The organism is Sphingopyxis sp. GW821-FHT12C06 (genome assembly GCF_058807415.1).
Window position 1 is genome coordinate 135,776 of record NZ_JBXAQR010000002.1, and the last position, 55,233, is coordinate 191,008.

The 55,233-nt window shown below is 63.9% G+C and carries 61 protein-coding genes (1 of these 61 running past the window's edge); 50 read left to right on the top strand and 11 right to left on the bottom strand.

The features are described from left to right. On the bottom strand, window positions 1–561 hold the 5' portion of the coding sequence (locus AC1RRJ_RS05945; RefSeq protein ID WP_493120841.1) for a nitroreductase family protein. It extends 21 nt beyond the left edge of the window; 561 of the gene's 582 nt are visible here — the first part of the coding sequence; its start codon is at window positions 559–561; its stop codon lies off the left edge, out of view. Window positions 562–749: 188 nt separating this feature from the next. Between AC1RRJ_RS05945 and AC1RRJ_RS05950 the strand changes: the two genes are divergently transcribed. The 6 genes from AC1RRJ_RS05950 (at window position 750) to AC1RRJ_RS05975 (ending at window position 7,003) form a co-directional block, all read left to right on the top strand. Then, complete coding sequence (locus tag AC1RRJ_RS05950; RefSeq protein WP_493120842.1) at window positions 750–2,333, top strand: peptide MFS transporter; 1,584 nt, start codon at window positions 750–752, stop codon at window positions 2,331–2,333. A 2-nt stretch (window positions 2,334–2,335) separates the two neighbouring features. Beyond that, window positions 2,336–3,763, top strand: a complete 1,428-nt coding sequence (locus AC1RRJ_RS05955) for an amidohydrolase (RefSeq protein WP_493120843.1) — start codon at window positions 2,336–2,338, stop codon at window positions 3,761–3,763. Continuing rightward, on the top strand, window positions 3,760–5,064 hold the full coding sequence (locus AC1RRJ_RS05960; protein ID WP_493120844.1) for an amidohydrolase family protein: 1,305 nt from the start codon (window positions 3,760–3,762) through the stop codon (window positions 5,062–5,064). The genes AC1RRJ_RS05955 and AC1RRJ_RS05960 overlap by 4 nt, the downstream gene beginning before the upstream one ends. Before the next feature lie 53 nt (window positions 5,065–5,117). Next, window positions 5,118–5,819 carry an NnrU family protein gene (locus AC1RRJ_RS05965; RefSeq protein WP_493120845.1) on the top strand — a complete coding sequence of 234 codons (702 nt, stop codon included), beginning with the start codon at window positions 5,118–5,120 and terminating at the stop codon, window positions 5,817–5,819. Between the two features lie 4 nt (window positions 5,820–5,823). Beyond that, complete coding sequence (locus tag AC1RRJ_RS05970) at window positions 5,824–6,327, top strand: DUF1003 domain-containing protein (protein WP_493120846.1); 504 nt, start codon at window positions 5,824–5,826, stop codon at window positions 6,325–6,327. 310 nt (window positions 6,328–6,637) lie between these two features. Then, on the top strand, window positions 6,638–7,003 hold the full coding sequence (locus AC1RRJ_RS05975; RefSeq protein ID WP_493120847.1) for a hypothetical protein: 366 nt from the start codon (window positions 6,638–6,640) through the stop codon (window positions 7,001–7,003). 210 nt (window positions 7,004–7,213) lie between these two features. Here AC1RRJ_RS05975 and AC1RRJ_RS05980 read toward each other — a convergent pair whose 3' ends face one another. Both AC1RRJ_RS05980 and AC1RRJ_RS05985 read right to left on the bottom strand, forming a co-directional pair. Next, window positions 7,214–8,209: an aldo/keto reductase gene (locus tag AC1RRJ_RS05980; protein WP_493120848.1), complete on the bottom strand. Its 996-nt coding sequence runs from the start codon at window positions 8,207–8,209 to the stop codon at window positions 7,214–7,216. Then, window positions 8,206–9,453, bottom strand: a complete 1,248-nt coding sequence (locus AC1RRJ_RS05985; RefSeq protein ID WP_493120849.1) for a dicarboxylate/amino acid:cation symporter — start codon at window positions 9,451–9,453, stop codon at window positions 8,206–8,208. Before AC1RRJ_RS05985 ends, AC1RRJ_RS05980 begins: the two co-directional genes overlap by 4 nt. A 118-nt stretch (window positions 9,454–9,571) precedes the next feature. Here AC1RRJ_RS05985 and glmM point away from each other — a divergent pair, with 118 nt between their 5' ends. The 8 genes from glmM (at window position 9,572) to folP (ending at window position 17,548) form a co-directional block, all read left to right on the top strand. Next, entirely contained in the window at window positions 9,572–10,909 is a 1,338-nt protein-coding gene (glmM, locus tag AC1RRJ_RS05990) for a phosphoglucosamine mutase (protein WP_493120850.1), read from the top strand. A 1-nt stretch (window position 10,910) separates the two neighbouring features. Continuing rightward, window positions 10,911–11,135: a DUF1272 domain-containing protein gene (locus tag AC1RRJ_RS05995; protein ID WP_438324893.1), complete on the top strand. Its 225-nt coding sequence runs from the start codon at window positions 10,911–10,913 to the stop codon at window positions 11,133–11,135. A 106-nt stretch (window positions 11,136–11,241) separates the two neighbouring features. Beyond that, the gene (thiD, locus tag AC1RRJ_RS06000) at window positions 11,242–12,384 is read left to right on the top strand and encodes a bifunctional hydroxymethylpyrimidine kinase/phosphomethylpyrimidine kinase (RefSeq protein WP_493120851.1); all 1,143 of its coding nucleotides are present in this window, start codon (window positions 11,242–11,244) and stop codon (window positions 12,382–12,384) included. A gap of 31 nt (window positions 12,385–12,415) precedes the next feature. Further along, window positions 12,416–12,970: a ribonuclease HII gene (rnhB, locus tag AC1RRJ_RS06005; RefSeq protein WP_493120852.1), complete on the top strand. Its 555-nt coding sequence runs from the start codon at window positions 12,416–12,418 to the stop codon at window positions 12,968–12,970. Between the two features lie 28 nt (window positions 12,971–12,998). Next, window positions 12,999–13,895 carry an oxidoreductase gene (locus AC1RRJ_RS06010; RefSeq protein WP_493120853.1) on the top strand — a complete coding sequence of 299 codons (897 nt, stop codon included), beginning with the start codon at window positions 12,999–13,001 and terminating at the stop codon, window positions 13,893–13,895. Between the two features lie 27 nt (window positions 13,896–13,922). Further along, window positions 13,923–14,945, top strand: a complete 1,023-nt coding sequence (locus AC1RRJ_RS06015) for a DUF2804 domain-containing protein (protein WP_493120854.1) — start codon at window positions 13,923–13,925, stop codon at window positions 14,943–14,945. A 231-nt stretch (window positions 14,946–15,176) separates the two neighbouring features. Further along, a complete protein-coding gene (locus AC1RRJ_RS06020) occupies window positions 15,177–16,316 on the top strand; it encodes a site-specific DNA-methyltransferase (protein WP_493120855.1) in 1,140 nt (379 codons plus the stop codon). Window positions 16,317–16,417: 101 nt separating this feature from the next. Beyond that, entirely contained in the window at window positions 16,418–17,548 is a 1,131-nt protein-coding gene (folP, locus tag AC1RRJ_RS06025; protein WP_493120856.1) for a dihydropteroate synthase, read from the top strand. A gap of 26 nt (window positions 17,549–17,574) precedes the next feature. On the opposite strand, the gene AC1RRJ_RS06030 is transcribed toward folP, so the two are convergent. Next, on the bottom strand, window positions 17,575–19,008 hold the full coding sequence (locus AC1RRJ_RS06030) for a sigma-54-dependent transcriptional regulator (protein ID WP_493120857.1): 1,434 nt from the start codon (window positions 19,006–19,008) through the stop codon (window positions 17,575–17,577). Window positions 19,009–19,165: 157 nt separating this feature from the next. On the opposite strand from AC1RRJ_RS06030, the gene AC1RRJ_RS06035 reads away from it, so the two are divergent. The 6 genes from AC1RRJ_RS06035 (at window position 19,166) to AC1RRJ_RS06060 (ending at window position 24,006) form a co-directional block, all read left to right on the top strand. Further along, a complete protein-coding gene (locus AC1RRJ_RS06035) occupies window positions 19,166–19,369 on the top strand; it encodes an aa3-type cytochrome c oxidase subunit IV (protein WP_493120858.1) in 204 nt (67 codons plus the stop codon). Window positions 19,370–19,380: 11 nt separating this feature from the next. Beyond that, complete coding sequence (locus tag AC1RRJ_RS06040; protein WP_493120859.1) at window positions 19,381–20,502, top strand: NAD(P) transhydrogenase subunit alpha; 1,122 nt, start codon at window positions 19,381–19,383, stop codon at window positions 20,500–20,502. A 168-nt stretch (window positions 20,503–20,670) separates the two neighbouring features. After that, on the top strand, window positions 20,671–21,231 hold the full coding sequence (locus AC1RRJ_RS06045; RefSeq protein WP_493120860.1) for a fasciclin domain-containing protein: 561 nt from the start codon (window positions 20,671–20,673) through the stop codon (window positions 21,229–21,231). 177 nt (window positions 21,232–21,408) lie between these two features. Then, window positions 21,409–21,690 (top strand): proton-translocating transhydrogenase family protein, encoded by a 282-nt coding sequence (locus AC1RRJ_RS06050; RefSeq protein ID WP_088470814.1) that lies wholly within the window; start codon window positions 21,409–21,411, stop codon window positions 21,688–21,690. A gap of 1 nt (window position 21,691) precedes the next feature. Beyond that, the gene (locus AC1RRJ_RS06055; RefSeq protein ID WP_493120861.1) at window positions 21,692–23,200 is read left to right on the top strand and encodes an NAD(P)(+) transhydrogenase (Re/Si-specific) subunit beta; all 1,509 of its coding nucleotides are present in this window, start codon (window positions 21,692–21,694) and stop codon (window positions 23,198–23,200) included. Window positions 23,201–23,307: 107 nt separating this feature from the next. Continuing rightward, entirely contained in the window at window positions 23,308–24,006 is a 699-nt protein-coding gene (locus AC1RRJ_RS06060) for an aspartate/glutamate racemase family protein (protein ID WP_493120862.1), read from the top strand. 38 nt (window positions 24,007–24,044) lie between these two features. Here the strand turns inward: AC1RRJ_RS06060 and AC1RRJ_RS06065 are convergent, their stop codons facing one another. Further along, complete coding sequence (locus AC1RRJ_RS06065; RefSeq protein ID WP_493120863.1) at window positions 24,045–24,461, bottom strand: DUF2147 domain-containing protein; 417 nt, start codon at window positions 24,459–24,461, stop codon at window positions 24,045–24,047. 96 nt (window positions 24,462–24,557) lie between these two features. Between AC1RRJ_RS06065 and AC1RRJ_RS06070 the strand changes: the two genes are divergently transcribed. The 9 genes from AC1RRJ_RS06070 to AC1RRJ_RS06110 all read left to right on the top strand — a co-directional run bounded on the left by AC1RRJ_RS06070 (window position 24,558) and on the right by AC1RRJ_RS06110 (window position 32,849). Beyond that, window positions 24,558–25,772, top strand: coding sequence for a parallel beta-helix domain-containing protein (locus AC1RRJ_RS06070; protein WP_493120864.1), 1,215 nt, complete (start codon window positions 24,558–24,560; stop codon window positions 25,770–25,772). Next, window positions 25,769–26,788: an SO2930 family diheme c-type cytochrome gene (locus tag AC1RRJ_RS06075; protein WP_493120865.1), complete on the top strand. Its 1,020-nt coding sequence runs from the start codon at window positions 25,769–25,771 to the stop codon at window positions 26,786–26,788. The genes AC1RRJ_RS06070 and AC1RRJ_RS06075 overlap by 4 nt, the downstream gene beginning before the upstream one ends. A 5-nt stretch (window positions 26,789–26,793) precedes the next feature. Further along, on the top strand, window positions 26,794–27,426 hold the full coding sequence (maiA, locus tag AC1RRJ_RS06080; RefSeq protein WP_493120866.1) for a maleylacetoacetate isomerase: 633 nt from the start codon (window positions 26,794–26,796) through the stop codon (window positions 27,424–27,426). Then, entirely contained in the window at window positions 27,423–29,456 is a 2,034-nt protein-coding gene (locus tag AC1RRJ_RS06085) for a TonB-dependent receptor (protein WP_493120867.1), read from the top strand. Before maiA ends, AC1RRJ_RS06085 begins: the two co-directional genes overlap by 4 nt. A 36-nt stretch (window positions 29,457–29,492) precedes the next feature. Next, window positions 29,493–29,939 carry a MarR family winged helix-turn-helix transcriptional regulator gene (locus AC1RRJ_RS06090; protein ID WP_493120868.1) on the top strand — a complete coding sequence of 149 codons (447 nt, stop codon included), beginning with the start codon at window positions 29,493–29,495 and terminating at the stop codon, window positions 29,937–29,939. Beyond that, on the top strand, window positions 29,932–30,213 hold the full coding sequence (locus tag AC1RRJ_RS06095) for an HPr-rel-A system PqqD family peptide chaperone (RefSeq protein WP_493120869.1): 282 nt from the start codon (window positions 29,932–29,934) through the stop codon (window positions 30,211–30,213). The genes AC1RRJ_RS06090 and AC1RRJ_RS06095 overlap by 8 nt, the downstream gene beginning before the upstream one ends. After that, window positions 30,210–31,076, top strand: a complete 867-nt coding sequence (locus AC1RRJ_RS06100; protein ID WP_493120870.1) for an HprK-related kinase A — start codon at window positions 30,210–30,212, stop codon at window positions 31,074–31,076. The genes AC1RRJ_RS06095 and AC1RRJ_RS06100 overlap by 4 nt, the downstream gene beginning before the upstream one ends. Further along, window positions 31,073–32,086, top strand: coding sequence for a nucleotidyltransferase domain-containing protein (locus AC1RRJ_RS06105; protein WP_493120871.1), 1,014 nt, complete (start codon window positions 31,073–31,075; stop codon window positions 32,084–32,086). Before AC1RRJ_RS06100 ends, AC1RRJ_RS06105 begins: the two co-directional genes overlap by 4 nt. Window positions 32,087–32,156: 70 nt before the next feature. Next, on the top strand, window positions 32,157–32,849 hold the full coding sequence (locus AC1RRJ_RS06110; protein ID WP_493120872.1) for an alpha/beta hydrolase: 693 nt from the start codon (window positions 32,157–32,159) through the stop codon (window positions 32,847–32,849). Here AC1RRJ_RS06110 and AC1RRJ_RS06115 read toward each other — a convergent pair. After that, window positions 32,846–33,514, bottom strand: a complete 669-nt coding sequence (locus AC1RRJ_RS06115; RefSeq protein ID WP_493120873.1) for an HAD-IA family hydrolase — start codon at window positions 33,512–33,514, stop codon at window positions 32,846–32,848. The two genes, AC1RRJ_RS06110 and AC1RRJ_RS06115, sit on opposite strands and share 4 nt — an antisense overlap. A gap of 58 nt (window positions 33,515–33,572) precedes the next feature. Here AC1RRJ_RS06115 and glmU point away from each other — a divergent pair, with 58 nt between their 5' ends. The 13 genes from glmU to AC1RRJ_RS06180 all read left to right on the top strand — a co-directional run bounded on the left by glmU (window position 33,573) and on the right by AC1RRJ_RS06180 (window position 45,069). Next, the gene (gene glmU / locus AC1RRJ_RS06120) at window positions 33,573–34,919 is read left to right on the top strand and encodes a bifunctional UDP-N-acetylglucosamine diphosphorylase/glucosamine-1-phosphate N-acetyltransferase GlmU (protein ID WP_493120874.1); all 1,347 of its coding nucleotides are present in this window, start codon (window positions 33,573–33,575) and stop codon (window positions 34,917–34,919) included. A 4-nt stretch (window positions 34,920–34,923) separates the two neighbouring features. Then, on the top strand, window positions 34,924–35,457 hold the full coding sequence (locus AC1RRJ_RS06125) for a GNAT family N-acetyltransferase (RefSeq protein WP_493120875.1): 534 nt from the start codon (window positions 34,924–34,926) through the stop codon (window positions 35,455–35,457). Window positions 35,458–35,470: 13 nt separating this feature from the next. Next, complete coding sequence (locus AC1RRJ_RS06130; protein WP_493120876.1) at window positions 35,471–36,094, top strand: Pr6Pr family membrane protein; 624 nt, start codon at window positions 35,471–35,473, stop codon at window positions 36,092–36,094. 30 nt (window positions 36,095–36,124) lie between these two features. Beyond that, complete coding sequence (locus AC1RRJ_RS06135) at window positions 36,125–36,439, top strand: hypothetical protein (protein WP_493120877.1); 315 nt, start codon at window positions 36,125–36,127, stop codon at window positions 36,437–36,439. Window positions 36,440–36,469: 30 nt separating this feature from the next. Continuing rightward, entirely contained in the window at window positions 36,470–36,694 is a 225-nt protein-coding gene (locus AC1RRJ_RS06140; protein ID WP_493120878.1) for a ribbon-helix-helix domain-containing protein, read from the top strand. Then, window positions 36,691–37,059: a PIN domain-containing protein gene (locus AC1RRJ_RS06145; protein WP_493120879.1), complete on the top strand. Its 369-nt coding sequence runs from the start codon at window positions 36,691–36,693 to the stop codon at window positions 37,057–37,059. Before AC1RRJ_RS06140 ends, AC1RRJ_RS06145 begins: the two co-directional genes overlap by 4 nt. A 15-nt stretch (window positions 37,060–37,074) precedes the next feature. Next, window positions 37,075–38,898 (top strand): glutamine--fructose-6-phosphate transaminase (isomerizing), encoded by a 1,824-nt coding sequence (glmS, locus tag AC1RRJ_RS06150; RefSeq protein WP_493120880.1) that lies wholly within the window; start codon window positions 37,075–37,077, stop codon window positions 38,896–38,898. A gap of 565 nt (window positions 38,899–39,463) precedes the next feature. Next, window positions 39,464–41,485, top strand: a complete 2,022-nt coding sequence (locus AC1RRJ_RS06155) for a TonB-dependent siderophore receptor (RefSeq protein ID WP_493120881.1) — start codon at window positions 39,464–39,466, stop codon at window positions 41,483–41,485. Between the two features lie 3 nt (window positions 41,486–41,488). Further along, window positions 41,489–41,797 carry a hypothetical protein gene (locus AC1RRJ_RS06160; protein ID WP_493120882.1) on the top strand — a complete coding sequence of 103 codons (309 nt, stop codon included), beginning with the start codon at window positions 41,489–41,491 and terminating at the stop codon, window positions 41,795–41,797. A gap of 20 nt (window positions 41,798–41,817) precedes the next feature. Beyond that, entirely contained in the window at window positions 41,818–43,359 is a 1,542-nt protein-coding gene (locus AC1RRJ_RS06165; RefSeq protein ID WP_493120883.1) for a PepSY-associated TM helix domain-containing protein, read from the top strand. Then, a complete protein-coding gene (locus AC1RRJ_RS06170) occupies window positions 43,356–43,679 on the top strand; it encodes a DUF3325 domain-containing protein (RefSeq protein ID WP_493120884.1) in 324 nt (107 codons plus the stop codon). The genes AC1RRJ_RS06165 and AC1RRJ_RS06170 overlap by 4 nt, the downstream gene beginning before the upstream one ends. Then, on the top strand, window positions 43,679–44,320 hold the full coding sequence (locus AC1RRJ_RS06175) for a DUF4198 domain-containing protein (RefSeq protein ID WP_493120885.1): 642 nt from the start codon (window positions 43,679–43,681) through the stop codon (window positions 44,318–44,320). Before AC1RRJ_RS06170 ends, AC1RRJ_RS06175 begins: the two co-directional genes overlap by 1 nt. A gap of 197 nt (window positions 44,321–44,517) precedes the next feature. After that, window positions 44,518–45,069 (top strand): DUF6157 family protein, encoded by a 552-nt coding sequence (locus tag AC1RRJ_RS06180; RefSeq protein WP_493120886.1) that lies wholly within the window; start codon window positions 44,518–44,520, stop codon window positions 45,067–45,069. Between the two features lie 5 nt (window positions 45,070–45,074). Here the strand turns inward: AC1RRJ_RS06180 and AC1RRJ_RS06185 are convergent, their stop codons facing one another. Beyond that, window positions 45,075–45,263, bottom strand: a complete 189-nt coding sequence (locus AC1RRJ_RS06185; RefSeq protein WP_493120887.1) for a hypothetical protein — start codon at window positions 45,261–45,263, stop codon at window positions 45,075–45,077. A 69-nt stretch (window positions 45,264–45,332) separates the two neighbouring features. On the opposite strand from AC1RRJ_RS06185, the gene AC1RRJ_RS06190 reads away from it, so the two are divergent. Next, window positions 45,333–45,956, top strand: a complete 624-nt coding sequence (locus tag AC1RRJ_RS06190; protein WP_493120888.1) for an HAD family hydrolase — start codon at window positions 45,333–45,335, stop codon at window positions 45,954–45,956. Window positions 45,957–46,239: 283 nt separating this feature from the next. Continuing rightward, window positions 46,240–47,109, top strand: a complete 870-nt coding sequence (locus tag AC1RRJ_RS06195; RefSeq protein ID WP_493120889.1) for a dienelactone hydrolase family protein — start codon at window positions 46,240–46,242, stop codon at window positions 47,107–47,109. Here AC1RRJ_RS06195 and AC1RRJ_RS06200 read toward each other — a convergent pair. The 4 genes from AC1RRJ_RS06200 to AC1RRJ_RS06215 form a co-directional block, all read right to left on the bottom strand. Continuing rightward, window positions 47,106–47,687 carry an ASCH domain-containing protein gene (locus AC1RRJ_RS06200; RefSeq protein WP_493120890.1) on the bottom strand — a complete coding sequence of 194 codons (582 nt, stop codon included), beginning with the start codon at window positions 47,685–47,687 and terminating at the stop codon, window positions 47,106–47,108. The two genes, AC1RRJ_RS06195 and AC1RRJ_RS06200, sit on opposite strands and share 4 nt — an antisense overlap. A 24-nt stretch (window positions 47,688–47,711) precedes the next feature. Further along, the gene (locus tag AC1RRJ_RS06205) at window positions 47,712–48,179 is read right to left on the bottom strand and encodes a DUF411 domain-containing protein (RefSeq protein WP_493120891.1); all 468 of its coding nucleotides are present in this window, start codon (window positions 48,177–48,179) and stop codon (window positions 47,712–47,714) included. 60 nt (window positions 48,180–48,239) lie between these two features. Continuing rightward, entirely contained in the window at window positions 48,240–49,256 is a 1,017-nt protein-coding gene (locus AC1RRJ_RS06210; RefSeq protein ID WP_493120892.1) for an aldo/keto reductase, read from the bottom strand. A gap of 63 nt (window positions 49,257–49,319) precedes the next feature. Continuing rightward, window positions 49,320–49,910, bottom strand: a complete 591-nt coding sequence (locus AC1RRJ_RS06215) for a LysE family translocator (protein WP_493120893.1) — start codon at window positions 49,908–49,910, stop codon at window positions 49,320–49,322. A 73-nt stretch (window positions 49,911–49,983) separates the two neighbouring features. Between AC1RRJ_RS06215 and AC1RRJ_RS06220 the strand changes: the two genes are divergently transcribed. The 6 genes from AC1RRJ_RS06220 to AC1RRJ_RS06245 all read left to right on the top strand — a co-directional run bounded on the left by AC1RRJ_RS06220 (window position 49,984) and on the right by AC1RRJ_RS06245 (window position 55,220). After that, the gene (locus AC1RRJ_RS06220; protein WP_493120894.1) at window positions 49,984–50,436 is read left to right on the top strand and encodes an Lrp/AsnC family transcriptional regulator; all 453 of its coding nucleotides are present in this window, start codon (window positions 49,984–49,986) and stop codon (window positions 50,434–50,436) included. A gap of 72 nt (window positions 50,437–50,508) precedes the next feature. After that, window positions 50,509–51,495, top strand: coding sequence for an LLM class flavin-dependent oxidoreductase (locus tag AC1RRJ_RS06225; protein WP_493120895.1), 987 nt, complete (start codon window positions 50,509–50,511; stop codon window positions 51,493–51,495). Window positions 51,496–51,603: 108 nt separating this feature from the next. Then, window positions 51,604–52,791, top strand: coding sequence for an aspartate aminotransferase family protein (locus AC1RRJ_RS06230; protein ID WP_493120896.1), 1,188 nt, complete (start codon window positions 51,604–51,606; stop codon window positions 52,789–52,791). A 28-nt stretch (window positions 52,792–52,819) separates the two neighbouring features. Further along, entirely contained in the window at window positions 52,820–53,746 is a 927-nt protein-coding gene (gene argF, locus AC1RRJ_RS06235) for an ornithine carbamoyltransferase (protein ID WP_493120897.1), read from the top strand. Window positions 53,747–53,756: 10 nt separating this feature from the next. After that, the gene (gene hslO, locus AC1RRJ_RS06240; RefSeq protein WP_493120898.1) at window positions 53,757–54,671 is read left to right on the top strand and encodes an Hsp33 family molecular chaperone HslO; all 915 of its coding nucleotides are present in this window, start codon (window positions 53,757–53,759) and stop codon (window positions 54,669–54,671) included. A gap of 165 nt (window positions 54,672–54,836) precedes the next feature. After that, window positions 54,837–55,220, top strand: coding sequence for a hypothetical protein (locus AC1RRJ_RS06245; protein ID WP_493120899.1), 384 nt, complete (start codon window positions 54,837–54,839; stop codon window positions 55,218–55,220). Window positions 55,221–55,233: the final 13 nt, after the last annotated feature.

Consider the following 55,233-nt stretch of genomic DNA (forward strand, 5'->3'; position numbering starts at 1 on the left):
CACATCGTCATATTCGGGGCGTGGTCGCTCATCCAGTTCTCTGGCTGCAGTGCCGAGGAAGAAATAGCCGACGATCGTGTCGCCTTCGCCCGCGCCAAAGGCCGCCGCGACTTCAGGGTTATAGGCGGCCCAACCGGTCAGCCAGCTGCCGACATAGCCATGCGCATGCGCAGCGTGGAGCAGGTTCATGCCTACCGCGCCTGCCGACATCTGCTGTTCCCACACCGGAACCTTGCTGCCGGGGACGGGGGTGGACAGGAGGACGAGCAAGACCGGCGCCTGCTGTGCGAACTGGTCGAGCGCCGACAGGTCCATTCCTGCCGCACCGGGGTTTTCGGCGATCCATGCCTGTTTGAGCAATGCCGCGAGGGCATCGCGCTGATCGTCTGCGACAGTGACGATGCGCCACGGCGCGAGTTTGCCATGGTCGGGCGTGCGCAGCGAGAGGGCAATGATCTCCCGCAATTGCGCGGCGTCGGGGCCGGGCGCGATCATGTCACGGGCCTTCCCCGAACGGCGGGTGGCGAGATGGGCGAGCAGCGAAGAGCGATCGTTGAACATGGTTCGCCATGTGGCGTTTCTGGCGCCGCAACGCAAGTGTTGCGAACGGTTCGCAACAGTTTTTGGCCCGGACCAACCGGTTTCACGCGCAATTAGATTCTTCCCATACGCAATTTTCGCGCTAGGGTCATTCCATCTGCTCCCCGTTTCGAGGGAGCCAAGCAACCAAATACCAGGGAAGGGTCGCCATGACCAAAGCCTATGCCCAGCACGGGGATGCCGCCGGGACGTTTCTCGGCCACCCGAAGGGCCTCTTCGTCCTCTTTTTCGCCGAGATGTGGGAGCGTTTTTCCTATTACGGGATGCGCGCGCTCCTGATCTTCTACCTGACCAAACACTGGCTGTTTTCGGATAGTGAATCGGGCGTCATCTATGGTGCCTATACCGCGCTCGTTTACATCACCCCGGTGCTTGGCGGCTATCTCGCCGATCGATGGCTGGGGCAGCGAAAGGCGGTGCTGTACGGCGCCGTTTTGCTGACATTCGGCCATTTCATGATGGGGTTTGAGGGTGATGGCGGGCAGGATCCGACCAGCCTCAACATCTTCTGGCTCGCGCTTGCCTTCATCATCGTCGGTTCGGGCTTCCTGAAAGCCAATATCTCGGTGATCGTCGGCCAGCTTTATCCGCGCACCGACGTGCGTCGCGACGGCGCCTACACCATCTTCTATATGGGGATTAACCTCGGCGCCGCGATCGGCTCGCTGCTCTGCGGCTATCTCGGCGAAGTTTACGGCTGGGCCTATGGCTTCGGCGCCGCCGGTTTCGGCATGCTGCTCGGCCTGATCGTGTTTGTCGTCTTCAAACCGTTGCTGCTCGGCCGCGGCGAGCCTGAAAATCCGGCGAAACTGACCGAGCGCGTGTACGGCATCAAATTCGAATGGCTGCTCTATCTGGTCGGCCTTGGCGCCGTCGTTGTCTGCTGGTGGCTGGTGCAGAACCAGGCGCTGGTCGGGACGCTGCTCGGCCTCGCGGGCCTGATCCTCGTGGCTTATGTCATCGGTACGGCGGTGATCAAGCTGCCCCGCGAAGACCGCGACCGCATCTTCGCCGCGATGTTCCTGATCCTCGGGTCGATCCTGTTCTGGGCCCTGTTCGAGCAGGCAGGCTCGTCGCTCAATCTCTTCACCGATCGCTATGTCGATCGCGGCAATGTCCCGGCGTCGGTGTTCCAGTCGATCAACGCGATCTATATCGTTCTGCTCGCGCCGCTGTTCGCGACGTTGTGGACCTGGCTCGGTCGCCGCGGCATGGAGCCCTCGACCCCGGTCAAATTCGGCCTCGCGATGCTCCAGCTCGGGCTTGGCTTCTACGCCCTCAAATGGGGTGCTGAAGCCGTCGGCATGGGCAATGCGACCCCGGTTCTCTTCATCTTCCTCATCTATCTGTTCCACACCATGGGTGAGCTTTGCCTGTCGCCGGTCGGGCTCAGCGCAATGAACCGGCTGGCTCCGGCGCATATGGCGAGCCTGATCATGGGCACCTGGTTCTTTGCTTCGGCCACCGGCAATTTCGTCGCCGGCCTGATCGCAGCCGCGACGGGGTCCGAAAAAGCGAGCGGCGAGGGCGCCGGCAAGGCGCTTGTGCTCGACGTTTACAGCACGATCGGTCTGTGGGCCGTCGGTTTTGGCGTGCTGGTGATCATCGTGTCGCCGCTGATCAAGAAACTGATGCACCTCGACACGCTGAGCGATGCCGATGCGCTTGCCGGACAAGGCGAGATTGGAGAAGCGCAGGCTGCGGGCATCCATCCTGAAGCCAAGGGGGCGTAAATATGATCCGGGGTGTGAAGGGCAGCCTGCTGGCTGCTGTGTCGCTGGCATTCGCCGGTTGTGCGGCCACGGGAGCGTCGGGCGGCGGTGAAGCGAATTCGGCGGGCGACAAGCCCGCCGCGTCCGCCGACAAGCCGGTCAAGTTCAACAAGGATCCCTATCCGTCGACCTACACGCCCTATGCGGGGCGGGTCACGGCGGTCCGCAACGTCACCATCTTCGACGGTGAGGGCGGGCGGATCGACAATGGGACGATCCTGCTGGTGAACGGCAAAGTCTCGGCGGTCGGCGGCCCCGACACGCCGATCCCGGCGGACGATGTCGCGGTCTATGACGGCACTGGCAAGTTCGTCACTCCCGGTGTCATCGACATTCACAGCCATTTGGGTGACTATCCCTCACCCAGCGTCGATGCGCACGACGACGGCAATGAAGCGACCAGCCCGACCACCCCCGAAGTCTGGACCGAACACAGCGTCTGGCCGCAGGACCCGGGGTTCAGCCGTGCGCTCGCCAATGGCGGCGTGACGGCGCTGCAGATCCTGCCGGGCAGCGCCAACCTGATGGGCGGCCGTTCGGTCACGCTGAAGAATGTGCCCTCGCGCACGGTGCAGGGGATGAAATTCCCCGGCGCACCCTATGGCCTGAAAATGGCGTGCGGTGAGAATCCGAAGCGCGTCTATGGCGCCAAGGGGAGGATGCCTTCGACCCGCATGGGCAATTTCGCGGTCAACCGCGCGACCTGGGCAAAGGCTGCGGCCTATAAGAAGAAGATGGACGACGGAAAGGCCGTCGACCGCGACCTTGCAATGGAAACGCTCGCGGGCGTATTGTCGGGCGAAATTCTCGTCCACAATCATTGCTATCGCGCCGATGAAATGGCGCTGGTGATCGATATGAGCAAGGAATTCGGCTATAAGGTTTCGACCTTCCACCACGCGGTCGAAGCCTACAAGATCGCCGACCTGCTCAAGAAAGAGGGCATTTGCGCTGCGCTCTGGGCGGACTGGTGGGGCTTCAAGATGGAAGCCTATGACAGCGTGCCTGAAAATATCGCACTGACCTACAAGGCGGGCGCCTGCACGATCGTTCACTCGGATGATGCCAACCAGATTCAGCGGCTCAATCAGGAAGCGGCGAAGGCGCTGAAGGCCGGCCGCCGCATGGGGATGCAGATCAGCGACGAACAGGCGTGGACCTGGCTGTCGTATAATCCCGCAAAGGCGCTGGGGATCGGTGACAGGACGGGCAGTTTGAAACCCGGCAAGATGGCCGACGTCGTGCTGTGGAACGGCAATCCGTTCAGCGCCTATACCCGCCCCGAGAAAGTGTGGATCGACGGCGCGTTGATGTTCGATGCGATGGACCCGAAACGGCGACCGGTCAGCGATTTCGAACTCGGCCAGCCGGGCGAAGGGGATGTGAAATGATGCGCGCGCTTCTGCTTTCCGTTGCGGCTTTGGCCGTCACGGCCCCGGTCGCCGCACAGGACATCGCGATCACCAACGCGCGGCTCGTCATCGGTGACGGCAGCGCGCCGATCGAGCGCGGCACGGTCGTCGTGCGCGGCGGCAAGGTCGTTGCGGCAGGCGCCGGTGTCGCCGTTCCCGCCGGGATCGAGCGCGTCGACGCCGAAGGCCGCTGGGTCACTCCGGGCATCGTCGCGGCGTTCAGCCGCGTCGGGCTGGTCGAGGTTGATGCGGTGTCGGGAACCAACGACCGGTCGGCGGGGCGCTCGCGCTTCTCCGCCGGGCTCGATATCGCGCCCGCGCTCAATCCGATGGGCTCGCCCGTCGCGGTCAACCGCGCCGCCGGCGTTACCCGCGCGATCGTCGCACCGGGCAGCAGCAGCAATTTGTTCGCCGGACAGGGCGCGGTCGTTGACCTCGCTGACGATATGGACATGGTGACGCGCCCGCGCGCGCTCCAGTTCGTTGCCTTTGGCGAGGATGGCGCTGCCAAGGCCGGCGGCAGCCGCGCCGCGACCTTCCTGTTGTTCCGCGAGCAATTGCTGGCTGCGCGCAGCTATGCCCGCAACCCCGCCGTGCTTGCGGAGTGGGGCAATGACGCGATGATCCAGCGCGCCGACGCCGACGCGCTGGTGCGGGTGATCGACGGCACCACGCCGCTGTTCGTCCGCGTCGACCGCGCGGTCGATATCGTCAACGTCATCAAACTGAAGGGCGAATTTCCGGCGCTGAAGCTCGTCCTCGTCGGTGTGACCGAGGGCTGGCTCGTTGCGCGCGACATTGCTGCGGCCAAGGTGCCGGTGCTGGTGTCCCCGCTGACCGATCTGCCGGGCAGCTTTGAACAGCTCGGCGCGACCCAGTCGAACGCCGGACGGTTGAAGGCCGCCGGGGTCGATGTGTCGGTCGGTGTGTTCGACGACGACGATGCGCACAAAATGGGCTACACCGCGCAATATGCCGGGAATTTGGTCGGATTGGCCAAGCTTCCGGGAGCGAGCGGGCTGAGCTGGGACCAGGCTTTTGCCGCGATCAGCAGCGCCCCCGCGCGCGCCGTCGGGATGGACGGCAGCATCGGGTCGCTCAGGGCCGGACGTGTCGGCGACGTGGTCATCTGGGACGATGATCCGCTCGAGCTTGGCAGCCGTCCGACGATGGTCTGGATCGACGGCAAGCGCCAGTCGCTGACGACGCGGCAGGATCGTTTGCGCGATCGTTATGCCACGCCGCAGGAAGGGGCGCTGCCCAAGGCCTATGACAGATAGGCGCCGCGCCTGACCAGCACGGCACCGGGGAAGAGGGAAGAAAGAGAGGCCCAATGCAACCGATGTCGCTTCTGGTCATAACATGCCTGTTGTTCGCCGGGTCGCACCTTGTCCTGTCGCACCCGCTGCGCGCGCCGCTGGCGGGCCGGATGGGCGAACGGTCGTTTCTGATCGTCTATTCGGTCGTCGCGATCGCAACGCTCATCATGCTCGTGCAGGCGTGGCGCGGGATGCCGGCTGAACCGCCATTGTGGGTGGTCGGCGATGCATTATGGATGTTTGCATCGCTGCTGGTGCTGTTCGCCAGCGTGCTGTTTATGGGATCGCTGATCGGCAATCCGGCGCTGCCCGCACCAAATGCGGCCTTCGCTGCGCAAGGCGCCGCGCGCGGCGTCTTTGCGATCACGCGCCACCCGATGATGTGGGGTTTCGCGCTCTGGGCCTTCGCGCACGCGCTGGTGGTGCCGACGCCCGGGCAATTCATCCTGTCGGCGACGATCATCTTCCTCGCGCTCGCCGGATCGGCGGGACAGGATGTGAAGAAGGCGCGGCTGATGGGGGATAGCTGGCGCCATTGGGCTGCGCGCACGAGCTTCGTGCCCTTCGCCCGCCAGCTGAGTGGGCGCGGATCGTGGGGCGACACGATTCCCCGGCCGCACGCGCTGTTCGGCGGCCTCGTCGTCTGGCTTGCTGCGACCTGGGCGCATGGCGCGCTGGGCTATATGGTCGCAGGAATCTGGCGTTGGGTGGGGTAGGGCGATGAACGATGCGACGAAGATCGCCGACCTGTCGCTCCGTCTGCTCGGACGGCCGCTCGAGGCACTCGACGATGACGAGCGTCGCGTTCTCGACGCCATTGCCGAACGCCGCCTGACCAGCCGCGACGCCGCCGATCTGGTCGATCAGGAATCCAGTTTCGGCGCCCGCCTGTCGGACCGCGTGGCTGCGGTCGGCGGCTCGTGGGGCTTCATCATCCTGTTCACCGTGGTTCTGCTCGGCTGGATGCTGCTCAATTCCGAAATACTGGCGCGCTGGGGGCTCGCGTTTGATCCCTATCCGTTCATTTTCCTCAACCTGATGCTCTCGACACTCGCGGCGGTGCAGGCGCCGATCATCATGATGAGCCAGAACCGCCAGTCGGCGAAGGACCGGATCGCGGCGGGGCTGGACTATGAAATCAACCTGCGCGCCGAGCTGGAGATCATGCGGCTGCATCACAAGATGGACGAGCTGATGGGCGAGGTGAAGGGGTTGCGGGAATAGCAACATCCTCGCCCTCGCCTTCAAGGGAACGCCTATATTTGGTTCGCTGGAGGCTGCTATTTGATCCTTTTTGCGAGCGGAGCGGTAGCGGCTTTGCGCCTGAAATCAGGTACTCGAATGAACGCCGGGATCGTTTGAAAGCGGCCCTCTCTCCGATGATCGTCATGTCTGCAATTGGTCACTAGGGACCGCCGGGCTGGTTCTGCTGAAGTTGAAGCGTGAGGATCCTCGAAAACTGGATTTAATATCTTGATAACTTTACGTATTTTTCTATATTGACCAGTCGAATTTGCAGAATAGGGTAAGCAGAATGGGTACGTTTAACGCTGGCGTTCAGTATGACGATTTTAAGGGGACCGTAGCTGCCGACATCTCAGACAATGTCGCACTTGAGAATTTGCTAGTGTCTCGAGGAGAAGCCGAGAAAGGTGAGCGTGTTGTGGGGTTTAGGATAGCTTCCGGGGAAAGCGGGGGAGCTCCAGTAGCCAACGTGTCGCTCGTGGCATATCTTCTCCGTTCCGCTGACTTTGAGCCTGCCCCGGCAGTTGTACGTGCCGTTGAGGTTCGCGTCACGCCGGGCGAGGCATTGTCGTATTTCAAGCGCTTTGACTTGGTAGCAATGCGGAGCGGCGTGAACTTCAGCAATACGCAAGTGGACGGCCCGCACTACGACTGAGCATAGCCAATGGGCTTGGGCGGTGCGTTGGGTGACGGACCGATTGTACGATGACTCGAAACAGTGAAGCAGGACTCAGTAACTGGCTCGCTAGGGCTATCTCTGCTTCCGTGACATGCCGCCCGAAAACAGAAAGGCTGCTTTCGGCCAGAATTGTCATCATAGGTGTCCCCGCTTTCGCGGGGTGATGACGATCAATTCCCGATTATCCTACAACCGCACCATCCGCATGCCCTGTTCACCGTAGCGCGGCCCGCTCGTGCCGCCGCGCGGCGCGGCGGCCTCGATCGCGGCGAGATCGTCGGCGGTCAGCGACAGCTCGGCGGCGGCGACGCTGTCCTCCATCGTCGCCCGGCGTTTGGTGCCGGGGATCGGGACGATATCCTCGCCCTGTGCGAGCAGCCATGCCAGCGCGACCTGCGCCTTTGATGCCTTGTGCTTGTCGGCAACCGCGCCGATCGCATCGACGATGGCGAGATTGGCAGGGAAATTCTCTTCCGAATAGCGCGGATCGTTGCGGCGCCAATCATTCTCCGGCAACTCGTCGCGGCTGCGCACCGCGCCCGCGAGGAAGCCGCGGCCGAGTGGCGAGTAAGGCACAAATCCGATGCCATGCTCGCGGCAGACGCCCAGGATCTCTTCCTCCACATCGCGCTCCCAGATCGAATATTCGCTCTGCAAGGCAGTGATCGGCGCAGCCTTGGCGGCGCGGCGCAGCGTGTCGGGACCGGCTTCGGACAGCGCGATGTGGCGTACCTTGCCTTCGTTCACCAGCTCCATCATCCCGCCGACAACCTCCTCGATCGGGATCGAGGGATCGACGCGGTGCTGATAGAAAAGGTCGATCGCGTCGATGCCCAGCCGCTGGAGTGAACCTTCGCACGCGGCGCGAGCGTTGGCGGGCGAACCGTCGACGCCGACGATCTGGTTGCCCTCGAACCTGAAACCGAATTTGGTTGCGATGATCAGGCCGTCGCGCTTGCCCTTGATCGCGTCGCCCAGCAACTCCTCGTTGCTGAACGGGCCATAGATTTGCGCGGTGTCGAAAAAGGTGACGCCCAGATCGATCGCACGGTGGATCGTCCGCGTCGATTCATCGAGGTCGGCGGCTTCGCCGTACAGGATATTACCGCCCTTGATCATCGGCATGCAACCGATGCCGATCGCGGAGACTTTCAGGCCGTGGCCGAGGGTGCGATATTTCATATTGCCTCTCCTGCTGGTTCGTCGTCGACACCGTCGGCGGCATATTTGGTCGCGGCGACATCGCCGACGACATTACCTAGGGTTCGGAAGATATCGGGAAAAGTCTCGACCGCGACGAGTAGCCCGAGCGGTGCGACCGGAACCCCCATCGACACCGCGATCGGCGCGATCGAGGTGACGAAACTGATCGATCCGGGCAGGCTGACCGAACTCAGCGCCGCGGCCATCGCGACGCCCAGGCCGACCGCCATCTCCCACGGTGTCAATTCGATCCCGAACAGCCAGGCGACATAGACGACGACCGCCAGGTTCATCGCCGGGCTGGTGAAACGGAACAGCGCGACCGCGAGAGGCAGCACGACGTCGGCCTTTTTCGGATCGACGCCAAGCTCTTCCGTTGCCTTGAGCATCGCGGGCAGGCTGGCGAGCGAGCTTTGCGTGCTGATCGCGACCGCGAGCGTCGGTACCATCGCCCGGACAAAACGTGGCAGCGAAATGCCGACCACGAGCCAGGCAAGCAGCAGGCCGAGGAGAAGGCAACTGATGCCGACGCCGGACAGGATCAGCACATAATGGATGAGCCCGCCGAACGCCGCGACGCCGGCTTTGACCGAGAGCGCGTAGCCCAGCGCGAAAACGCCGATCGGCGCGAGCGCGAGCACCCAGCCGATGACGATCAGCATTGCGTCGCCCAGCGCCCTGAACAGCCCGGAGAGCGTCGCGCGCTGTTCGGGCTGGAGCTTGGTGATCGCAAAGGCGAAGATGGTCGTGAAGACGATCAGCGGCAGCACCGTCGTCTCGGCCGCGGCGGCGATCGGGTTCGACGGGATCAGGCCCAGGATGAAGTCGGCGAAGGTCGGTGAAGGCGGCGCTTCGGCCGTCCCGCCGAGCCCGTGGCGCAGCGCCTCGGCGGCGCCTGCCGACATGGGGAAAAGGCGCAGCAACAGCGGCGTCATCAGCAGCGACATCAGTCCCGAAAGGAAGATCGCGCCCAGAAAGATCATCACCGAACGCCCGGCGAGAGCGCCCGCCCGCGCAGCATCGGCTGTCGCGGTAATACCGGTGACGAGCAGTGCGACGATCAACGGGATGATCGTCATCGTCAGCGCCTTCAGCCACAACAGGCCGACGGTTTCGATATAGGGGAGCGATGCCGTCCCCGCCGCAGGCGACAGCGTTTCCACACCGATCCCCAGCAGCATCCCGGCGACCAGCGCCGAGAGGATAATCCATGCCGATTTCACGCTATAATCTCCCGGCAAATCCCCCGGCCAGCTTGCCAAGCAAAAAAGGGTGACCTAGGGCCGTCCCGGTAGCCCGGGCAGGCCTTCTTCCTCCCACGGCTTAGGTAGCAGAGGTGGCATGCGCAAGTTTTTCGGCACCGACGGCATCCGCGGTCTGACCAATCAGGTTCCGATGACGGCCGAAGTCGCCATGCGCGTCGGCATGGCGGCGGGCGCGCATTTCCTGCGCGGCGACCACAAGCATCGCGTGGTGATCGGCAAGGACACGCGCCTGTCCGGCTATATGCTCGAAAACGCACTGGTCGCGGGCTTTACCAGCGTGGGCATGGACGTGGTGCAGGTCGGCCCGATGCCGACCCCGGCGGTCGCGATGCTGACCCAGTCGATGCGCGCCGATCTGGGCGTCATGCTGTCGGCGAGCCACAATCCCTTTCATGACAATGGCATCAAATTGTTCGGCCCCGACGGCTATAAATTGTCGGACGCCGACGAGGCGCAGATCGAATTGCTGCTCGACGCCGAACCCAAGCTTGCCGAACCGGCACAGATCGGTCGCGCCAAGCGGATCGAGGATGCGCGTGGTCGCTATATCCACGCGGTGAAACAGAGCCTGCCGCAGTCGGTACGGCTCGACGGGCTGAAGATCGTGCTCGATTGCGCCAATGGCGCGGCATACAACAGCGCGCCGACGGTGTTCTGGGAGCTGGGCGCCGACGTCGTTGCGATCGGCGTCACCCCGAACGGGATCAATATCAACGACCGGTGCGGATCGACCGCGCCTGCGCTGCTTCAGGAAACCGTGGTTGCGAGCGGTGCCGATATCGGCATCGCGCTCGACGGTGACGCTGACCGGCTTATCATCGTCGACGAGGCGGGCGCGATCGTCGATGGCGACCAGATCATGGCGCTGATCGGCGCAAGCTGGGCGCGGCAGGGGCGGCTGAAGGGCGGCGGCGTCGTCGCGACCGTGATGTCGAATCTTGGCCTCGAACGCTTCCTCGAAGGTGAGGGGCTGCGGCTCGAACGCACCAAGGTCGGTGACCGCCATGTCCTCGAACGCATGAAAAATGGCGGCTTCAACGTCGGCGGCGAACAGTCGGGGCATATGATCCTGTCCGATCATGCGACGACCGGCGACGGCACGCTCGCGGCGCTCCAGGTGCTTGCCGAGCTGGTGACCACGGGCAAGCGCGCCAGCGAATTGCTCCATCAGTTCGATCCGGTGCCGCAGCTCCTCAAAAATGTGCGTTTCGCGGGCGGCAAGCCGCTCGACGAGGCGGCCGTCAAGGCGGCGATCGCCGATGGCGAGGCCGCGCTTGCGGGTCGGGGGCGTCTGGTCATCCGCGCCTCGGGCACCGAACCCCTCATCCGTGTCATGGCCGAAGGCGATGATGCGACCCAGGTTGAACAAGTCGTCGACAGCATCTGCGACGCAGTAAGAAAGGCAGTAAGCTAAAATGTTGGAAATGCGCCCCGATTGCGAGAAGTGTGGCCGTGATTTGCCCGCCGATATCCATGGTGCTTTCATCTGTTCGTTCGAATGCACCTTTTGCGCGAATTGCGCCGACAAGCTGGACGAGCGTTGCCCCAATTGCGGCGGCGACCTGCTCGACCGGCCGCTGCGCGAAGGCGCGCAGCTGGCGAAATTCCCCGCCTCGACGGAGCGGAAACACAAGGGGTGAACATTCCTCTCTTTCGTCATGCCGGACTTGATCCGGCATCCATCGCCGCTCGTGCGTCATGGACCCCGGATCAAGTCCGGGGTGACGATCATTCGGGTCGTCACTCGTGACCGCACGCGTCCTGATCATCGCCGGGTCGGATAGCGGCGGCGGCGCGGGGATACAGGCCGACATCAAGACGGTGACGATGCTCGGCGGTCATGCAATGACCGCGATCGCCGCGATCACCGCGCAAAACACGATGGGCGTACAGGGCGTCCATGCCGTGCCAACCGACATGGTGTTGATGCAGATCGACAGCGTCGTGGCCGATATCGGCGTCGATGCGGTCAAGATCGGCATGATCGGCAGCGCCGAGACTGCGGCAGCCGTCGCCGAACGGCTGACACGCCCCGATCTTGCGGGCGCGGCGGTGGTGTTCGACCCCGTGATGGTCTCGACGAGCGGGTCGGTGCTGGCCGATGCCGGCACGATCCGCGCGTTCGAAAAGCTCCTCGCGCGGGCAAGCGTGGCGACGCCCAACCTTGGCGAACTCGACGCGCTGGGCGGCGAAGCCGCAGTACTTGCGCACGGCTGTGCGCTGCTCGTCAAGGGCGGGCACGGCGCGGGCGACACCGTGACCGACCGGCTGCTCGAGCCGGGCGAGGGCGAAGTCGCACGCTGGGAGGCGCCGCGGATCGACACGCAGCACACCCACGGCACCGGCTGCACGCTGGCAAGCGCGATCGCGACCGGCCTTGCGCAAGGCATGCCGCTCGAGCCAGCCGTGGCGCGCGCGCGCGATTTCGTGCGGCTCGCGCTGCTCGATGCGCCGGGGCTCGGCGAAGGCCATGGCCCAATGGGGCATCAAAAAGTGCGCAACGACGGGCTGTTTACCGGTCCCGCGCTCAATCAATTCACCTTGCCCGCGAGCGACTATGCCGCGTCGGTCGCCTTCTACAAACAGATGGGGCTGACGCTGATCGTCGACAGCCCCGAAAATGACTATGCGCGCTTTGAGGCGGCGAACGGCGTCACCCTGTCGCTTCATGTCGGCGACGGCGCGGCGGGCGGGGCGACGACCTATCTGGAGAGCGGCGCGCTCGATGCATGGGTCGCCTATCTCGCGCGGCGCGGGGTCCGTTTCGACCAGATGCCGCGCGACGAGGAATGGGGCTGGCGCGAAGCGCGGCTGACCGACCCCGCGGGCAATCGCCTGTGCCTCTATCAGGCGGGCGAATATCGCCGCTATCCGCCGTGGCGGGTTTAACTCCCCCCTCCCGCAAGCCGGAGGGGAATCCATGATCGTCGGCGTCGACGAGGCCGGGCGCGGTCCGCTCGCGGGCCCCGTGGTCGCGGCCGCCGTATTGCTCTGCGACGGCGGTATCGCGGGCCTCGACGACAGCAAGAAGCTGTCCGCAAAACGCCGCGGCATATTGGAAACCGAAATCAAGGCGCGCTGCCGCTGGGGCATCGGCGAGGCGAGCGTCGAGGAAATCGACCGCATCAACATCCTGCAGGCGACCTTCCTCGCGATGACGCGCGCGGTCGAAGCGCTGGGGTTCGAGCCTGCCGAGGTGCTGGTCGACGGCAACCGCCTGCCGCGCTGGAAATATAGCGCGCGCACCATCGTCGGTGGCGATGCAATCCATCCCTGCATTTCGGCGGCGAGCATCCTCGCCAAGGAGCATCGTGACCGCTTCATGGTTGCGGCGGCAAGTGACTTTCCGGGCTTTGGCTGGGAACGCAATATGGGCTATGGTACCGCCCAGCATCTCGCGGCGCTGCGTCAATATGGCGCAACGCCGCATCATCGGACCAGTTTTGCCCCGGTCGCACAAGTGCTGCTGGTCTGACCAAAAACCTCAAGAGGGGGAGTGGGTAATGCGCAGCGGATTCACGGCCGACGATGTCGGCGCGCAGACCGGGCGACGCTTCCTCGTCACCGGCGCCAATGCCGGACTGGGTTTTGAAACAACGAAGATACTGGCAGCGCGCGGGGGGCATGTCGTGCTGGCGTGCCGCGATCAGGCCCGTGCCGAAGAGGCGATGAACCGCATCCGCGCAGATGTGCCGAAGGCCGAACTATCCTTTCAGCCGCTCGACCTCGCCGATCTCGATCAGGTGCAGGATGCTGCGGAAGCTGTGCTCGCGGGGCCGCGCATCGATGTGCTGATCAACAATGCCGGGGTGATGATCCCGCCGCGGACGCTGACGAGGCAGGGATATGAGTTGCAATTCGGGGTCAACCACCTCGGCACCTTCGCCTTCACCGGGCTGGTCCACCCCCATGTCGACGACCGCATCGTGATCACTGCCAGCCTCGCGCACAAGAGCGGCGAGATCGACTATAGCGATCTCGGCGCCAGCCGCAGCTACCACAAATGGCCACGCTATCAGGCGAGCAAGCTCGCGAACCTGCTCCATATGTTCGAACTCGACCGGCGGCTGAGCGCGGCAGGACGCGCTACGCAGGCGATTGGGTGTCACCCCGGCGTCGCGTTGACCGAACTTACGCGCCACCTGCCGCTGCCGCTGCGCAGCATGACCCCGCTCGCCGCACCCTTTTTCAACAGCGCGGCGCAGGGCGCGTGGCCAACTCTGCAGGCGGCGACCGGCGCGAACGTCCAGGGCGGCGACTATCTGGGGCCGCAGGGACTGGGAGAAGTGTCGGGCCGCTCGGGCCCCGCCCGGGCAACGCGCGATGCGCGCGACCCGAAGCTGGCGCGCGAATTGTGGGAGCGCTCGGTCGACCTGACGGGGGTCGATCCGGGACTTTGAGCGGCAATAAAGAAGAAGGGCGGGGCAATGACACAAAAGCGGATGCGCGAGGGCGCGCTGCACGACGGCGCGGGGCGCCTGCTCGATCCCGGCTATGCGACCCGCGAGGTTCGCCGCTATGACCGTGCAGCAATCGCCGCCGAACCCGTCCGCATCAAGGAATGGGACTATTATTGCATCCTCGACGCCGATTTCGGGCTGGCGCTGACCGTCGCGGACAATGGCTATGCCGGTTTTCTCGGCGTGTCGTGGATGGATTTGCGCGGGAAGAGCTTCGTCAATCACGGCGCACTGATCCCCCAGCCGATGGGCGCGATGGCGCTTCCGCCCAGCGCCGACAGCGGCGACATCGTTCACGCACAGGATGGGCTGGAACTGGCCTTTCGTCACGAACCCGGCGGGCGCCGCCTGACGGTCCATGCGCCGGGTTATGACGAGGGGCGGGGACTGTCGGGGGAAATCTGGCTCGACCAGCCCGAGATGGACCGGATGGTGATCGCGACCCCCTTCGCCGACGATCTGCAGGCCTTTTACTACAACCAGAAAATCAACTGCATGCCGGCGCGCGGGCGTGTGAAGATTGGCAGTGAGAGTCATGATTTCGTGCCTGAAAATGCCTTTGCGGTTCTCGATTGGGGGCGCGGCGTCTGGACTTATGACAATGTCTGGTATTGGGGGTCGGCATCGGGGCTGGTCGATGGCCGTCCGTTCGGTTTCAACATCGGTTACGGCTTTGGCGACACTTCGGCCGCGAGCGAGAATATGCTGTTCGTCGACGGCCGCGCGCACAAGCTCGATCAGGTGGTCTTCCACTTGCCCGAAGGCGCGCCCGACAGTGCGCCGTGGCGCTTCACCAGCAACGACGGCCGTTTCGAGCTGGAATTCATACCCGCGGTCAATCGCTGGGCGAAGGTCGATGCGGGGCTGATCAAAACCGAGCAGGATCAGGTTTTCGGCTGGTTTTCGGGCAGGGTGATCCTCGACGACGGCACGCCGATGCAAGTGCGCGACCTGCCGGGCTTTGCCGAGAAGGTGTGGAACCGCTGGTAGCGCGACAGGGAGGGCCAGTTCGAAAATATTTTTCGCCGGTGAGTCCTCTTTGCCACACCACCAGTGGTTGAGTCTCCGAGTCGCGACTGACTCCATATGGTGTGCCAGACTCCTTTCGTTCTCATCCCGTTAACCGCTTGGTCACCCGGAATCCCTAGAGTCTGGCGCTTGACGGCGGACTCCGCCTGACTCATCAGGGCCTTCTTTCGAATAAGAGCAAGGGGCGAAAACATGGGTGTGATGGAACGGGTCAAGGCGCCGGCGGTCAAGGCGCGGGCGACGAAGCCGGCGCCGGTCGAGCTTCCGCTTGACAGCATCCTGCAGGGCGATTGCGTCGAAATGATGCGCTCGCTGCCCGCCGCCAGCGTCGACATGATCTTTGCCGATCCGCCGTACAACCTCCAGCTTGGCGGCGATCTCCATCGCCCCGACGGCAGTCAGGTCGATGCGGTCAACGACGAATGGGACAAGTTCGACAGCCTTGCGACCTATGACCGCTTCACCCATGGCTGGCTGAAGGAAGCGAAGCGTATTCTGAAGCCCGGCGGCAGCATCTGGGTGATCGGCAGCTATCACAATATCTTCCGCGTCGGCACCGCGCTCCAGGACAATGGCTACTGGATCCTCAACGACATCGTCTGGCGCAAGGCGAACCCGATGCCGAACTTCAAGGGCACGCGTTTCACCAATGCGCATGAGACGCTGATCTGGGCGTCGATGGGCGAGAAGTCGCGCTACACCTTCAATTACCGCGCGATGAAGACGCTCAACGACGAACTGCAGATGCGCTCCGACTGGCTGATCCCGATCTGCGGCGGCGGCGAGCGGCTCAAAAAGGGCGGCACCAAGGTTCACCCGACGCAAAAGCCCGAGGCCTTGCTCTATCGCATCCTGCTCGCCTGCTCGAACCCCGGCGACGTGATCCTCGATCCGTTCTTTGGCACCGGCACGACCGGCGCCGTCGCGAAGCGCCTCGGCCGCCATTATATCGGCATCGAGCGCGAGGATGACTATATCGCCGCGGCAAAGGAGCGCATCGAAATGGCGCTGCCGCTCGACGAGAGCGCGGTGAAGACGATGATGGCGCCCAAGGCCGCAACGCGCGTCGCGTTCGGCATGCTGGTTTCGGGCGGAATGATCGCCCCGGGCTCGGTGCTGACCGACAGCAAGCGCCGCTGGAAAGCGAAAGTGCGCGTCGACGGCAGTCTCGATTGCGAAGGCTATCCGGCGGCATCGATCCACAAGATGGGCGCCGCGGTGCAAGGCGCGCCGAGCTGCAACGGCTGGACCTTCTGGCACGTCGATACCAGCGACGGGCTGCGCGAGATCGACACGGTGCGGCAGAACTGGTTGCTGGCGAACGAAGCGTAGGGAATTGCGCGCCGCCCCCGCGAAGGCGGGGGCGGCGGCCAACCTTGCGCACCGCCGATGGCGGCTCCCGCCTTCGCGGGGGCGACGGATAAGGACGAGGCATGTTCGCACCGCTGACCAAGGCCGTTCTCGGCAAGGCTTCGCCAACCGCGCAAATCTATTGCCGTCCGGCCTGTTTCATCGACCGCCCGCACGAACTCGACGACGCCTGCCTGCGCATCGCCGACACGATGGTCTGGTTCGCCGCATGGCATGTCAGCCTGCGCGACGGTCTGACCGTTCAATCGGCGATCGTCCCGGTTCCCGAATTCGCCAGCTGGATGGCTGCGATGCCCGATGCGCTGGCAGGCGTGGCCTCGGCGCAGCTTGCCGCCGTCGCGCGCCCGCGCGGCGCGCTGCAACTCGGCGAACGCACGGTGCGGCTGGGCGAGCCGCAGCTGATGGGCATCCTCAACGTCACCCCCGACAGTTTCTCCGACGGCGGCAAGCATGTCGATACCGAAGCCGCGATCGAGCATGGCTTTGCGATGGCATCGGCGGGCGCCGCGATCATCGACGTCGGCGGCGAATCCACCCGCCCCGGTGCGCCTTTGGTGTGGGAAGGCGATGAGATCGAACGGGTTCAACCCGTCGTGACGGCGCTGGCGCGCGGCGGCGTCGCGGTGTCGATCGACACCCGCAAGGCGGCGGTCATGGAGGCTGCGCTTGGCGCGGGGGCGACCATCGTCAACGACATATCGGCGCTGCGCTATGACGACCGCGCGATGGAGGTCGTCGCGAGCAGCGGCTGCCACGTCGTACTGATGCACGCGCCCTCGGCAAAGAGCGACCCGCACGAAGGCGGCACTTACGCGAACCCGTTGTTCGACGTCTACGACATGCTCGCCGAACGCGTTGCGGCCTGCGTCGCGGCGGGGATCGACCCGGCGAAGATCATCGTCGATCCGGGCATCGGCTTCGGCAAGGGCATCGGCGACAATCTGGCGCTGGTGAACGGCCTCGCGCTGTTCCACACGCTCGGCTGTCCGCTGCTTTTCGCGGCAAGCCGCAAGCGAATGATCGGCGCACTCGACAATGAGGCCCCGGCCGACGAACGTCTCGGCGGAACAATAGCGCTGCATTATCAAGCGGTAACGTACGGCGCACAGTTGCTGCGCGTCCACGATGTGCTCGAGAACCGCCAATCCCTGCGCATCTGGCGCGGCTTGAGGGATGCCGCGTTGACGGCCTGACCCCATTCCCGCTTGCGCGAAAGGGGCTAGGCCGCTGTGTCGATCCCCAAATCGCTGAGCTTGCGATAGAGCGTCGAGCGGCCAATCCCCAGCCGTCGCGCGACTTCGCTCATCCGGCCGCGATAATGGCCAATCGCGAGGCGGATGACGTCGGCCTCGATTTCCTCGAGCGGGCGGAGGTTGCCGTCGGGCAGGTAGAGGGTGACGCCGATCGCTTCGCCGTTGATCGCGATATTGCCGTCGCTGGCGCGGCTCCCGCCGCCAAGCGCCGCCTCGATCGCATTAAAGTCGGCGCTGGTCAGCACGTCGGTTTCGCTTTCGACCGCGGCACGGAACAGCACATCTTGCAACTGGCGGACATTGCCCGGCCAGGCATAGGCAGCGAGCAGGCGCAGCGCGTCGTCGGTGACCCCGATCGGGCCCATGCCGGGAAGTCCGCCGATCCGCGCGAGCAGATGGCGCGCGAGCGGGCCGACATCTCCGCGGCGTTCCGAAAGCGAGGGCAGGGTGAATTGCGCGCTCGACAGCGCGTAATAAAGATCCTCGCGAAAATGGCCGGCCTCGATCAGCTTGTCGAGGGGGCTGGTGCTGGTCGCGATGATGCGCACATCGACGCTCTGGCGGATGCTACCGCCGATCATCTGGACTTCGCCGGTGTTCAGGAATTCGACGAGCTTCGCCTGTGTGTCGGGTGGGATGCATTCGACATGGTCGATGATGACGCTGCCGCCGTCGGCCTGCACCAGCCGCCCGATCTGGCGGTCGAAGGCGCCGGGAAAGGCACCGCGTTCGTGGCCGAACAGGCCGGAACCGATCAGTCCCGGCGATACCGCCGAGCAATCGACCATCACCAGTGCGGCGCGCGCGCGCGGGCTGGCGCTGTGGATAGCGCGGGCGAAGACTTCCTTGCCGGTGCCGGGCTTGCCGTTGATCATCACCGGGACGCGCGCGCGCGCGGCTTTGGCGGCGATCGCGAGCGCGCTACGGAAATTGGGGCTCGATCCGATGATTTCTTCGAACGCCAGCGGCGCGCGGAGCTTTTCGGTGAGCGGGCGAAGTTCGCCTTGGGGACCACTTGTTGAGGCGACCCGGTCGAGCGCGCCGAGCAGGCGGTCGGGAGCGATCGGTTTCTGGACGAAATCGCTCGCGCCGGCGCGCATCGAACTGACCGCGACCTCGACCCCGTTGCGCATCGTGATGACGATCAACGGCAGCGCGGGGCGCCAGCGGCGCAGTTCGGTGACGAATTCGGCGATCGGCATCCCCGGCGTTCCCTGGTCGACGAGCACGGCGTCGAGCACCATGCCTTCCTGCGTGCCCAGCTTGGCGAGCGCCGTGTCGGTATCGCCCGCGACGATGCTGCGCCAGCCGCCCCGTGACACGAGTGCTGACAGAAAGCGCTGCTGCGCAGGCTCGCTGTCGACGATCATCACCGTCCGGGTGTCACGCGTGCTCGTCATGGTCGTGGTTCTGCCCCTGTACCGGCATGGTCATGCCGTTGTTATGCCGTATCAATCGCCTATAGGCGAGAGGGGTAAAAGGGCGATTAAGGCCGTTTGACTTTTGCTGGCGCAATAGCGTCGGTGGGCAAACCGGCACTTGAGCATATGGAACGCCGTGGCTAAGACCGGCGCGACGTCCGATTCTGACGATTCCGGGCCGCGCGTATGCGCGCCCGACGACGAACAAGGGGATAAAGTGATGGCACAGCAGGAAATGAAGGCAGCCGAAGATACCTATGCGGGTTTCATCAATCTGTTCAAGATCGGCTCGATCATCACGGCGTGCATCGCCGCCTTCGTCGTCCTGTTGATCTCCTGACCGGCCCCGGCATGCGCATTGCTGTGCTGAAAGAGCTCGCCGCTGGCGAGACTCGTGTCGCTGCCACCCCTGAAACGGTCAAGAAATTCATTGGCCTGGGCGCGGAAGTGGCTGTTGAAGCGGGGGCGGGCGAGCAAGCCTCGGTCGCCGATGCCGATTATAGCGTCGCCGGTGCCACGGTCGGCAGCCGCGCCGATGTGCTGAAGGGTGCGAATATCATCCTCGCGATCCAGGGCCCCGACCCCAAGGGGCTCAAGGGCTTCGCCGACGGGGCGTGGCTCGCTGCCGGACTTAACCCTTTTGGCGAGCGCGCCCGCGTCGACGAATATGCGAAGCTGGGGCTCGAGGCGCTGGCGATGGAATTCATGCCGCGCATCACGCGCGCGCAGTCGATGGATATCCTCTCCAGCCAGGCAAATCTTGCGGGCTACAAGGCGGTCCTTATGGCGGCGAACGCCTATGGCCGCGCTTTCCCGATGATGATGACCGCCGCTGGTACGGTCAGCGCCGCCAAGGCGTTCGTGATGGGCGTCGGCGTCGCGGGGCTGCAAGCGATCGCGACCGCCCGCCGTCTCGGCGCACAGGTCAGCGCGACCGACGTGCGCGCCGCGACCAAGGAACAGATCATGTCGCTCGGTGCGAAGCCGATCTTCGTCGAGACGGTCGCGGGGATCGAGGGCGAGGGTACGGGCGGTTATGCCACCGAAATGTCCGACGAATATAAGGCGGCGCAGGCCGAACTCGTGTCGTCGCACATCGCCAAGCAGGATATCGTCATCACCACGGCGCTGATCCCGGGGCGTCCCGCGCCGCGGCTGATCTCCGACGCGCAGCTCGCGACGATGCGCACCGGCAGCGTAATCGTCGACATGGCCGCCGAAAGCGGCGGCAATGTCGAAGGCTCGGTTTCGGGCGAAGCGAAGCGTATCCACGGCGTCACCGTAATCGGGGCGAGCAATATCGCTGCGCTGATGCCCGCCGACACCAGTGCGCTGTTCAGCCGCAATCTCTTCAACTTCCTGTCCGCCTTCTGGGACAAGGAAGCCGGCAAGCCCGTGCTCGACGAGGAAATCGGCAATGCCGTGCGCCTGACGCAGGGCGGCAAGGTCGTGAACGAGCGACTGCTGGGTTGATATTGGCATGAAAAGGCCGAATTCGGCCTTTTCATGAAACTTTCGATGGTTAGGATGCGTTCAGGGTTTTCCAAACCCCGAACTATCATAACCGGAGAATGACTGATGATGCCTGCGAAGCTTTTCGCTGTTCCCCTTTTTGCACTCGTTGCTCTGGGTGCCGCTGCTGTGTCGCCTGTATATGCGCAGGATGAAACCGCGCCCGTCGAAGCCGAGATCGGGGCTGACGTCGCCGTCTCGGACGATGCCGTTGCCGACATTGCCGGCTCCGCACAGCCGACCGGCATCACCGCCGAAATCGCTACCGCCTCGCCCGAACTTCAGAAGCTGGCCGCAGCCCTGGCCACGGCGGGCGTTTCCGAAAAGCTGGGCGAAGGCCCGTTCACCCTCTTCGCGCCGACCGATCAGGCATTTGCCGCACTGCCGCAGTCGATGACCGACTGGCTGATGAACCCCGTCAACACCGCGTCGCTGGCGAAGGTGCTGAGTTATCACGTCGTCCCGGGCCGCGTGACCGCCGAGGATCTCTATGCCAAGATCAAGGCCGGCGGCGGCAAGGCAACATTGACCACCGTTGCCGGCGAAACGCTGACTTTCACCGAGGTACAGGGCAATATCAAGATCGACGGCACACAGGGCAGCAGCGGTTTCGTCACCCAGCCCGATGTCGAACAGTCGAGCGGGATGGTGCATGTCATCAACGGCGTACTGATGCCCACCCTTGGCTGATCTGGCTATCAAGTAAAAATTGGACCGGTTTGGCCGGTTTTGCGACATTTTATGTCCTGAAGGGGCCGCATTTCCCGCCTTGGGTAACGCGGCCCCTCTTTTTTGGCCGCTTAGGAGTCGACAGGCCCGCATCCTGACGGCAAGAGATGCGCTCGCGGAATCAGCAGGGGAGCGCGCGTGGATTTCATCGCCATTTTTTCGATTTTCGTCCTGGCCTGTTTTGTCGGCTATTTTGTCGTCTGGTCGGTGACCCCGGCGCTGCATACGCCGCTGATGAGTGTCACCAACGCCATTTCCTCCGTGATTATCGTCGGCGCGCTGATTGCCAGTGCTGCCGCGGGATCGGCTTCGTCGAAATGGCTCGGCCTCGCCGCTGTTGTGATGGCGAGCATCAACATCTTCGGTGGCTTCGCGGTCACCGCGCGCATGCTAGCGATGTACAAGAAAAAGGTGCGCTGAGATGGATGTCCAGTCGATCCTTTCCGCCGCGACCGGCGAACATGGCCTTGCCGTCAACCCCTGGGCGGCTGTCGCCTATCTGGTAGCGGGCGTTCTTTTCATCCTCGCGCTGCGCGGGCTGTCGAGCCCGGCAACCGCGCAAAGCGGCAATCGCTTCGGCATGGCAGGTATGGCGATCGCGGTCGTCACCACATTGCTGACGCATGCGCCGGGAACCTATGAGGTAATTAGCGAAGACTCCTACGCCTTCTCGCTCGACTCCGTCGCACTGATCGAAATTCTCGCAGCCATCGGCATCGGTGCCGTCATCGGTATCGTGATGGCGCGACGGATTGCGATGACGGCGATGCCGCAGCTCGTTGCGGCTTTCCACAGTCTCGTCGGTCTCGCCGCGGTCGCCGTGGCGGCGGCGGCCTATCTCAACCCGCAGGCATTCGGCATCGCCGACGCGGCGGGACAGATTTTTACCGTCAGCCGTGTCGAAATGGGCCTTGGCATCGCGATCGGTGCGATCACCTTCTCGGGCTCGGTCATCGCCTTCCTCAAGCTCAACGGCAATATGTCGGGTTCGCCGATCATGCTGCCGGGCCGGCACATCATCAACCTCGGCACGCTCGCCGCGATCATTGGGCTCACGGCCTATTTCACCTTCGACCAGTCGCCGTGGGTGTTCTGGACGATCACGGGTCTCAGCTTCGTCATTGGCTTCCTGCTGATCATCCCGATCGGGGGCGCCGACATGCCGGTCGTCGTGTCGATGCTCAACAGCTATTCGGGCTGGGCCGCGGCGGCGATGGGCTTCACCCTCGGCAACACCGCGATGATCATCACCGGCGCGCTCGTCGGCTCGTCGGGCGCGATCCTGTCGTACATCATGTGCCGCGCGATGAACCGCAGCTTCATCAGTGTGATCGCGGGCGGCTTTGGCGCCGACGCGGCGGCTTCGGGGGGCGGTTCGACCGAACAGCGTCCCTGGAAACCGGGCAGCGCCGACGACGCGGCCTTCCTGATGAGCCAGGCCGAAAATGTCATCATCGTTCCCGGTTATGGCATGGCGGTCGCACAGGCACAGCATGCGCTGCGCGAAATGGGCGACCTGCTCAAGAAAGAGGGCGTGAACGTCAAATACGCGATCCATCCGGTCGCTGGCCGCATGCCTGGCCACATGAACGTGCTGCTCGCCGAAGCGAACGTGCCTTATGACGAGGTGTTCGAACTCGAAGACATCAACGGCGAATTCGCCCAGTGCGACGTCGCTTTCGTCATTGGCGCCAACGACGTGACCAACCCGTCGGCGAAGACCGACAAAACCTCGCCGATCTACGGAATGCCCGTACTCGACGTCGAAAAAGCGAAGACTGTGCTGTTCGTGAAGCGCTCGATGGGCGGCGTCGGCTACGCCGGCGTCGACAATGACGTCTTCTATATGGACCAGACGATGATGCTGCTCGGCGATGCCAAGAAAATGGCCGACGACATCGTCAAGGCGCTCAACGGCGGCGGGCACTAGACAATAATCGTCGCCCCTGCGAAGGCAGGGGCCGCTGGCGGCTTTGCACTGCCTCGATAGCGGCCCCTGCACTTGCGGGGGCGACGTGTTTTTGAACAAGGGACCTTATGCGCAAAATCGGCCTGATCGGCGGCATCAGCTGGGCATCGACCGAGCTTTACTACCGGCACCTCAACAAGGGCGTGCAGAAACGCATCGGGACGTCCTGTTCGGCGCCGATTCTGCTCGAAAGCCTGAATTATTGCGACCTGTCGCGGCTGAGTACGCCCGAACAGTGGGCGTATGCGAAAGAGGTGCTGATCGCCTCGGCGCAGCGGCTCGAGGCCGGGGGCGCCACCGCGTTGATGATCGCCGCCAATTCGATGCACAAGATTGCCGACGACATCTCTGCGGCGATCTCGATCCCGCTGCTCCATATCGTCGATGAAACCGGCGAGAAGATGCAGGCCGACAAGGTCAAGTCGGCTGCGGTGATCGGTACGCGCAACGTGATGACCGAACCCTGGTTTCGCCAGGCGCTGGTGCGCCACGGCTTGACGCTCGCGCCGTTCGACCCGGCACGCGTCGAGGAAATCGACCGCATCATCTATGACGAGTTGATGCAGGGCAAGGTGACCGAAAATTCGCGCCGCACCATGCGTACCTTCATCACTGACATTGCGAAGCAGGATATCCAGGCGATCGTGCTCGCTTGCACCGAACTCGTCATGCTGGTGGACCCCGACGCCAATATCCTGCCGATTTACGACACGACGCGCATCCATGTGGCGGCGGGGGTCGACTGGATACTGGGCGACGTACCTTAACGAAAACTCCCCTCCCGCAAGCGGGAGGGGGAATCGGCTCACTTCATGCGCGTCCAGGTGATGGTCTTGCAAAAGACTGACACGCAGCCCTTCAACGTCAGCTTGTTGCCGTTGGCGCGCATGTGCGCCTTGTAATAGCGCCCGTCCTCGGGGCTATAGCCCGGGCCTTTCCAGCCCGCGCCGTCGGGCACGACATCCCAGTAAATCTGCAACCCTTCGACCAGACGGCTGCGCTTCGCCTTGTCGGGGTTGCGCTCGTCGCGCTGCCCGCCGGGGGGTTCCTTGATCAGCAGGCGGACGACGCGGCCGCATATTTTGGCGCCACATGGCATGATCTCGATGATCGCCTTGCCGTCATCGGTCGCCCAGCGACCGGTGATCGGCGCGGGCGCCGCTATTGCCTTTGCAGGAAAGATAGCTAAAGCTAGCAGAATAAATGCGAATTTTTGAATCAAGCAACCGCTCCTCGTTTTTATCTACACCAGTGTCAGCAGTGTGCTTGGCATCGGTGCAGTCTTGACGCATGTAGGGCAAAAATATGGGAGAGATACATGCGATTCTATCACCTGCCGCGCACGGCCTGTCTGAGCTTGGCCGTCGCAACGCTTGTGGCGGCGCCCGCGGCTGCCAAAACGATCAGCGTCAGTGCGACAACGCCCGATGCCAATGAAAAGCTGCAGGAGGCATTGATCCTCGCGCAACCGGGTGATGTCGTCGAACTGGGCGCGGGGACCTGGAAGCTGACCGATGGTTTGTCGCTCGACGTTGCGAACGTTACGCTGCGTGGTGCCGGGGCGGGGACCGACGGTTCGATTCTCGATTTTTCGGGCCAGCAGGGTGCGGGCGAGGGGCTTCTCGTGACCTCCGACGACGTGTTCCTGACCGATTTCGCTGTGCTCAATACCAAGGGTGACGGTATCAAGTCGAAGGGCGCCGACCGCATCGTTTATCATCAGGTGCGCGTCGAATGGACCGCGGGGCCGAAGGAAACCAACGGCGCCTATGGCATTTACCCGGTCGAAAGCACCAATGTCCTGATCGACAGTGTCTTTGTACGCGGAGCGTCCGACGCGGGCATCTATGTCGGCCAGTCGAAGAATATCATCGTCCGCGATTCGACCGCGATCGAAAATGTTGCGGGGATCGAGATCGAGAACAGCTACGACGCCGATGTTCACGACAATATCGCAACGAAGAACACCGGTGGCATTCTGGTGTTCGACCTGCCCAGCCTGCCGATGCAGGGCGGTCACAATGTTCGCGTGTTCGACAATGACGTTCGCGACAACAGCACGCCGAACTTCGCGCCAAAGGGCAATATCGTCGCGAGCGTCCCCACCGGGACCGGCGTCCTCGTGATGGCGAACCGCAATGTCGAGATTTTCGATAATCTGTTCGACCAGAACGGCACGTCGAACGTGTCAATCGTCGGCTATCGTTATGCCTATACCGATGCGAAATATCAGCCGCTGCCGCGCGCGATCGTTGTCCGCGACAACCAGCATGGCAAGGCGGGCTTTGCCCCGGCCTTCCCGGGCGGCGCCGAAATCGCAAAGGCTATGGGGGGATCGATCTCGCCGATCCTGTGGGACGGTACCGGCGATGCGGTGGTGAATGAGGATGTGGGCGTGCTGTCGCTGAACCTGCCCGACCTCAAAATGCCGCAGAGCGCGGCGAAGCCGAGCCGCGTTGACCTCAAGGGCACCGCCCCGGCGGCCTTGCCCGGCGTCACCTTGCCTGCGGCCATGGAAGCCAAGGTCCAGTGAAACGCATTGCCGCAGCCCTTGCCGCGGCGATGCTGTGCGCCAGCGGTGTCGTCGCCGTCCCGGTTCCTGTGCCCAATCAGGCGGTGATCGACGGAGCGGCGATGCCCGCCAAATTGTCGGAATTCGCGCTGTTCAGGCCGGGATCGACGCAGCCGCTCGAAGCGCTGGCGCCCTATACGCTGAACACCCCGTTGTTCAGCGACTATGCCGACAAACACCGCTTGCTCTGGATTCCGGCGGGCAAGAAGGCGAGCGTTGGCGCGGATGGCACGATCGCTTTCCCGGTCGGGACGGTGATCGTCAAAAGCTTTGGCTGGCCCGATTTCAATGGCGGCCGTCCGGTCGAAACGCGGCTGCTGATCCACCGCGCCGATGGCTGGCTGGCGCTGCCCTATATCTGGGACTCCGACGGCAAGGATGCGACGCTGGCGGTCGCCGGACGGCGCGTACCGGTGAGCTTCAAAAGCCCCGACGGACAGGCGCACAGCATCCGTTATGGCGTGCCCAACAAGAATCAGTGCAAGGAATGTCACAGCAAAAGCGGGGTGATCGAACCGATCGGGCCGAAGGCGCGCAACTTCGTGCTGCCGACGAACTTCGCCGGTCGATATTTCGCCGATCCCGCCGCGCTGAAGCCCGTTATGCCGCGCTGGGACGATCCCGAAAGCGGTCCGGTTGCGGCGCGCGCGCGCGCCTATCTCGACGTCAATTGCGCGCATTGTCATAATCCGCAGGGCAGCGCGTCGAACAGCGGCCTGTTCCTGCGCTGGACCGACGATCCCGCCGGGGTCAATTACGGCCTCGGCAAGCGTCCCACCGCAGCGGGGCGCGGCAGCGGCGGAATGGATTTCGCGATCGCGCCGGGCGACCCCGATCACAGTTTCCTGATCTATCGCATGGAAAGCCTCGATCCCGGCATCGCGATGCCCGAGGTCGGGCGGTCGACGGTGCACAAGGAAGGCGTGGCTTTGCTGCGGCAATGGATTGCGGAGATGTCGAAAGCGTCGCATGACTAGCCGCCATGACCAAACTCGTTCTCCACGACTATTTTCGCTCTTCGGCCAGCTTTCGTGTTCGCATCGCGCTCCAGCTCAAAAGGCTTGAGTTCGAACGCGTCGAAGTCAGCCTGATCGCGGGCGAGCAGAAGAGCGACGCCTATCTGGCGCAAAATGCGCAGGGCTTTGTCCCGATGCTCGTGGTCGATGGCGAACCGATCATCCAGAGCATGGCGATCATCGACTGGCTCGACCGCGCTTTTCCCGAACCGCGCCTGATCCCCGACGAGCCAATGCCGCGCGCGGTCGCGCTGGCACAGGCACAGGTGATCGCGAGCGACATTCATCCGCTGAACAACCTGCGCGTCCTCAAATATCTGACCCGCGATCTGGGGCTCAACGAACAGACCAAGGACCGCTGGATCGCGACCTGGATCGCACAGGGTTTCGAAGCGCTCGAGGCGATGGCCGGCGAGGGGCGCTATCTCGGCGGCGACACGCCCGGCATCGCCGACTGCTGCCTCGTCCCGCAGATGTATAATGCGCGCCGGTTCGAGGTGCCGCTCGACGCCTATCCGCGGCTCGTCGAAATCGACGCCGCATGCATGGAAGTGGACGCGTTTCAAAAAGCCCACCCCGACGCGGTCAAGCCCGCGTGATCCGGCTGCTGACGGGGAGCGCGCTGCTGGCGATGCCGGCGGCGGCCATAGCCCAGACCGTTGACGTGGACGACACCGACACCTCGTCTTGCTGTGTTTATTATACGCTCCCCAAGGAAGACATCGTCGTCAACGGTAGCGGCGTGTTGAGTCGGCCTGCTAGCGATGCAGTCCAGAGCGCCGCGTTCCTTACCAACCTTGCTCCCGGTTTCGGGGCGCGCGTCGAGAACCGCCTTCGCGACGAAGCGGGGCTTGTCCAATTTCGCCGTTCGGACAGTCGTTCGGCGCATCCGACAAGCCAGGGAGTGACGCTGCGCGGGCTTGGCGGCAATGCGTCGGCGCGCGCGTTCGTCACGCTGGATGGCGTGCCGCAGGCCGACCCCTTCGGCGGCTGGGTCGCTTGGTCGGCCTATGATGCGATCAATCTCGGCGGGATCATCGTCACCCGTGGCGGCGGCAGTGGCGTGGATGGTGCCGGTGCGCTTGCGGGAACCATCGGTCTCCATTCGACGATGACCGAAGGCGCCGAAGCGAGTCTCGCCTACGGTAGCCGCAACGGTTGGGACGTCTCTGCATCGGTGGGCGGAAATATCGGCAGTGGAAAGATCGCCGTCGATGGCCGCTATAGCCGCGGTGACGGCTTTATTCCGGTCGTGAAGGGCCAGCGCGGCGGCGCCGATCGCGCTGCACCCTATCAACAGGGCGGGCTCGGCCTGCGCCTGCGTTTCGATGCGGGCGACAACAGCCGCATTGAGGCGAGTCTGCGTGGTTTCTCCGACAAGCGCGATCGCGGGGGCGATTTTACCGACAGCCGGACCTATGGCGTCGACGCCAGCCTGCGCTTCGTCCACTCCGGCGAAACGCCGTGGCTTGTGCTTGCCTATGTCCAGCTTCGCGACTTTAAATCGGGTTTCGCAAGCGTCGCGGGGAACCGCAACAGCGTCACCCCTGCGCTCTATCAGGAGGTTCCCGCAACCGGTCTCGGCGTGCGCTTCGAACTGCGGCCATCGCAATCGCTTCGTCTTGGCGCTGACTGGCGTCGCACGACGGGGCAGACCGAGGAGGATTATTTCTTCACCGGACTTGTCCCCGGCCGCCACCGGATCGCGGGTGGCAGCAGCGACACCGTGGGCGCCTTTGCCGAATGGACCTCGGGCGACCGCTATGACGGCTTCCTCTGGACGCTCAGCGGCCGCGTCGATCGCTGGTGGCTGGGTGAAGGCTTTCGGAACGAGCGCAATATTGGTGGCAGCACCATCACCGACCTTCGCTTCAACGCGCGGCAGGGCTGGGAAGGCAGCGGCCGCGCCGGCGTGCGCTGGACATCGGACAATCTCTCGCTGCGCGCCGCAGGCTATCGCGGCTGGCGCCTGCCGACACTCAACGAACTTTATCGCCCGTTCCGCGTCGGTGCCGAAACTACCCTCGCGAACGAGATGTTGAAGCCCGAACGACTGTGGGGTGGCGAGGTCGGGATCGACTGGGACAATGGCGATACCAAATTGTCGGCGACGCTCTTCGCCAACCATCTGACCAATGCCATCGCCAATGTAACGCTGGCGCCGAACCTTAATCAGCGGCAGAATCTGGATGCGATCGACAGCAAGGGCGTTGAATTCAGCGCCGAGCAGCCGATCGGCCCGCTGACGCTGCGCGCGACCTGGGCCTTCACCGACGCCAAGGTTGATGCCTCGGGTGCCGCCGCGCTGCTCGACGGCCGCAGCCCGGCGCAGATCGCCAAACATGGCGGTAGCGTATCGCTGCGCAGCAACGCCCGCAGCCCGTTCGGCGGCTTCGCGACGCTACGCTACATTGGCAAGCAGAATGAGGATGATCTGGGCTTGCAGCAACTCGGCGACGCGCTGACGCTGGATGGAGGCCTGTCGTGGCAGCTTGCCGAGGCGATCAGCGTCGAGGCGCGCGGCGAGAATCTGTTCGACGAACTGGTCCCCGCCGCCATCTCCTCCTCGGGCATCGTCGAACGCGCGACGCCGCGGACCTTGTGGATCGGCGCGCGCGTCACTTTCTGACCTTCACAGACGGCGAACAGGCGATAAGGAAGAGCCATGACCGCCAAGAAACTGAACCTCGACAATTTCCTGCCCTATCGCCTGTCGATTGCGTCGAATGCATTGTCGGAACGGATCGCGGCTGAATATCAGAATCGTTTCGGGCTCAAGATTCCCGAATGGCGGCTGATGGCGGTGCTGGGGGAGGGGCAACCCAAGACCCAGCGCGAACTGGTCGCCGCGACCCGTATGGACAAGGTGACGGTCAATCGCGCCGCCAAAGCGCTCGCCGACCGGCAACTGATCGCGCGGCAGGCACATGAGGCCGACGGGCGCTCGCACCATCTCGAACTCACGGAAACGGGCCGTTCGCTTTATGACGCAATCGTGCCCGCAGCGCTCGCGAGCGAAGCGCAGCTCGAATCGAACCTCAGTGCGAGCGAGCGCGCAACTCTGTTGGCTATTCTTGCAAAGCTGACGAGAGCCGCCGAAAACTATGCCTGATCGCGCCTATCGCGCTGCGCCGCCGGGTGCGCTGCGCGTCGAGCCGCTGGGCGAACTCACCGCCATTTTCGACCGCCGGTCGATGCAGACGCATCTGGTCGTATCGCCGATGCCCGAAATGCTGAATGTGATGGACGATGTTCCGTGCGATGCCACCGCGTTGATCGCACGCCTGGCCAACGCCTTCGATCTCGACGGCGAAGGTGACACCCGCGCGATCGTCGCCGAACGGCTGAGCGAACTCGCCGCGATGGGACTGGTGGAACGGGCGTGAAGTACAGCACGCGGATCGCCGTCGGCCCCGTCCAGTTCCGCATCGGTAGCGACTGGGCCGCGCCGATCGCGGCGCTCGATCAGCTTTACGCCAGCTATCCACAGGATGATGCGCGCCCCGCCGACGCGACGGTGCGGCTGTTCGCGGCGCGGCCGTGGCGACGCTGGCTGCGGCCTTCGGTGCACATCGGCGGCGATTTCATCGTTCCCGACGCGCTCCCGCTGCCGCTCTCCATGGGGTTGCTCGCTGCCGAGATGGCGATGAATTTGCAGGTCGCATTGGGCTGGCGGCGCCACATGCTCCTCCACGCGAGCGGGGTGGCGAGGGACGGCCGCGCGCTGTTGATGTCGGGCGAATCGGGATCGGGCAAGTCGACCCTCGCGGCGTTGCTGGGCGAGGGCGATTGGCGGCTGATGGGCGACGAATTCACGCTGGTCGATCCCGCCAGCGGCGACGCGCTCGCTTTCCCGCGCGCGGTCAGCCTGAAGAATGAAGCTATCGCCGAGGTCGCTGCGCGCGTCGATCCGGCGCGGCTCGGCCCGCTGCTCGCCGCGACACCGAAGGGCGATATCTGCCACCTGATCCCGCGGCCCGACGCCATCGCCGCGATGCACGAACCCGTGCGCCCCGCGCTGCTGCTCTTCCCGCGCTTCGGCGGTGACGTCGCGATCGAGCGGATGGGCGAGGGGGAGGCGTTCGTCCGCCTGACCGAAGCGTCGACCAACTATGTTGCGCTGGGGGAGGCGGGCTTTGCCGCTTTGACCCGGCTCGTCCGCGAAACCCCGGCGTTCGGAATCAGCTATCCCGACAGCGCGAGCGGGATCGCGCTGGTGGAACAACTTTGGGCCGAGGCGATCAAGTGAGCGCGGTCCAGACCCTCATCGACCTGCTCGCCGAACGCCACGAAGCCGCGTCGCTCGCCTCACGCGACTGGGAAGGCGTGATCGGAGTCGCGCGCGCCGAGGCGATGCTCGCGACGCTCGCGTACCGCCTCGAGGCCGCCGATTTGCCGCTGCATGTCGCATCGCTGTTCGCCGATCAGCGCGCTGCGGCGAAGGTCGCGACCGCGCAGGCGCTGTGGGAGGCCGAAATGGCGCGCCGCTCGCTCGATCCGGCGGGGGTCGAGTTCGTGCTGCTCAAGGGCACCGCCTATGCCGCCGCCCAGCTGTCCTGCGCTGCGGGGCGTCAGATCGGCGACCTCGACATATTGGTGCCGTGGCACGATATTGGTCGTGCCGAAAATCTGGCGCTAATCGACGGGTGGGAATGGGTGAAGCAGGACGCCTATGACGACGCCTATTATCGCGATCATATGCACGAGTTGCCGCCGCTGATTCACAAGGATCGCGACCGGATGATCGACGTGCACCACACGATCCTGCCGCGCACGCACCGCGCCACGCCCGACGCGCTCGCGCTGGTCGGCGATGCGATCAGGGCGCCGGGAGGCTTCCGGGTCCTCAACCCCGCCGATATGGTATGCCACTGCGCGGCGCATCTGATCGCCGACGGCGATTTGCAGGGGGGGCTGCGCAACCTGTGGGACTTTCATTGCCTGACGCGCGATTTTGCCGACGCCGATCCGGGGTTCTGGGGCGGGCTCGACAAACGCGCCGCGATGCATGGGCTGGGCGCAGCGGTGCACCGCGCAGCGCGGCTCGCGCGTGACATCTACGGAGCGCGGCTACCCGCCGGTTGGGACAGGCACGACCCGACCGACATCTGGTTCCGCCGCCGCCTGCTCGCGCGCGACGACTGGGGCCGTGCGACGCATTTCGTGTTGCAACAGGCCTTCTACATCCGCTCGCACTGGCTGCGCATGCCGCCCGTCATGCTCGCGCGCCATTTGTGGACCAAGTGGCGCAAACGCTGACCACCGCGCCGATTCGGGAGCGTCATAATCCTGTGCTATGTCCTGACCGTCACACGGCAGGAGAGATCGCATGACAAGTCCGGCAATCATTCTCGTTCACGGCTTCTGGGGCGGCGCGGCGCATTGGAGCAAGGTGATCCCCGCGCTTGACGCCTTGGGCCATACATCGCTTGAAGCGGTCGAAATGCCACTCACCTCGTTGGCCGATGATGTCGGGCGCGTCACCAAAATGATCGCGCAGCACGATGGCCCGGTGCTGCTCGTCGGGCACAGCTATGGCGGCGCGGTGATCACCGGCGCGGGCAACCATCCCAATGTTGCAGGGCTCGTCTATATCGCCGCCTTCGCCCCCGATGATGGCGAGTCGCCGGGTGGCATCACCCAGCAGAATCTGCCCGCTGGCGCGGCTGCGCTGGCCCCCGACAGCGACGGCTATCTGTGGGTGCTCAAGGACAAATATCACGAGAATTTCTGCCAGGACCTCAGCGCCGATGAAGCGCGGGTGATGGCGGTGACGCAAAAGGCGCCCCTCGCCACGACCTTCGGCGACACGATTTCGAACCCGGCGTGGCGGAACCGGGATTGCTGGTATCAGATTTCGAGCGAGGACCGGATGATCCACCCCGACAATCAGGCGATGATGTCGGGCCGGATGAACGCGAAAAAGGTGATCACCTTGCCTGCCAGCCATGCGTCGCTTGCGTCGAGGCCGGCCGAGGTTGCGGCGCTGATCGACGAAGCGGCGAGGGCGGTCGGCGGCTAAAGTCGCTCGAGCAGCGGCAGCAGCTCGTCATAATGATCGATGACATGGTCGGCCCCAAGTTCCCCGACCGGCTGGTTGGGGAAGCCGAAACTGACCGCGATGCTGATCACGCCCGCATTCTTCGCGGCCATGATGTCGTAAATGCTGTCGCCGACAAAGACGGCGCGCCCGCCGCCGCATTGCTCGATCATCGCGTGGATCGGCGCGGGCGAGGGCTTGGCGTTGCCCGGCCCCATGGTGTCGCCGCCGATGATCGCCGCCATGCGATCGGCGAGCCCGAGTTCGCCGAGCAACGGGCGCGCCAGTCGCTCGACCTTGTTGGTGACGACCGCGGTCTGCACCCCCAGTGCATCGAGCCGGTCGAGCGCCGTGATCAGGCCGGGGTAGGGGCGGCTGTGCACCGCGATATGGGCTTCATAATAGACAAGCAGCGCATCGTAGAGCCGCTGGAATTGATCCTCTGCGACCGCACCGCCTGCCGCCAGCCCGCGTTCGAGCATGTGCCGTGCGCCCAGCCCGACCATCGACCGCACAGCGTCGGCGACGACCGGCGGCCGTCCGGCAAGCCCCAGCGCATGGTTCAGCGCGGCGGTGAGGTCGCCCAGACTGTCGACCAGCGTGCCGTCGAGATCGAAGCCGACAATGCGGAAAGGGAAATCATTCATGCACCGCGCATGGCGCGATGCTCTGGAAACCGCAATGATTTGCTGGCATGGCAACGGCATGACCCATCCCATCGCCGCCATCATCCTTGCTGCGGGCAAAGGCACCCGCATGAAGTCCGACCTGCACAAGGTGCTGCATCCGATCGCAGGGCGGCCGATGCTGATGCATCTGCTTGGCAGTTTTTCTGCACTGCCACCTGCCGCGACCGTTGTCGTTGTTGGCGACAAGCGCGAGCAGGTCGAAGCCGCATTGGCCGGGACGGGCGCGCTTGTTGCGGTGCAGGATCCGCAACTCGGCACTGCGCATGCTGCGCTTCAGGCCAGGAATGCGCTCGCCGATTTTGAGGGCACCGTCCTCGTCTGCTTCGGAGATTGTCCGATGCTGACCGCCGAGACTGTCCTTCGTCTGTCCGAGGCGCTGAAAGGCGGAGCGCAGGTTGCCGTGCTTGGTTTCCGGCCGCACGACACCGGTGCCTATGGGCGGATCATCGCCGACGCCGACGGCAATGTGCTGAAGATGGTCGAGCACAAGGATGCGAGCGCCGGGGAGCGCGCGGTTGACCTGTGCAATTCAGGAGTGATCGTCGCCGACGCCAGCGACATGTGGCGCCTGCTCGAAGCCGTTGGCAACGACAATGCTGCGGGCGAGTATTATCTTCCCGACGTCGCGATGGGCGCGATAGCCGAGGGCGCGCGGGTGGTGGTGGTCGAAACCGATGCGACGGAAGTCGCCGGGGTGAACAGCCGCGCCGAGCTCGCCGCGATGGAGGGCGAATGGCAAGCGCGCCGCCGTGTGCAGGCGATGACCGACGGCGCCAGCCTGATCGCCCCCGACACCGTGTGGTTCGCGTGGGACACAAAGCTCGGCCGCGACGTGACGATTGAACCCAATGTCTTCTTCGGCCCCGGCGTGACGGTCGCCGACGATGTGAAGATCCGCGCCAACAGCCATATCGAGGGCGCCAGCATCGCCGCGGGCTGCGAAATCGGCCCCTTCGCGCGTCTCCGCCCCGGTACGATCCTCGAGGAAAAGGCCAAGATTGGCAATTTCGTCGAAACCAAGAAAGCGCATCTGGGCAAGGGCGCCAAGGCGAACCATCTCACCTATTTGGGCGACGTGACCGTCGGCGCGCGCGCGAACATCGGCGCGGGGACGATCACCTGCAATTATGATGGCTATTTCAAATATCAAACGGTGATCGGCGAAAACGCCTTCATCGGATCGAACAGCGCGCTCATCGCGCCGGTGAAGATCGGCCGCGACGCGATCGTCGCCGCCGGCAGCGCGGTGACGATCGACGTCGCCGACGGCGAGCTCCGGCTGGTGCGCGGCGAGCAACTGGTCAAACCCGGCTGGGCCGACCGCTTCCACGACGCGATGCGCAAGAAAAAGGCCGGAAAGTAACGCCATGCCCGCACCCACGCTAACCACCGATCGCCTTGTGCTGCGCCAGGTCCGCGCCGATGACGCCGAGGCGTTGTTCCCGGTGCTGTCGGATCCCGAGGTGATGATCTGGTGGTCGAGCGGGCCGCACCAGTCGCTGGCCGAAACCGCCGAATATGTTGCGAGCAATGCGACCGACGGGCAGGGCTTTGAATGCTGGGCGATCACCGCCGGCGACGATGTCGCGCTCGGCTGGGTGATCCTGATCGATGGCAAGCCCGCGGTGAAAGAAATCGGCTATATCCTGCACCGCGACCAATGGCGCGGCGGCATCGCGCGCGAGGCAGTGGGGCGCGTGATCGAATATGGTTTTACCGAGCTGGAACTGCGCCGCATCTTCGCCGACACCGATCCCGAAAATACGGGCTCGATCGGCCTCCTCGAACGACTGGGCTTTCAGCGCGAAGGCCATTTGCGCAGCGAATGGGAAACCCACATCGGGGTGCGCGATTCCCTGATTTTCGGACTATTGCAAAGCGAGTGGCGAACCGGGCGATAAAGGGGACGGGCAGATGGCGAGACTATTGGCTGCGATCACGGCATTGGTCGCCTGGCTCGGGCTGACGCTGCAACTCATCCTGCTGATCGGGCAATTTGCGGACACCGGACAGTCGGCAGCCGCCGCAATCTGGCGTTTCGTGGGCTTTTTCACCATCCTCACCAACATCTTCATCGCCGTCGTCGCGAGCGCCGCCGCGCTGGCGCCGGATCACAGGCTCGCGTCGGCGCGGATGCGGTTTTCGGCGCTGGTGACGATCCTGCTCGTCGGCATCACCTACTCGCTGGCGCTGCGCCATCTTGCGCAGCTGGACGGCTGGGACGCCGTCGCCAACCATGCGCTCCACGACGCTACCCCGCTGCTGTTCCTGCTCTTCTGGCTGGTCGCGCGCGACGGGACGCTCGGCTGGCGCGATATCGTCTGGGGCGTCGTGCCGGGTTTCCTTTATTTTCTCTACGCCCTCGCGCGCGGCGCGTTCGATGGCTGGTACGCCTATTATTTCCTGAACCCGGTGACGCTGACCTTTCCCGAGTTTCTGCGCAACATCGTCCTGCTCCTGATCGGCATATCGGGCCTCGCCGCGCTGTTCGTCGCCATCGACAAGGGGGTTGCGCGCTGGCAAGGCAAACCCATCTAAGGCCTCTGGCCATGATGATGGAGATATGAATTGACCGACCGCTACACCGACAAGCCCTTCCTGCGCTTTGTCGACGCCTGGGTGCTGAACGCGATCGGCCATCTCGACACGCCGACCGCGGATTATTGCAAGGCGATGGAGCCGCAACTCCGCCAGAGCTTCAGCGCGACGGGTAGCTGGACGCAGATCGTCGAACAGCAGATGAAATTCACCCCCGAACTTCCCGCGCAGATCCGGCAAATCTGGGAAGACGGCAAGGCGCGCTTCGAGGCCGGCAATGGCCAGCCTGCCGACCCGGTGCAGTTCGCGATGGTCTTCGTCGATCGGAATTTGCAGCGCGCTTGATTTGATATCATCATATGATATCAGGCTGCGATGCGGTTCCTCGCCGACCTTCCCGATGACGACCTTCACTGGCTCGACGCACTCGCGGCCGAGCAGGGCGTTTCGCGTGCCGAGCTCGTGCGGCGCGCGGTCGCGGCGTACCGTGCCGACAGCTCGGGTGATGCGATCGACAATGCGTTCGGCATCTGGCGCACGCGTGACGACATCGGCGACGGGCTGAAATATCAGCGTCGCCTGCGCGGAAAACGCGAATGATCGCGGCGCAATTCGACAGCGATATTCTGATCGACGCATTGAACGGCGTCGAGGCTGCGCGCAGTGAAATCCGCCGTGCCGGACGCAAAAGCGTCAGCCGGATCAGCTGGACCGAAGTCATGTCCGCTGCCGATCCTGCATCGGTGAAGGCGGTTGAGGCCTTCCTCGGCTGTTTCGCGGTCGAAGAGATTGGCGATGCCGTCGCGCGCCGCGCCGCTGCGCTCCGCGCCGAGCGCAAGGGGTTGACCCTCTGCGACGCGCTCGTCCTCGCGACCGCACAAATCTCGGGCCGCATTCTCGTGACCCGCAATATCAAGGTGTTTCCGGCCGCGATGCCGGGTATTCGCATTCCCTACACGCTCTAACGAAAGCCAAAATCCATGTGCGGAATTATCGGAATTGTCGGCAAGGACCAGGTCGCGGACCGGCTGGTCGAAGGCCTCAAGCGCATGGAATATCGCGGCTATGACAGTGCAGGGGTCTGCACCGTTCTGGACGGCCAGCTCATCCGCCGCCGCGCCGAGGGCAAGCTGAACAATCTGGTCAAGGAGCTCGCGGGCAACCCCGCGCCCGGCCTGATCGGCATTGCCCACACGCGCTGGGCGACCCACGGCGCGCCGACCACCAGCAACGCGCACCCCCATGCGACGGGCGAGGTCGCGCTGGTCCACAATGGCATCATCGAGAATTTCAAACCGCTCCGCGAAGCGCTGACCGCGCGCGGCCGCAAATTCGAAAGCGAGACCGACACCGAAGTCGTCGCGCATCTCGTCAGCGAACAGGTCGAGGCGGGCAAGTCGCCGCAGGAAGCCGTGCAAGCCGTGCTGCCGCAATTGCGCGGCGCCTTCGCGCTCGCGATCGCCTTTCGCAGCCATCCCGACATGCTGATCGGCGCTCGGCTCGGTTCGCCACTTGTCGTCGGCTATGGCGAGGGGGAAACCTATCTCGGCTCCGACGCGCTCGCGCTCGCGCCGCTGACGCAGAAAATCGCCTATCTCGACGAAGGCGACTGGGTCGTCATCACCTGCGAGGGTGCGCAAATTTTCGACAGCGAAAACAATCCGGTCTCCCGTGAAGTTACGACATCGGGTCTCACCGCCGCGACGATCGAAAAGGGCAATTATCGCCACTTCATGCAGAAGGAGATTTTCGAGCAGCCGACCGTGGTCGCGCAGACGCTCTCCTCCTACATCCGCCCGCTCGAGCAGACGGTCGCGCTGCCGCAGATGGATTTCGACCTCAGCAAGATCGACCGCATCACCATCGTCGCGTGTGGCACCAGCTTCTACGCCGGAATGGTCGCCAAATACTGGTTCGAAACCTTCGCGCGCGTCCCCGTCGACATCGATGTTGCGTCGGAGTTCCGTTACCGCGACCCGGTGCTGCAACCCGGCGGGCTCGCACTCTTCATTTCGCAATCGGGGGAGACCGCCGACACGCTCGCGGCGCTGCGCCATTGCAAGGCGAATGGCCAGACGATCGCGGTCGTCGTCAACGTGCCCACCAGCAGCATGGCGCGCGAAGCCGACCTGCTGCTTCCGACCCACGCCGGCCCCGAAATCGGCGTCGCCTCGACCAAGGCCTTCACCTGCCAGCTCGCGGTGCTCGCTGCGCTCGCCGCGCACCTCGCGCTGAAGAAGGGCAAGCTCGACGCGGCGCAGGAGCGCGACATCGTCAAGCATCTGATCGAAGCCCCCGCCGCGCTCAACGCTGCGCTGGCGCATGACGAGGAAATCGCCGCGATGGCGCACCTCGTCGCCCCCGCGCGCGACGTGCTTTATCTGGGCCGCGGTCCTGATTATCCGCTCGCGCTCGAAGGCGCGCTAAAGCTTAAGGAAATCAGCTATATCCACGCCGAAGGCTATGCTTCGGGTGAAATGAAGCACGGACCGATCGCACTGATCGACGAAGCTGTCCCGGTGATCGTCCTCGCGCCCAGCGGCCCGCTGTTCGAAAAGACCGTCAGCAACATGCAGGAAGTCATGGCGCGGGGCGGCAAGGTCGTGCTGATCAGCGATGCCGAAGGCCTTGCCGAAGCCGGCGACGGCTGCATGGCGACGATCGAAATGCCCAAAGTTCACCCGTTGATCGCGCCGTTGGTATACGCGGTGCCGGTGCAGCTCTTGGCCTATCATGTTGCCGTGGCCAAAGGCACGGACGTCGATCAGCCGCGGAATCTGGCGAAATCGGTTACGGTGGAGTGAACTTCGCCAGGTGGGCATTGCCGGAACTGTGACGGGGCGGGCACAGGATTTCCGCCCGCCGGATTGTCCCTGAGCGGCATTACAAACAATTTTCGTCCGGCATCGGTGGCTTTGGGCCCCCGTGCGGGCGTCGCGAAATTCTCGAGAAGCGCCTGAAAGCTGCCCTTTCGCGATGGAGCGAAGCGGCTGAGGCCGGTTATGCGTGATTCAATCGTCCTGCTCGGCACCCGGTGCTTCATCGTGGATTGCCGAATTTGCGAGGAACCGGCTCGACACGAACATCCTCTATGATTGTGGGCCTTTCACCATTTCCAGTCGACCTGCCGTTGGAGAAATCTTGCCAGGGGTTGCCGCCCGGGTTTCGACGCTCATCCCGGATCACATTTGAGATCGCGAATCATTCGCAATATAGTTGCGATCAATTCTCAATATCTTTAGATGCGACCCGAATCATCGAAAAGGGGTAATGGTGGCGCATCTTAGACTTGGTCTTCCGGCCGTTGTAATTCTGTGTCTTTCCGCCGTTCCGGCAAGCGGTCACGAGGCGGATACGGAGAGTGCGTCGATGCGCCGCGACGACATTGTCGTCTCCGGGCACCGCGTCCATGAGGGCGCGATCGCATCCAAGGCTGATATTCCGGTGCTCGAAACATCGCAGGCGATTTCGATCCTGTCCGAACAGTTACTGGAGGATCAAGGTGTGCGCCGACTGGGCGACGCGCTGTTCAACGTCGCCGGGGTGTCGCGCAATAACACGTACGGCTTTTTCGACGGCTTCAACATTCGCGGTTTCAACGCCTCGACCGGCGCCACCTATCTCGACGGGCTGCTCGACGACACCGGCTATGGAACGTCCGAAATGGCGGCGCTTGAACGCGTCGAGGTGGTCAAGGGGCCGGCGTCGGGGCTGTTCGGGCAGGGGCCGCTATCGGGCATCGTAAACCTCGTCAGCAAGCGACCGCGCGACGAGGCGTTCCTCGACATGTCGATCGCCGGCGGATCCTATGAACTGTTCGAGATGCAGGTCGACGGCAACGCGCCGCTCGTCGCCGATGGCAGCCTGCTCGCGCGGTTGACCGCGGTCTATCGCGACCAGGATTTCTTCGTCGATTATTCGGGGCAGCGGCGGATTTTTCTTGCGCCCTCGCTGACGTGGAAGCCCGGCCCCGATACCAGCATCACTTTGCTCGGCCGCTATGTCGACGACAAGATCAACCCTTGGTCGCCGACGACCGCCTATGGCACCGCGCTGCCCAATCCGAACGGGCCCGTTTCGATCAAGCGCTCGATCAACGACGGAAAATATCCGGCGGTGCAGGACAATGATTATTGGAGCGTCGGCTATGTCGCCGACCACAAGTTCAGCGATGCGATCGCGATCCACCAGTCGCTGCGCTATCAGGATTTCCACAACAGCTGGGACAATTGGCTGTTCATCAGCAGCATCTCGCCCGATTTCCGCTCGGTCGGCCGCTTCTATTATGGTCCGTTCGAGGAGAATGGCGAATATTTCCGGGTCGATACCAATCTCAGCCTGCGTTTCGCGACCGGGCCGCTGAGCCATTATGTGCTTGCGGGGATCGACTATGGTCATCGCGACAGCGACCAGACCAATGTCTTCGATCCGGGGCCCTATTGGCTCGACCTCTATAATCCGGTCTATGGCACGGTCAGCGCGCCCAACCCCGCGGTGCCCGGCACGACCTATGCCAGCGTCACCAAGCAGCGCGGCTTTTACCTTCAGGACCATATCAAGGTCGGCGAGCGGCTGACGGTCACGCTTGGCGGGCGCTGGGACCGGGCGTCGAGTGCGATCACCAACAATGGCACCGCCAATCCCGAGGTGGTCGATACTGCCTTCAGCCCGCGTGCCGGCGCGACGCTGATGCTGGGCGAGGTGGTATCGCTCTATGCCAACTATGCCAAATCCTTCAATCCGCAGGGCAGCTACCGTGCGTCCGACGGATCGACGCTGCCGCCCGAACGCGGCGTCAATTATGAAGCCGGGATCAAGGTGGCGCGCCCCGACGGATCGCTGCGCGCGATGGCGACCCTGTTCGAACTCACGCGCACCAATGTCGCGACCTCCGATCTCTCACCCACGGCGCCGCCGAACACCTATGTGCTGACCGGCGAGCAGCGGACGCGCGGGATCGAACTGGAGGGTGGCTGGCGCCCGCTGCCTGGGGTCGAACTGACCGCCGCCTACAGTTATCTCGATGCGAAGGTCACCGCCGATTCCCGGCTACTCGTCGGCGCGCGCCTGTCGAGCGTGCCGCGCCATATCGTTAACCTGTGGGGCCGTTACACGATCCAGCAGGGGCCGCTTGCCAATCTCGGCGCGGGGTTGGGGGTGCATCATGAAAGCAACCGGCCTGCGAGCACCGCTTCGGCGACCTCGACGCCCTTCTATCTCAAGGGCTATGCGCTGGTCGATGCGGCGCTCTTCTATCGCTTCGATGACTGGTCGGTGCAGGCGAACATCCGCAACATCTTCAACGAGCGCTATTTCCCGACCGCTTCGCTGACCCGCACGACCCCCGGCGAGCCGCGCACCTTCATGATCAGCCTCGCACGGAGGTTCTGAGCGATGGCGACCAAGGCTTCCCGGCCCAAAGGGGTGAGCCGCTGGAATGTGGCGGCACGGACGCTCGCGGCAATCCCCGCCAATTATCTGCTGACGTCGCTCGCCATCGCGTGCCTCGCGCGGCTGCTCCCGATGCGGCCGGAAGAGGCCAGCGTCGCGGCGACGCTCTTTTCCTTCGCGCTGTTCGCGGTGCTGGCGCTGACCGCTTTCGCGGTGCGCTCGGTCGCGCGGCTCTGGCTTTGGATGGCGGGTGCGGGGCTGGTCCTTGGCGGCGGGCTCTGGCTTTCGATCGCGACGGGGGGGCGGCTGTGAAGGAAAGTTTCCGCCAATCGATGGCCTGGCTTCACACCTGGACGGGCTTGCTGCTGGGCTGGTTGCTCTTCGCCATGTTCGCGACCGGTACTGCGGCCTATTTTCAGGACGAGATCACCCGCTGGATGCAGCCCGAGGTTACGGGGCGCCCCGATCCTGTCGTCGCGGCCGAGGGGGCGGTGCGTTTCCTCCAGACCACGGCGCCCGACGCCAAGCGGTGGTTTATCACGCCGCCGAACAGCCGGAGCGCGACGACGCAGGTTTTCTGGCAGCCCGAGGGCGACCGTCCGCGCGGCAGCCGCCGCGACACGAGCGCGACGCTGGACGGGCAGGGCCACCAGATCGAGGCGCGCGAGACACGCGGTGGGACCTTCCTCTACCGCTTTCACTTCGATCTCCATTATCTGCCGGTGATCTGGGCGCGCTATCTGGTGGGCATTGCGGCGATGTTCATGCTCGTCGCGATCATTTCAGGCGTCATCACGCACAAGAAGATTTTCGCCGATTTCTTCATGCTCCGCTTCGGCAAGGGACAGCGCAGTTGGCTTGACGCGCATAATGTCACCGCCGTGCTGGCCTTGCCCTTTTACCTGATGATCACCTTCACCGGGCTGGTCACGCTGGCGACGCTTTATATGCCGTGGGGAATTGCCGCCAATTATTCGAGCCCCGACAGCTTCTTCGAGACTGTCTTTGGCCGGTCGGAAGAGGTTGAACGCAGCGGACGAGCCGCGCCGCTTGCGCCCGTCGGGGCGATGATGCGGACGGCGTCGGCCGAATGGCAAGGCGCCAGCGTCGGCTTTCTCAGCGTCTCCAACCCCGGCGATGCGACCGCGACGGTTTCGCTGACCCGCGCGCCCGAGGATGCGATCGGTTCACGCGGGCCTGCGCTGACGCTTGACGGCACCAACGGACGGCGGCTCGACGCGAGCGTGCCCAAGGGGGCCGCGCTAAAGACCGAGAGCGTGATGATCGGCCTCCATGCCGGGCGGTTCGCCGAATGGGGGTTGCGCTGGCTCTATTTCCTGTCGGGCATCGGCGGCACGATCATGGTCGGCAGCGGGTTGGTCCTCTGGACGGTCAAGCGCCGCGCGCGGCTTCCCGATCCCGCGCGGCCGCATTTGGGCTTTCGTCTGGTCGAGCGGCTGAACGTCGCTGCGATCGCCGGGCTGGGGGCGGGGCTCGCGACCTATTTTCTCGCCAATCGCCTGTTGCCGCTGCGCATGGAGGCGCGCGCCGACTGGGAGGTCCATAGCCTGTTCGTTGCCTGGGGGGCGGTGCTGCTCTGGGCCTTGGTCCGCCCGGCGCAGCGCGCGTGGGTTGAGGCGCTTGCCTTCGCGGCGCTGCTGTTCGCGGCGGTCCCGTTCGTCAACGCGCTGACGACGCCGCGCAACCTGTTCGCGAGTCTCGCGGCGGGGGACTGGCTGTTCGTCGCCTTCGACGCCGTTATGCTGCTGCTCGCGGCGGGCTTCGGCTGGGCGGCGCGCAAGGCGGCACGCCCACGATCGGTGCGCGCCCCGCGGCGGGCGTCGCAGGCGCCCGAAACGGCGGTGGCGGCATGATCCATTGGCTCGCCATCCTGCTCGCGCTTTGCGGCTTTGCGCTTCTCGCCATCTCGATGCCGCGGCATCAGGCGGATATGGCAGGTCGCAAGCTCGCGCCCGCCGCATCGCGCCGCGTGCGCATTGGCGGCTATGCGCTGTTGCTCGCGGTCTTCCTGCTCGACAGCTTTGCGTTCGGCGCAGCCTATGGCGCCGTCGCGTGGTTCGGTCACCTCAGCATTGGCGCGTGGGGCGTGGTCGCGTGGCTCTGCGTCCGCGCGCGGCGTGCGAATTCTGCTTCGACGAAAAAATCGACAATCGCCACCAGAGGAGAAAATTGATGCGTAACGCCTTGCCGTTCATCTTTGCCGCGACCGTCCTGGCGCCGCCGGCCGCCGCCCATGAAGTGTGGGTCGAGCGCGACGGCGCAGGCGCCGCGCGCATCTATCTTGGCGAACCGGCCGAGCCTGTCCCCGCCGCCGGCGATCCCGAACTGCACCGGCTGAAGACGCCGCTGGTTTTCCTGACGAACGCGGCGGAACCGACCGCGACCGTGCGGCGTGCCAATCACCTCGAGGCGGCGCTGGGCGCGGCGGGCGACGTCCGGGTCCGCGACGACAGCGTTTTCGCCCCCTGGGAGTCGGATGGCGGCATGACGGGTGCGATCTTCTATGCGCGCGCTGGTCGCAGCGAGGGTGAAGCGAAGCTCGATCTCGAACTCGTCCCGGTCCGTCCCGGCGCCGACGAATTCACCGTGCAGTTTCGCGGCCGTCCGCTGGCGGGGGCGAAGGTGAACATGATTACGCCCGACCATTGGCAGAAATCGGTTGAAGCAGATGGAGCAGGCCGAATTATAGTGCCCGACATGGGGAAGGGGCGTTACGTTCTTGGCGTATCGCACGGCGAAGCGGCGGCAGGGGTCGTGGCGGCAAAGCCCGTAGCCAAGCTCCAGCACATTTCGACCCTGACGTTTGTGCGATAGCCGGAGTACACCTGCCTGTTCCCCAAAAGCCGACAGGTTCAACGGCCATCTGCGGCCGTTATGCCCCGGGTCATTGTGCAAGCTGTGTCGGTGCAGGAACGGCTCTTGCCGATCCATTCGCTCCGAACGACGGTCGGCATCGCTTCAAATCATTGTTGCGATGAGCGAAGCGACGCGGCAATCTCGAGCCATCAGCCTTGAGCAAGGCTGATGGCTCGAGATTGCTTCGCTTCGCTCGCAATGACGCGAACAATCAGCATGAAGTCGTCACGCGCCAGGCGATCCGGCGAAACTTCAAGGGCACGGTGGTCCGGCCGGTCGTTCTGCCGGCATATCATGCGAAAGGTCAGGCGTTGCACACCACCAACTATCATTCCACCTTCATAACCATCGCGCCTGATAGCGTGGCTGAAGCGGGCATCGTTCCGCCCAGGCCTGACAGCATTGCAGGGCGCCAGTATGCGCTGCTGCATGACAATCCCTATGCCTTGACCAGTGACGACCTTCTCTATGCGGTCCATGTTGCAAAGAATGGACTGTCCGATACCGCCGAAACCCGGGTGGAGTATTTCTCGAAGTCCCGGGCTTGCCTGCGCGTTTCACCACTGCCCAAGCAGTTTGGTTGGGGCATTTATCATGATGCCGAAGGTCGTCTTGCCATCTATCCGGTGGGATCGGCCGACTATAACCGGCTGATCCGCGACGAGAATGTGAAAATCAGGCCTGCCGTGCGGACCAGGCGGATATAGGGGCGTCACTCCGACCCGTTCACCTGCGCCAAAATCGACGCGGCGATGTCCTCGAGTTCGCCCGCGACGAGCAAGGGTGCGCCGCCGACCATGCCGACTTGCGTCTGGCCATTTTCATAGGCACGGAGCCACGCGACATTTTCGGCGACGACCAGATAATTGCCGCCGCGCGACTTGAGGGAAATGAACTTCATTCTGCTGTCTCCTGTTGCCCGGTCCTTTGGGCCGAAGATATTGCATTCGTATAAACAGGGAGCGTCTTTGTGAGTTTCTCCGCGATCATTTTCGATTTCGACGGCGTCATCGCCGACAGCGAGGTGCGCGCGAACAAGACGCTTGCCGAAAGCCTGACCGCGATCGGCCTGCCGACGACTTACGAAGATTGCCTGCGCGACTATTGCGGTCATAATTGGCAGGAAACCGAACGCCGCATCGTCTTGCGCTTTGGCCGTCCGCTGCCATCCGACTTTCGCGAACGGCACCGCGAACGCGCGCTCAGGATGTTCGCCGACGGCTTTGCGCCGGTGCCGGGCGCACCCGAATTTTTGAACAGACTCGGCGACCACCCACGTGCGATCGCTTCGTCGAGCAGTCTCGCCTATATCGCCGCATCGCTCGATCGTTTCGGCCTCGCGCATCATTTCGGTGTTCATGTCTACAGCGCCGATGGCTGGGATCGCGGCAAGCCGCACCCCGACATCTATCTTGCCGCCGCCAAAGGCCTTGGGGTCGACCCCGCGGCGTGCCTCGCGATCGAGGATTCGCCGACCGGAGCGCAAGCCGCGCGCGGGGCCGGGATGACTGTCATCGGCTTTTGCGGGGCCGGGGTACATCATGTGGCGCCGAGCTTCGACGAGATCGCCAGTATAGCCCTCCCTGTCGCGTAGCGATGAGGAGGGCAGCGACGTCCGCGCCAAGCCCCTCGGTCAGCGCGTCGCGCTGCCACGCCCCATGTCTGCAGCGCAAGGAAGGATTGAAAAATCCCTGTCCTGCAAAAGACAGCTGCGTTAGCTTCGCTTCATGCCCGCGGTCCGATCCCTTCACATTTGTCGCGCTGCTGCGCGCAATGTCGGTTCGGCCAACTGGCGACCCGTCCCACACACGAATCCGGAATGAAGTTGCGTAGTTTTCCGCCATTCTCAAAATCCGCCCCATCCAAGGAGAGCCCTCATGTGCGATGAAAATACCGAAGCCGAACGCGACCGCGCAGGCATGCCCGTCGCGCGCCGCAGCTTCACCGCGCTCGCGGGTGCGGGCGTGCTCGCCGCTTCGCTTCCCGCCCATGCGATGGCCGGAAAACCGGTGAAGGGCCGCGACGTCAGCATCAAAACCGCCGACGGCACCGCCGATGCGTATTTCGTCGCCCCGGCGACTGGCAAGCACCCCGCCGTGCTGATCTGGCCCGATATTCGTGGGCTCAGACCCGCGTTCCGCCAGATGGCCGACCGGCTGGCGGGTGAGGGCTATGCGGTGCTGTGCGTGAACCCCTTCTACCGCTGGGAAAAATCGCCGGTCGTCTCGGCGACCAGCGACTTCAACGATCCCCCGGTGCGCGAACGGCTGTTCGGCTATCTGAAACAACTGAACAAGACGCTCGTCGACACCGACGCAGGGGCGCATCTCGCTTTCCTCGACGCGCAGCCGGAAGTCGATACGAAGCGCAAGATCGGCACCAGCGGCTATTGCATGGGTGGCGCGATGACGATCTTCACCGCGGCGCTGAAACCCGGTCGCGTCGGCGCGGCGGCGAGCTTCCACGGCGGCGGGGTCGGTACCGACAAGCCCGACAGTCCGCACCTGCTGATCTCTGGCACCAACGCGGGCTATCTCTTTGCGATCGCGGCCGATGACGACCAGAAATCACCGAATGAGAAGCTGCTGCTCAAGGCCGTCCTCGAACCCCGCAAGCAATGGCACGAGGTCGAGGTCTATGCGGGAACGATGCACGGCTGGTGTCCGCCCGACGGCCGCGTCTACAACGAAGCGGCCGCCGAAAAGGCGTGGAGCCGGATGCTCGATCTGTTCAAGACGAGCCTCTAGGGACGGGGCAGGGAGTCGAGAAAGGCCTTGCCGCGCGGCGACAGTCGATAGCCAACCTCGAGGCTTTCGGTCAGACCGAGTTCCTTGAGCTTGCGGATGTTGCGTTTGAGCACATCCTTCTCGACGCCGAAGGCCGCCGCGATGTCTCGCGCCGCCGTACCGGCGCGTTCGGCGATGGTGCGGAGGACCGCGTGGGTCCATGGTTGATCGCCGCTCTGGTCGAGCTTCGCCAGTCGCGCGGCGATTGCATCAATCTCGGCGGGTGAGAGATTGCCATGGGTGCGCAGCGCAACCCGGCTGTCGGGGCCCGCAAGGCGAAAGGCAATGCGATACAATGTCCCCTCATCGCGCTGCCGAAGCTCGGCGAGCAGCGCATCGCGTCCGGAAAACCCCGCTGCCACCGCATCGCGTCCGGAGATCGCGTCAGCATCGCAAGGGGTGACAGCATCTATCGCCAGTTCGCCGATCGCGGTGCGCAGCCGTCCGCCGGCTTTCACCGTGGGCTTTCGCCAACGGCGGAAGGCCAGCGTGACCTCGCCCGTCTTTATCTTCTCAAGGATGGCGACGCGAAAGAGCATGGACTATCTCGCCGCGCCTCTCGTTCAGTGCGCGTGTGCGCCGCCGCTGGCGGCATAGCTTGCGTAAACGCGCTGGCCGCCGGGGCCAAAGCTCATGACCTGATAGGCCTCGCGATGGTCGCCATGCTCCATCCCCGGCGACCCCGTCGGCATCCCGCCGACGGCCAGTCCTTTCACGCCTTTGGGCTTTTCGCGGAGCAGCCGCGTAATCTCCTTTGCGGGTACATGGCCCTCGATCACATAGCCGCCGACGAGGACGGTGTGGCACGACCGCAGCGCTTCGGGCACGCCTTGCTTGTCCTTCACCGCGGTCATGTCGGCCGCGTTGACGACCTCCACATTCTGCCCGAAGGAAGCCTTAACCTGCTCCAGCCACTTGAGGCAGCATCCGCATCCCGCGTCGCGGAACATCGTCGGATCGGCGGCGTGTGCCGCGCTGATCGCTCCGGTGAAAGCGGCAAAGGCGAACAGAACGCGACGGGTGGGGGACATGCGAATTTCCTTTCAGATGATCTGGTCAGGATAGCGTGGACAATATACCGCGCAAGCCCGTCACCCCATTGGATAAAGGATGTCGCGGCTCACCCGGTGGAGCGCCGTCATCACATCCTTGGGTAGTGTCAGGTCGATCGCGGCGAGGATCGGGTCGAGCTGATCGTCGGCGCTCACCCCGACGATCGTCGAGGCGACGAAGTCATGCTGCTTCGACCACGCCGTCGCCATCGTCACCGGGTGCAGTCCGGCCGCTTCGGCGATCGCCAGATAACGCTCGGTCGCGGCAAGGCTCCTTTCGTTGACGAAGCGGAGCCCCATCTCTCTTTGCCGCCCCTCCATCTTCAGATATTTCGAGAAGCGCGCACCGTCGGGGGTCGCACCGCCCTGATATTTGCCTGACAACACCCCGCCGGCGAGCGGCGAATAGGGGATCAGGCTGACGCCTTCCTGTCGGCACACCTGCTTTAATTCATCCTCGAAACGGCGGTTGTTCAGGCTGTAATTATTCTGGATCGTCTGGAAGCGCGCCGCGCCTAGCTTCTCCGACGCCGCGAGCGATTTCATCAATCCCCAACTCGTCTCGTTCGAACAGCCAAGAATGCGGATCTTGCCGGCGCGAACCAGTTCGTCGAGCACATCCATCACCTCCTCATAGGGGGCGTCGGGGTCGGGCCAATGGGTTTGGTACAGATCGATATAATCGGTCTGAAGCCGCGTCAGGCTGTCGTCGATCGCTTTCATGATATTGTGGCGGTCGAGCGCGGTCATCCCGCCGCGGCATGGCGATTTGAACCAGAGCTCGCTCGACCCCGAAACCTTGGTTGCCAGGATGATCGCGTCGCGATTCTTGGTCTTCATCCACCGACCGACGATTTCCTCTGTGCGGCCGACCCATTTGACGTCGGGCGGCACAGGATAGCCTTCAGCGGTGTCGTAAAAATTGATCCCCGCTTCGAAACAGCGGTCGAGAACGCGAAATGCCGTTGCTTCGTCGGCCTGGCTGCCGAAGGTCATCGTCCCCATGCAGATGTCGGACACATGGATCGCGCTTTTGCCCAGACGGCGGTTTTTCATGGCTCTTCTCTCCGGTCAGGAAGGGGAAGCGCCGTGCATAGGTTGCGTGGCTTGGGCTTGCAATCAGATGAGCAGGGCGAGCGATCCCACGAGCATCGCCGCCATCGTCCAGTTGAAAATGCGCAGCCGGGCGGGACTGGACAGCCAGCCGCGCAATACCTGTCCCATCACCGCCCACAGGCTGGTCGACGGCAGGTTGATGACCCCGAACACGACCGCAACGAGCAGCACTGCGGCAATATTACGGTCGGGCGCATAAAGCGCGATCGCGGTCAGCGCCATCGACCAGGCCTTGGGATTGACCCACTGAAACAGCACTGCCTGCATGAAGGTCATCGGCTTGCCGCTGGTGCTGCCTGCGGTGTCGGGCGCGGCGGCGTTGGCGATCTTCCACGCGAGCCACAGCAGATAGGCGACGCTGGCCACCTTCAGCACGGTGTTCAGTATCGGAAACAGGTCGAACAGCCCCATCAGGCCGACGCCAACCAGTATGATCATCAGGGTGAAGCCGATCCCCACGCCCAGCGCGTGCGGTACCGTTCGGCGCAGGCCGAAATTGGCACCCGACGACATCAGCATCAGATTGTTGGGGCCCGGCGTGATCGACGAGACGAGGGCAAAGGCCGAGAGCGCGAGAAGGGTGGTCTGGTTCATGCGCGCAACATAATGCGGTTTTGGCGGCGAAGTGTTGCAAACATGTCCACGTAAAAGCTATATCATGCAACCTATGATCGATATTGATGCCATCGGCCGCAAGATATTGCGCGAGTTGTCGCACGACGGGCGAATCTCGAATATCGAACTCGCCGATCGCGTCGGTCTGTCGCCGTCGGCGTGCCTGCGCCGGGTGCAGGAACTCGAACGCAGCGGCGTGATCAAGGGCTATCGCGCGCGGATCGACCCGGCAAAGACCGGCGCGACCTTCATCGCCTATGTGACGATTGGCCTGTCGAGCCACACCAAGGATGCGCAGGAAGGCTTCGAAGCCGCGATGGCGGTCGCGCCTGAAGTCCGCGAATGCCACAACACCACCGGCGCGATCGAATATCTGCTGCGTGTCGAGGCGGCCGACCTTGCCGCCTACAAGCATTTCCATACCGAGGTGCTCGGCGTGCTGCCGCAGGTCAATGCGATCACCACATATGTGCTGATGGATTCGCCGAAGGACGAGCGGGCCTGATTCTGTCGCCTCGCCTTCGCAGGCCGACGATGGTGTCTTGAACCTTCGCCACCGCCACCGCATATCAGTTGCATGGTGAAACTCTCCTTCCTCGACCTCGTCCCCGTAACTGACACCGGTTCGATCTCTCAATCCCTCGCCAACGCCGCCGATCTCGCGAAACATGCCGAAGTACTTGGCTATCATCGGTTCTGGGTCGCTGAACATCATGGCATGACCGGCATCGCCAGCGCCGCGACCGCGGTGGTGCTCGCGCATATCGGGCAGGCGACTTCGAGTATCCGCATCGGCGCCGGCGGCATCATGCTGCCCAACCATGCGCCGATGGTGATCGCCGAACAGTTCGGGACGCTCGAGGCTCTCTTCCCCGCTCGCGTCGATCTGGGTCTTGGCCGTGCGTCGGGATCCGATGGCGTGGTCGCCCGCGCGCTCCGCCGTAATCTTTCGAGCGACGAGCGGCAGTTTCCGCAGGCTGTCGTCGAGCTGCAAGCCTTTCTCGCCGGCGACGATCGCCTCGGCATCCGTGCAGTGCCGGGCGAGGGGACAAACGTCCCGCTGTGGATTTTGGGATCGAGCACGTTTGGCGCGCAACTCGCCGCAATGCTTGGGCTGCCTTACGCCTTCGCCAGCCACTTCGCACCCGACGCACTCGACGAAGCGCTCGAAATTTATCGCCGCCAGTTCAAACCGTCGGCGCAACTGGCGGCGCCCTATGCCGCAGCGGCCTTCAACGTCTTCGCGGCCGACAGCCGCGCAGAAGCCGAACTTCTCGCTTCGACCCAGCAACAGGCCTTTGTCGCACTGCGTACCGGAAATCCGGGACGCATGAAGCCGCCGCTCGCGGGCTATAAGGACAGCTTGCCGCCTAATGCGAGGGCGATACTCGACCACGTACTGCAATGTTCGGCCACCGGCACGGTCGACGATGTTGCGGCCGGGTTGAAGGCGTTTGTTGCGCGGACGGGGGTCGATGAGGTGATTGTCGCGTCGTCGATGTATGATCATGACGCGCGCAAACATTCGCTCGCGTTGACGATGGAGGCGGCGCGCTCGCTTTAGCGTCCCTCGTGTTGACGCGGCTCGGGCAGGGACGGTATAGGGTCGGTCCGACCAAGGGCGGCCCGTATGGGGTCGCCTTTTTACTTTAGTCTGAAAGGTGCCACGCCCATGTCGATCACGCCGCTGATGCCCGTTTACCCCCGGTGCGCAGTGCGTCCCGTGCGCGGCGAAGGCGCATATCTGTTCGGCGAACGAGGCGAGCGCTATCTGGACTTCGCGAGCGGCATTGCGGTGAACCTGCTCGGCCACGGTCACCCGCATCTGACCAAGGCGATCCAGGATCAGGCCGCGACGCTGATTCATGTGTCGAACCTCTATGGCAGCCCGCAGGGCGAGGCCTATGCGGCGCGGCTGGTCGAGCATACTTTTGCCGACACCGTCTTCTTCACCAATTCGGGTGCCGAAGCGGTCGAATGCGCGATCAAGACCGCGCGCGCCTATCATTCGAGCGCGGGCAACGCCGAAAAGCATAATCTCATCACCTTCAACAATGCGTTCCACGGGCGCACGCTGGGGACGATTTCGGCGACCAATCAGGAAAAGCTGCGCAAGGGTTTCGATCCGTTGCTGCCCGGCTTTGCCTATGCGCCGTTCGACGATCTCAACGCCGCGCTCGATCTGGTCGACGACAACACGGCTGGCTTCCTGATCGAACCGATCCAGGGCGAAGGCGGTATCCGTCCGGCTTCGCAGCCGTTCCTTCAGGCGCTGCGCGATATTTGCGACAAGCGCGACCTGATGCTGGTCTTCGACGAAGTGCAGTGCGGCGTTGCCCGCACCGGATCGCTCTATGCCTATGAAGAGTTTGGCGTCGTTCCCGACATCCTTGCAAGCGCCAAGGGGATCGGCGGCGGCTTCCCGATGGGTGCGTGCCTCGCCACCGAAAAGGCCGCGCGCGGGATGGTGATCGGCACCCATGGCTCGACCTATGGCGGCAACCCGCTTGCGATGGCGGCGGGGCAGGCGGTGCTCGACGTCGTGCTGGAAGAGGGCTTTCTCGATCAGGTCAAGGCGACCGGCGAGCGGCTGCGCGGTGCGCTCGAACAGCTGATCCCGAACCACGACAATTTGTTCGAGAGCGTGCGCGGAATGGGCCTGATGCTCGGCCTCAAGCTGACGTCGGACAGCCGTGCTTTCGTCGCGCATCTGCGCGACAATCACGGCCTGCTGACGGTCGCGGCCGGCGAAAATGTCGTCCGCGTTCTGCCGCCGCTCAACATCGAGCAGGCTCATATCGACGAATTCATCGAGAAACTGTCAGCGGGTGCGGCGAGCTACACGCCGCCTGAGTCCTGATGTTTTCCGTTCCTGTAGAACGGAGGGCATGATGCGGAATTTCCTGAACCTGTCCGACGCGGGCGGCGACGCCGTCGCGGCGATGCTCGCTGACGCTATCGATCGCAAGGCCGCACGCGCCGGTTGGCCGAAGGCAAAGCCCGACGCCGACAAGCCGCTTGCCGATCATGTGCTGGCGATGGTGTTCGAAAAAAACTCGACCCGCACCCGCGCGTCGTTCGACATCGCCATCCGTCAGCTCGGCGGCGTACCGATGATCCTCGATGCGGGCACGACCCAACTCGGCCGAGGCGAGACGATCGCCGATACCGCGCGCGTCCTGTCACGCTATGCCGACGCGATCATGATCCGCACCGACGATCATGCCAAGATCGAGGAACTGGCGGCGCATGCCACCGTCCCGGTGATCAACGGCCTGACAGACCTGTCGCACCCATGCCAGATCGTCGCCGACCTGCTCACTGTCGTCGAGCAGGGCAAGGCGTTGCCGGGGCTCGAGCTTGCGTGGCTTGGTGACGGCAACAATGTCCTGTCGTCGTTGATCGAAGCCGCAGGATTATTTGGTTTCAACGTCCGTGCAGGCTGTCCGCAGGGCTATGATCCCGACGCCAGCTTTGTCGAAGCGGCCCGCGCCAAGGGCGCGCGCATCGATATCGTACGCGACGCCCGCGAGGCCGTTGCCGGAGCCGATCTGGTGGTCACCGACACCTGGGTGTCGATGGGGCAGGATCACGCGCACAACAAGCTTGCGGCAATGGCGCCCTATCAGGTCGATGAACGGCTGATGGCGGCGGCAAAGGGCGATGCGTTGTTCCTCCACTGTCTGCCCGCGCATCGCGGCGAAGAAGTGGTCGATGCCGTGATCGACGGGCCGCAGTCGCGCATATGGGACGAGGCGGAAAACCGCGTCCACGCGCAAAAATCCGTCCTGCTTTGGGCCTTTGAAAAATTGTGAGCCGCCAGTCGTGAGCGAAATCATCGAAACCTGGTTCGACCAGCCTCTCGTCTTCACCATCGCCGCGCGGCACGTGCGCGGGCGTTTGGTGCGGCTGGGGCCTGTGCTGAACACGATCATCGCGGCGCATAATTATCCGCCGGTTGCCGAGAAATTGCTCGCCGAAGCGCTGGTGCTGACGGTCCTGCTCGGATCGACACTGAAGGATGAAAACGGGCAGTTGACGCTGCAGGCGCAGACCGGTGGCGGTCCGATCGAATTGCTCGTGTGCGATTATCGCGGCGGCGAATTGCGTGGCTATCTGAAATTCGATGCCGAGCGGCTGGCGGAGGTAGGGGCCGATCCGACGCTATTCGCGCTGTTCGGCGAAGGCTTCCTTGCGATCACCTTTGACCAGGCGACCAGCGGCGAGCGCTATCAGGGCATCGTTCCGCTGGAAGGATCGTCGATCGGAACCGCCGCCGAACATTATTTCGAACAATCCGAACAAATTCCCAGCCTGCTCAAGCTTGCCGCGCGACATGATGCAGAGGCGGGCTGCGTCGCGGGCGGATTGCTGCTCCAGCACCTCCCCGAAGGCGAGGTCGATCGCGACCGGCTGCATCTCCGTCACGACTATCCCCAATGGGATCATGCGCGAACGATCGCGGGGACGCTCAAGGATAGCGAACTCACCGATCCTGCCACGTCGCTCGAGACGCTGGCATGGCGGTTGTTCCACGAGGAAGAGGTGCGGGTCGCTCCGGGGGCGATGCTTTCGCGCGGCTGCCGGTGCAGCAATGACTATTTCGCGGGCGTGTTGGCGCAGTTCCCGGAGGCGGAGCGGCAGGACATGGCCGACGAAGCCGGCAATGTCGTCGTCGACTGCGCCTTTTGCTCGCGCATATTCCCGATTCCATTGGAAGAAATCGCGACGCACAGCTGAAGGCGGCTTTGCAGCCGGGCCCTGCTGACGACAAGACGAGGCAATTTGGCGCCAAGCGGTTGAAATCGTGCACCCCCATCGCTACCTTGTGTCAAACAGGGTCGCAATTTCGTTCGCTTTCGGGCGACCAACGGACAGGTGGAAATGGCGATCTTCTCTCCCTTTATGCGATGGACTTTGGCTGCTTGCGCGCTTGCGGTCGCGCCGGCGGTGCCGGCGCAGGCGCCCTCGTTGACGATGCTCGACCGGCTTGAAAAAGGAAGCTGGCAACTGCGCGAGCGCGGCAAGGATGCTGTCCTGCAAACGATATGCGTCGGCGACGCGCGGCGGATGATCCAGATTTATCATCCGCGGTCGAATTGTTCGCGCTATGTCATCGAGGACACGCCGACCTCGGTGACGGTGCATTATACCTGCCCGGGCGCAGGGCATGGGCGGACCAGTATTCGCAGCGAAACCAATCGTCTGGTGCAGATCGACACGCAGGGCATTGCCGACGGCAAGCCCTTTTCGCAGTCGATCGAAGCCCGCCGAACCGGCGGCTGCTGACGCCTGTCTATCG

Bases quoted from the DNA above. Each gene is read 5' to 3' on its own strand.
- AC1RRJ_RS05950 (WP_493120842.1), top strand. From the start codon at position 750: ATGACCAAAGCCTATGCCCAGCACGGGGATGCCGCCGGGACGTTTCTC.
- AC1RRJ_RS05955 (WP_493120843.1), top strand. From the start codon at position 2,336: ATGATCCGGGGTGTGAAGGGCAGCCTGCTGGCTGCTGTGTCGCTGGCA.
- AC1RRJ_RS05960 (WP_493120844.1), top strand. From the start codon at position 3,760: ATGATGCGCGCGCTTCTGCTTTCCGTTGCGGCTTTGGCCGTCACGGCC.
- AC1RRJ_RS05965 (WP_493120845.1), top strand. From the start codon at position 5,118: ATGCAACCGATGTCGCTTCTGGTCATAACATGCCTGTTGTTCGCCGGG.
- AC1RRJ_RS05970 (WP_493120846.1), top strand. From the start codon at position 5,824: ATGAACGATGCGACGAAGATCGCCGACCTGTCGCTCCGTCTGCTCGGA.
- AC1RRJ_RS05975 (WP_493120847.1), top strand. From the start codon at position 6,638: ATGGGTACGTTTAACGCTGGCGTTCAGTATGACGATTTTAAGGGGACC.
- AC1RRJ_RS05980 (WP_493120848.1), bottom strand. From the start codon at position 8,209: ATGAAATATCGCACCCTCGGCCACGGCCTGAAAGTCTCCGCGATCGGC.
- glmM (WP_493120850.1), top strand. From the start codon at position 9,572: ATGCGCAAGTTTTTCGGCACCGACGGCATCCGCGGTCTGACCAATCAG.
- AC1RRJ_RS05995 (WP_438324893.1), top strand. From the start codon at position 10,911: ATGTTGGAAATGCGCCCCGATTGCGAGAAGTGTGGCCGTGATTTGCCC.
- rnhB (WP_493120852.1), top strand. From the start codon at position 12,416: ATGATCGTCGGCGTCGACGAGGCCGGGCGCGGTCCGCTCGCGGGCCCC.
- AC1RRJ_RS06010 (WP_493120853.1), top strand. From the start codon at position 12,999: ATGCGCAGCGGATTCACGGCCGACGATGTCGGCGCGCAGACCGGGCGA.
- AC1RRJ_RS06015 (WP_493120854.1), top strand. From the start codon at position 13,923: ATGACACAAAAGCGGATGCGCGAGGGCGCGCTGCACGACGGCGCGGGG.
- AC1RRJ_RS06020 (WP_493120855.1), top strand. From the start codon at position 15,177: ATGGGTGTGATGGAACGGGTCAAGGCGCCGGCGGTCAAGGCGCGGGCG.
- folP (WP_493120856.1), top strand. From the start codon at position 16,418: ATGTTCGCACCGCTGACCAAGGCCGTTCTCGGCAAGGCTTCGCCAACC.
- AC1RRJ_RS06030 (WP_493120857.1), bottom strand. From the start codon at position 19,008: ATGACGAGCACGCGTGACACCCGGACGGTGATGATCGTCGACAGCGAG.
- AC1RRJ_RS06040 (WP_493120859.1), top strand. From the start codon at position 19,381: ATGCGCATTGCTGTGCTGAAAGAGCTCGCCGCTGGCGAGACTCGTGTC.
- AC1RRJ_RS06055 (WP_493120861.1), top strand. From the start codon at position 21,692: ATGGATGTCCAGTCGATCCTTTCCGCCGCGACCGGCGAACATGGCCTT.
- AC1RRJ_RS06060 (WP_493120862.1), top strand. From the start codon at position 23,308: ATGCGCAAAATCGGCCTGATCGGCGGCATCAGCTGGGCATCGACCGAG.
- AC1RRJ_RS06070 (WP_493120864.1), top strand. From the start codon at position 24,558: ATGCGATTCTATCACCTGCCGCGCACGGCCTGTCTGAGCTTGGCCGTC.
- maiA (WP_493120866.1), top strand. From the start codon at position 26,794: ATGACCAAACTCGTTCTCCACGACTATTTTCGCTCTTCGGCCAGCTTT.
- AC1RRJ_RS06090 (WP_493120868.1), top strand. From the start codon at position 29,493: ATGACCGCCAAGAAACTGAACCTCGACAATTTCCTGCCCTATCGCCTG.
- AC1RRJ_RS06095 (WP_493120869.1), top strand. From the start codon at position 29,932: ATGCCTGATCGCGCCTATCGCGCTGCGCCGCCGGGTGCGCTGCGCGTC.
- AC1RRJ_RS06110 (WP_493120872.1), top strand. From the start codon at position 32,157: ATGACAAGTCCGGCAATCATTCTCGTTCACGGCTTCTGGGGCGGCGCG.
- AC1RRJ_RS06115 (WP_493120873.1), bottom strand. From the start codon at position 33,514: ATGAATGATTTCCCTTTCCGCATTGTCGGCTTCGATCTCGACGGCACG.
- glmU (WP_493120874.1), top strand. From the start codon at position 33,573: ATGACCCATCCCATCGCCGCCATCATCCTTGCTGCGGGCAAAGGCACC.
- AC1RRJ_RS06125 (WP_493120875.1), top strand. From the start codon at position 34,924: ATGCCCGCACCCACGCTAACCACCGATCGCCTTGTGCTGCGCCAGGTC.
- AC1RRJ_RS06130 (WP_493120876.1), top strand. From the start codon at position 35,471: ATGGCGAGACTATTGGCTGCGATCACGGCATTGGTCGCCTGGCTCGGG.
- AC1RRJ_RS06140 (WP_493120878.1), top strand. From the start codon at position 36,470: ATGCGGTTCCTCGCCGACCTTCCCGATGACGACCTTCACTGGCTCGAC.
- AC1RRJ_RS06145 (WP_493120879.1), top strand. From the start codon at position 36,691: ATGATCGCGGCGCAATTCGACAGCGATATTCTGATCGACGCATTGAAC.
- glmS (WP_493120880.1), top strand. From the start codon at position 37,075: ATGTGCGGAATTATCGGAATTGTCGGCAAGGACCAGGTCGCGGACCGG.
- AC1RRJ_RS06155 (WP_493120881.1), top strand. From the start codon at position 39,464: ATGCGCCGCGACGACATTGTCGTCTCCGGGCACCGCGTCCATGAGGGC.
- AC1RRJ_RS06160 (WP_493120882.1), top strand. From the start codon at position 41,489: ATGGCGACCAAGGCTTCCCGGCCCAAAGGGGTGAGCCGCTGGAATGTG.
- AC1RRJ_RS06165 (WP_493120883.1), top strand. From the start codon at position 41,818: ATGGCCTGGCTTCACACCTGGACGGGCTTGCTGCTGGGCTGGTTGCTC.
- AC1RRJ_RS06170 (WP_493120884.1), top strand. From the start codon at position 43,356: ATGATCCATTGGCTCGCCATCCTGCTCGCGCTTTGCGGCTTTGCGCTT.
- AC1RRJ_RS06175 (WP_493120885.1), top strand. From the start codon at position 43,679: ATGCGTAACGCCTTGCCGTTCATCTTTGCCGCGACCGTCCTGGCGCCG.
- AC1RRJ_RS06185 (WP_493120887.1), bottom strand. From the start codon at position 45,263: ATGAAGTTCATTTCCCTCAAGTCGCGCGGCGGCAATTATCTGGTCGTC.
- AC1RRJ_RS06195 (WP_493120889.1), top strand. From the start codon at position 46,240: ATGTGCGATGAAAATACCGAAGCCGAACGCGACCGCGCAGGCATGCCC.
- AC1RRJ_RS06200 (WP_493120890.1), bottom strand. From the start codon at position 47,687: ATGCTCTTTCGCGTCGCCATCCTTGAGAAGATAAAGACGGGCGAGGTC.
- AC1RRJ_RS06205 (WP_493120891.1), bottom strand. From the start codon at position 48,179: ATGTCCCCCACCCGTCGCGTTCTGTTCGCCTTTGCCGCTTTCACCGGA.
- AC1RRJ_RS06210 (WP_493120892.1), bottom strand. From the start codon at position 49,256: ATGAAAAACCGCCGTCTGGGCAAAAGCGCGATCCATGTGTCCGACATC.
- AC1RRJ_RS06215 (WP_493120893.1), bottom strand. From the start codon at position 49,910: ATGAACCAGACCACCCTTCTCGCGCTCTCGGCCTTTGCCCTCGTCTCG.
- AC1RRJ_RS06220 (WP_493120894.1), top strand. From the start codon at position 49,984: ATGATCGATATTGATGCCATCGGCCGCAAGATATTGCGCGAGTTGTCG.
- AC1RRJ_RS06225 (WP_493120895.1), top strand. From the start codon at position 50,509: ATGGTGAAACTCTCCTTCCTCGACCTCGTCCCCGTAACTGACACCGGT.
- AC1RRJ_RS06230 (WP_493120896.1), top strand. From the start codon at position 51,604: ATGTCGATCACGCCGCTGATGCCCGTTTACCCCCGGTGCGCAGTGCGT.
- argF (WP_493120897.1), top strand. From the start codon at position 52,820: ATGATGCGGAATTTCCTGAACCTGTCCGACGCGGGCGGCGACGCCGTC.
- AC1RRJ_RS06245 (WP_493120899.1), top strand. From the start codon at position 54,837: ATGCGATGGACTTTGGCTGCTTGCGCGCTTGCGGTCGCGCCGGCGGTG.